At 43.5% G+C, this 57,671-nt stretch carries 52 protein-coding genes and 3 pseudogenes (2 of these 55 only partly in view); 5 read left to right on the top strand and 50 right to left on the bottom strand.

The window, feature by feature from the left end; all coding sequences use genetic code 11:
• The 6 genes from WBS51_RS06360 to WBS51_RS06335 all read right to left on the bottom strand — a co-directional run.
• Nucleotides 1–827: the 5' portion of a DctP family TRAP transporter solute-binding subunit gene (locus WBS51_RS06360; protein ID WP_173750267.1), read on the bottom strand. Its footprint begins 214 nt before the window's first position; only the first 827 of its 1,041 coding nucleotides appear in the window; its start codon is at nucleotides 825–827; its stop codon lies off the left edge, out of view.
• A gap of 41 nt (nucleotides 828–868) precedes the next feature.
• Nucleotides 869–1,435, bottom strand: a complete 567-nt coding sequence (locus WBS51_RS06355) for a YcxB family protein (RefSeq protein WP_173750266.1) — start codon at nucleotides 1,433–1,435, stop codon at nucleotides 869–871.
• A gap of 146 nt (nucleotides 1,436–1,581) precedes the next feature.
• Nucleotides 1,582–2,550: a D-2-hydroxyacid dehydrogenase gene (locus WBS51_RS06350; RefSeq protein ID WP_173750265.1), complete on the bottom strand. Its 969-nt coding sequence runs from the start codon at nucleotides 2,548–2,550 to the stop codon at nucleotides 1,582–1,584.
• A gap of 39 nt (nucleotides 2,551–2,589) precedes the next feature.
• The gene (locus WBS51_RS06345; RefSeq protein WP_294459310.1) at nucleotides 2,590–3,450 is read right to left on the bottom strand and encodes a phosphogluconate dehydrogenase C-terminal domain-containing protein; all 861 of its coding nucleotides are present in this window, start codon (nucleotides 3,448–3,450) and stop codon (nucleotides 2,590–2,592) included.
• Nucleotides 3,451–3,483: 33 nt separating this feature from the next.
• Nucleotides 3,484–4,419: a transketolase family protein gene (locus tag WBS51_RS06340; protein ID WP_173750263.1), complete on the bottom strand. Its 936-nt coding sequence runs from the start codon at nucleotides 4,417–4,419 to the stop codon at nucleotides 3,484–3,486.
• Entirely contained in the window at nucleotides 4,419–5,258 is an 840-nt protein-coding gene (locus WBS51_RS06335) for a transketolase (protein WP_264293514.1), read from the bottom strand. Before WBS51_RS06335 ends, WBS51_RS06340 begins: the two co-directional genes overlap by 1 nt.
• 195 nt (nucleotides 5,259–5,453) lie before the next feature.
• On the opposite strand from WBS51_RS06335, the gene WBS51_RS06330 reads away from it, so the two are divergent.
• Complete coding sequence (locus tag WBS51_RS06330) at nucleotides 5,454–6,176, top strand: FadR/GntR family transcriptional regulator (RefSeq protein WP_173750261.1); 723 nt, start codon at nucleotides 5,454–5,456, stop codon at nucleotides 6,174–6,176.
• A gap of 140 nt (nucleotides 6,177–6,316) precedes the next feature.
• Here WBS51_RS06330 and WBS51_RS06325 read toward each other — a convergent pair whose 3' ends face one another.
• From WBS51_RS06325 to WBS51_RS06315, 3 genes are read right to left on the bottom strand one after another with little or no spacing between them, the layout of a single operon-like run.
• On the bottom strand, nucleotides 6,317–7,003 hold the full coding sequence (locus WBS51_RS06325; RefSeq protein ID WP_173750260.1) for a CvpA family protein: 687 nt from the start codon (nucleotides 7,001–7,003) through the stop codon (nucleotides 6,317–6,319).
• Nucleotides 7,004–7,035: 32 nt separating this feature from the next.
• Complete coding sequence (locus WBS51_RS06320) at nucleotides 7,036–8,208, bottom strand: DUF5711 family protein (RefSeq protein ID WP_294459317.1); 1,173 nt, start codon at nucleotides 8,206–8,208, stop codon at nucleotides 7,036–7,038.
• Nucleotides 8,209–8,254: 46 nt separating this feature from the next.
• Nucleotides 8,255–9,514: a LysM peptidoglycan-binding domain-containing protein gene (locus tag WBS51_RS06315; protein WP_294459319.1), complete on the bottom strand. Its 1,260-nt coding sequence runs from the start codon at nucleotides 9,512–9,514 to the stop codon at nucleotides 8,255–8,257.
• Between the two features lie 172 nt (nucleotides 9,515–9,686).
• On the opposite strand from WBS51_RS06315, the pseudogene yyaC reads away from it, so the two are divergent.
• Nucleotides 9,687–10,205: pseudogene (gene yyaC / locus WBS51_RS06310) on the top strand (spore protease YyaC); the annotation flags it as partial.
• Nucleotides 10,206–10,231: 26 nt separating this feature from the next.
• Here the strand turns inward: yyaC and WBS51_RS06305 are convergent.
• The 20 genes and pseudogenes from WBS51_RS06305 to WBS51_RS06210 form a co-directional block, all read right to left on the bottom strand.
• Nucleotides 10,232–10,939 (bottom strand): HD domain-containing protein, encoded by a 708-nt coding sequence (locus WBS51_RS06305; protein WP_226853754.1) that lies wholly within the window; start codon nucleotides 10,937–10,939, stop codon nucleotides 10,232–10,234.
• A 118-nt stretch (nucleotides 10,940–11,057) separates the two neighbouring features.
• Nucleotides 11,058–11,996 carry a transketolase family protein gene (locus tag WBS51_RS06300; RefSeq protein ID WP_173750290.1) on the bottom strand — a complete coding sequence of 313 codons (939 nt, stop codon included), beginning with the start codon at nucleotides 11,994–11,996 and terminating at the stop codon, nucleotides 11,058–11,060.
• A complete protein-coding gene (locus tag WBS51_RS06295) occupies nucleotides 11,984–12,823 on the bottom strand; it encodes a transketolase (RefSeq protein ID WP_173750291.1) in 840 nt (279 codons plus the stop codon). The genes WBS51_RS06300 and WBS51_RS06295 overlap by 13 nt, the downstream gene beginning before the upstream one ends.
• A 69-nt stretch (nucleotides 12,824–12,892) precedes the next feature.
• Nucleotides 12,893–13,546 carry a fructose-6-phosphate aldolase gene (gene fsa, locus WBS51_RS06290; protein WP_173750292.1) on the bottom strand — a complete coding sequence of 218 codons (654 nt, stop codon included), beginning with the start codon at nucleotides 13,544–13,546 and terminating at the stop codon, nucleotides 12,893–12,895.
• Between the two features lie 231 nt (nucleotides 13,547–13,777).
• Nucleotides 13,778–14,878 carry a LacI family DNA-binding transcriptional regulator gene (locus WBS51_RS06285; protein WP_173750293.1) on the bottom strand — a complete coding sequence of 367 codons (1,101 nt, stop codon included), beginning with the start codon at nucleotides 14,876–14,878 and terminating at the stop codon, nucleotides 13,778–13,780.
• The gene (gene recR, locus WBS51_RS06280) at nucleotides 14,875–15,474 is read right to left on the bottom strand and encodes a recombination mediator RecR (RefSeq protein ID WP_173750294.1); all 600 of its coding nucleotides are present in this window, start codon (nucleotides 15,472–15,474) and stop codon (nucleotides 14,875–14,877) included. The genes WBS51_RS06285 and recR overlap by 4 nt, the downstream gene beginning before the upstream one ends.
• A gap of 30 nt (nucleotides 15,475–15,504) precedes the next feature.
• Complete coding sequence (locus WBS51_RS06275; protein ID WP_173750295.1) at nucleotides 15,505–15,861, bottom strand: YbaB/EbfC family nucleoid-associated protein; 357 nt, start codon at nucleotides 15,859–15,861, stop codon at nucleotides 15,505–15,507.
• 11 nt (nucleotides 15,862–15,872) lie between these two features.
• On the bottom strand, nucleotides 15,873–17,525 hold the full coding sequence (gene dnaX / locus WBS51_RS06270) for a DNA polymerase III subunit gamma/tau (RefSeq protein WP_294459325.1): 1,653 nt from the start codon (nucleotides 17,523–17,525) through the stop codon (nucleotides 15,873–15,875).
• A gap of 21 nt (nucleotides 17,526–17,546) precedes the next feature.
• On the bottom strand, nucleotides 17,547–18,626 hold the full coding sequence (locus tag WBS51_RS06265) for a 6-phosphofructokinase (RefSeq protein ID WP_173750297.1): 1,080 nt from the start codon (nucleotides 18,624–18,626) through the stop codon (nucleotides 17,547–17,549).
• A gap of 498 nt (nucleotides 18,627–19,124) precedes the next feature.
• Nucleotides 19,125–19,616: pseudogene (locus tag WBS51_RS06260) on the bottom strand (TIM barrel protein); the annotation flags it as partial.
• Between the two features lie 37 nt (nucleotides 19,617–19,653).
• A pseudogene (locus tag WBS51_RS06255) lies at nucleotides 19,654–19,923 on the bottom strand (ATPase); the annotation flags it as partial.
• 171 nt (nucleotides 19,924–20,094) lie between these two features.
• Nucleotides 20,095–21,744, bottom strand: a complete 1,650-nt coding sequence (locus tag WBS51_RS06250) for a glycoside hydrolase family 53 protein (RefSeq protein ID WP_291681149.1) — start codon at nucleotides 21,742–21,744, stop codon at nucleotides 20,095–20,097.
• A gap of 22 nt (nucleotides 21,745–21,766) precedes the next feature.
• The gene (locus WBS51_RS06245; protein ID WP_173750299.1) at nucleotides 21,767–22,612 is read right to left on the bottom strand and encodes a sugar ABC transporter permease; all 846 of its coding nucleotides are present in this window, start codon (nucleotides 22,610–22,612) and stop codon (nucleotides 21,767–21,769) included.
• The gene (locus WBS51_RS06240) at nucleotides 22,613–23,527 is read right to left on the bottom strand and encodes a carbohydrate ABC transporter permease (RefSeq protein ID WP_173750300.1); all 915 of its coding nucleotides are present in this window, start codon (nucleotides 23,525–23,527) and stop codon (nucleotides 22,613–22,615) included.
• Between the two features lie 14 nt (nucleotides 23,528–23,541).
• A complete protein-coding gene (locus WBS51_RS06235; protein WP_294459333.1) occupies nucleotides 23,542–24,768 on the bottom strand; it encodes a sugar ABC transporter substrate-binding protein in 1,227 nt (408 codons plus the stop codon).
• Nucleotides 24,769–24,795: 27 nt separating this feature from the next.
• Nucleotides 24,796–25,917, bottom strand: coding sequence for a glycoside hydrolase family 53 protein (locus WBS51_RS06230; protein WP_173750302.1), 1,122 nt, complete (start codon nucleotides 25,915–25,917; stop codon nucleotides 24,796–24,798).
• A 238-nt stretch (nucleotides 25,918–26,155) separates the two neighbouring features.
• Complete coding sequence (locus WBS51_RS06225) at nucleotides 26,156–27,151, bottom strand: LacI family DNA-binding transcriptional regulator (protein WP_294459336.1); 996 nt, start codon at nucleotides 27,149–27,151, stop codon at nucleotides 26,156–26,158.
• 68 nt (nucleotides 27,152–27,219) lie between these two features.
• Nucleotides 27,220–30,603, bottom strand: coding sequence for an FtsX-like permease family protein (locus tag WBS51_RS06220; protein WP_294459341.1), 3,384 nt, complete (start codon nucleotides 30,601–30,603; stop codon nucleotides 27,220–27,222).
• Between the two features lie 10 nt (nucleotides 30,604–30,613).
• A complete protein-coding gene (locus tag WBS51_RS06215) occupies nucleotides 30,614–31,318 on the bottom strand; it encodes an ABC transporter ATP-binding protein (protein WP_173749078.1) in 705 nt (234 codons plus the stop codon).
• Between the two features lie 23 nt (nucleotides 31,319–31,341).
• Nucleotides 31,342–31,923 carry a TetR/AcrR family transcriptional regulator gene (locus WBS51_RS06210; RefSeq protein WP_173749077.1) on the bottom strand — a complete coding sequence of 194 codons (582 nt, stop codon included), beginning with the start codon at nucleotides 31,921–31,923 and terminating at the stop codon, nucleotides 31,342–31,344.
• A gap of 144 nt (nucleotides 31,924–32,067) precedes the next feature.
• Here WBS51_RS06210 and WBS51_RS06205 point away from each other — a divergent pair, with 144 nt between their 5' ends.
• Both WBS51_RS06205 and WBS51_RS06200 read left to right on the top strand, forming a co-directional pair.
• The gene (locus WBS51_RS06205) at nucleotides 32,068–32,295 is read left to right on the top strand and encodes a putative signal transducing protein (protein WP_291681154.1); all 228 of its coding nucleotides are present in this window, start codon (nucleotides 32,068–32,070) and stop codon (nucleotides 32,293–32,295) included.
• A 44-nt stretch (nucleotides 32,296–32,339) separates the two neighbouring features.
• Entirely contained in the window at nucleotides 32,340–32,519 is a 180-nt protein-coding gene (locus WBS51_RS06200; RefSeq protein WP_173749088.1) for a helix-turn-helix transcriptional regulator, read from the top strand.
• 29 nt (nucleotides 32,520–32,548) lie between these two features.
• On the opposite strand, the gene WBS51_RS06195 is transcribed toward WBS51_RS06200, so the two are convergent.
• From WBS51_RS06195 to dapF, 21 genes are all read right to left on the bottom strand, one after another.
• Entirely contained in the window at nucleotides 32,549–33,712 is a 1,164-nt protein-coding gene (locus WBS51_RS06195; protein ID WP_226853560.1) for a ComEC/Rec2 family competence protein, read from the bottom strand.
• Between the two features lie 173 nt (nucleotides 33,713–33,885).
• The gene (locus WBS51_RS06190; protein ID WP_294459348.1) at nucleotides 33,886–35,487 is read right to left on the bottom strand and encodes a xylulokinase; all 1,602 of its coding nucleotides are present in this window, start codon (nucleotides 35,485–35,487) and stop codon (nucleotides 33,886–33,888) included.
• 77 nt (nucleotides 35,488–35,564) lie between these two features.
• On the bottom strand, nucleotides 35,565–35,723 hold the full coding sequence (locus WBS51_RS06185) for a DUF2804 family protein (RefSeq protein ID WP_226853558.1): 159 nt from the start codon (nucleotides 35,721–35,723) through the stop codon (nucleotides 35,565–35,567).
• A 49-nt stretch (nucleotides 35,724–35,772) separates the two neighbouring features.
• Complete coding sequence (locus tag WBS51_RS06180) at nucleotides 35,773–36,444, bottom strand: V-type ATP synthase subunit D (RefSeq protein ID WP_173749072.1); 672 nt, start codon at nucleotides 36,442–36,444, stop codon at nucleotides 35,773–35,775.
• 14 nt (nucleotides 36,445–36,458) lie between these two features.
• A complete protein-coding gene (locus tag WBS51_RS06175; RefSeq protein ID WP_173749071.1) occupies nucleotides 36,459–37,832 on the bottom strand; it encodes a V-type ATP synthase subunit B in 1,374 nt (457 codons plus the stop codon).
• The gene (locus tag WBS51_RS06170; RefSeq protein WP_173749070.1) at nucleotides 37,832–39,598 is read right to left on the bottom strand and encodes a V-type ATP synthase subunit A; all 1,767 of its coding nucleotides are present in this window, start codon (nucleotides 39,596–39,598) and stop codon (nucleotides 37,832–37,834) included. Before WBS51_RS06170 ends, WBS51_RS06175 begins: the two co-directional genes overlap by 1 nt.
• Nucleotides 39,599–39,618: 20 nt before the next feature.
• Nucleotides 39,619–39,939 carry a V-type ATP synthase subunit F gene (locus tag WBS51_RS06165; RefSeq protein ID WP_173749069.1) on the bottom strand — a complete coding sequence of 107 codons (321 nt, stop codon included), beginning with the start codon at nucleotides 39,937–39,939 and terminating at the stop codon, nucleotides 39,619–39,621.
• On the bottom strand, nucleotides 39,932–40,909 hold the full coding sequence (locus WBS51_RS06160) for a V0D/AC39 family V-type ATPase subunit (protein WP_173749068.1): 978 nt from the start codon (nucleotides 40,907–40,909) through the stop codon (nucleotides 39,932–39,934). Before WBS51_RS06160 ends, WBS51_RS06165 begins: the two co-directional genes overlap by 8 nt.
• Nucleotides 40,910–40,930: 21 nt before the next feature.
• Nucleotides 40,931–41,530 carry a V-type ATP synthase subunit E gene (locus WBS51_RS06155; protein WP_173749067.1) on the bottom strand — a complete coding sequence of 200 codons (600 nt, stop codon included), beginning with the start codon at nucleotides 41,528–41,530 and terminating at the stop codon, nucleotides 40,931–40,933.
• A 40-nt stretch (nucleotides 41,531–41,570) separates the two neighbouring features.
• Entirely contained in the window at nucleotides 41,571–42,047 is a 477-nt protein-coding gene (locus WBS51_RS06150; protein WP_173749066.1) for a V-type ATP synthase subunit K, read from the bottom strand.
• Nucleotides 42,044–44,080, bottom strand: a complete 2,037-nt coding sequence (locus WBS51_RS06145; protein WP_294459356.1) for a V-type ATP synthase subunit I — start codon at nucleotides 44,078–44,080, stop codon at nucleotides 42,044–42,046. The genes WBS51_RS06150 and WBS51_RS06145 overlap by 4 nt, the downstream gene beginning before the upstream one ends.
• A gap of 39 nt (nucleotides 44,081–44,119) precedes the next feature.
• Nucleotides 44,120–44,428, bottom strand: a complete 309-nt coding sequence (locus WBS51_RS06140) for a hypothetical protein (RefSeq protein ID WP_294459359.1) — start codon at nucleotides 44,426–44,428, stop codon at nucleotides 44,120–44,122.
• 230 nt (nucleotides 44,429–44,658) lie between these two features.
• Nucleotides 44,659–45,903 (bottom strand): ABC transporter substrate-binding protein, encoded by a 1,245-nt coding sequence (locus tag WBS51_RS06135; protein WP_291681161.1) that lies wholly within the window; start codon nucleotides 45,901–45,903, stop codon nucleotides 44,659–44,661.
• 85 nt (nucleotides 45,904–45,988) lie between these two features.
• Nucleotides 45,989–47,041 (bottom strand): AI-2E family transporter, encoded by a 1,053-nt coding sequence (locus WBS51_RS06130; protein WP_291681162.1) that lies wholly within the window; start codon nucleotides 47,039–47,041, stop codon nucleotides 45,989–45,991.
• A gap of 46 nt (nucleotides 47,042–47,087) precedes the next feature.
• The gene (locus tag WBS51_RS06125; RefSeq protein ID WP_308781672.1) at nucleotides 47,088–47,765 is read right to left on the bottom strand and encodes an RluA family pseudouridine synthase; all 678 of its coding nucleotides are present in this window, start codon (nucleotides 47,763–47,765) and stop codon (nucleotides 47,088–47,090) included.
• Nucleotides 47,766–48,867: 1,102 nt separating this feature from the next.
• Nucleotides 48,868–49,977: a peptidylprolyl isomerase gene (locus tag WBS51_RS06120; RefSeq protein WP_173749062.1), complete on the bottom strand. Its 1,110-nt coding sequence runs from the start codon at nucleotides 49,975–49,977 to the stop codon at nucleotides 48,868–48,870.
• A gap of 86 nt (nucleotides 49,978–50,063) precedes the next feature.
• Complete coding sequence (mfd, locus tag WBS51_RS06115; RefSeq protein WP_294459363.1) at nucleotides 50,064–53,618, bottom strand: transcription-repair coupling factor; 3,555 nt, start codon at nucleotides 53,616–53,618, stop codon at nucleotides 50,064–50,066.
• A 4-nt stretch (nucleotides 53,619–53,622) separates the two neighbouring features.
• On the bottom strand, nucleotides 53,623–54,213 hold the full coding sequence (gene pth / locus WBS51_RS06110; protein ID WP_173749060.1) for an aminoacyl-tRNA hydrolase: 591 nt from the start codon (nucleotides 54,211–54,213) through the stop codon (nucleotides 53,623–53,625).
• Nucleotides 54,214–54,223: 10 nt separating this feature from the next.
• A complete protein-coding gene (locus WBS51_RS06105; RefSeq protein WP_173749059.1) occupies nucleotides 54,224–55,177 on the bottom strand; it encodes a TIGR03943 family putative permease subunit in 954 nt (317 codons plus the stop codon).
• Nucleotides 55,178–55,213: 36 nt separating this feature from the next.
• Nucleotides 55,214–56,362, bottom strand: a complete 1,149-nt coding sequence (locus tag WBS51_RS06100) for a CobW family GTP-binding protein (RefSeq protein ID WP_294459366.1) — start codon at nucleotides 56,360–56,362, stop codon at nucleotides 55,214–55,216.
• Between the two features lie 171 nt (nucleotides 56,363–56,533).
• Nucleotides 56,534–57,373 (bottom strand): diaminopimelate epimerase, encoded by an 840-nt coding sequence (gene dapF, locus WBS51_RS06095; RefSeq protein WP_173749057.1) that lies wholly within the window; start codon nucleotides 57,371–57,373, stop codon nucleotides 56,534–56,536.
• A gap of 135 nt (nucleotides 57,374–57,508) precedes the next feature.
• On the opposite strand from dapF, the gene WBS51_RS06090 reads away from it, so the two are divergent.
• Nucleotides 57,509–57,671: the 5' portion of an AraC family transcriptional regulator gene (locus tag WBS51_RS06090; RefSeq protein ID WP_173749056.1), read on the top strand. The gene runs 701 nt beyond the window's last position; 163 of the gene's 864 nt are visible here — the first part of the coding sequence; its start codon is at nucleotides 57,509–57,511; its stop codon lies off the right edge, out of view.

Here is a 57,671-nt window from a genome sequence, read left to right as displayed (position 1 = left end):
TCTTTCTGTTCCGCAGTAAAATTATTATACAATTTTTCGTTTATAATCAATACACACGGCGAATAAAACAAATTAAGCATTGAGCAATAGTGCTGCACTTCATAAACTTTTGCAGAGTCAATAATTGCAATAGGGTTTTCCTGTCCGTCTACTGTCCCCTGCTGCAAAGCTGTAAAAATTTCTGACCATGCCATGGGTGTCGGACTAGCTCCCAATTCCTGATAGGTTGCCATATGAATGGTATTTTCCATTGTACGGACTTTGATTCCTTTTAAATCTTCCGGCGTCCGAATTTCGACACTGTCATTTGTTAATTGTCGAAATCCGTTTTCCCAGAATCCAATTCCCTTAATCCTAATTTTTGACAATTCGTCTAAGAGTGCCTGTCCATTTTCACCATCTAATTTTCTGTATGCTTCCTGCGCGTCCTCAAAAAGATATGGAAGGTCAAGAACAGACCAATCCGGACAGAAATTTGGAAATGGTCCCGTTGAAACAAGAGCCATTTCTTGAATTCCCAGACCTACTGATTCCATCATGTCACGTTCATTCCCCAACTCTGAGTTTGGATAAATATCTAATGTCATTTCACCATCGCTGTATTTTTCCAAAAGTCTCTGCATTTCCTGCAGACCTTTCACATAATGTCCTTCCGGTGCTGTCGTAGTACCTACTTTAAATCTTACTGTTGCAGATGCAGCCCCCATAAATTCATTTCCGCTGCTTGCTTCTGCAACAGAACCGCATCCTGTAAGCAAAGAACCTATCAATGCCGCTGCTGTAAGCACCGGTAATATTTTTTTCTTTCCCCCAATACCGTTTCCCATTTTATTATTTCCTTTCAATCAATTATGTGCCTAATCCGTAGTTATCTTCCCATACATTTGGTATTTTCTTTATTAAATAAAAGCTGTCTGATATTCAATGTAAAAAGTATCACAGGTTTTGTCCATTCCAGCCCTGTCTTTTGCGTCATAAATTTCTTAAACTCTTCTATCCTTCCCGACGAAATCGTATTTTTACGGATAACAAAAATCTGATCCTTCCCCGTAAAAAGATAAAAGAATTCTGAATCCTCTAATAAACGTATGAGCGAAGCATATGGATATATCGATTTATTCCCCTGTGCTACACAACCAAAAACTTCATCTGTATGAAAACTATAAGACATTTTAATTTCTTCCCCATTTAATGCTTCAATGATGCGCTCTGCACGCCTTTTTCCATTCATATTTCCAGCTGCCAGTATAACAGCTCCAATGAACATCATGGTTGTCCCCAATAACTGCTGAACATATCCTCCTATTATCATGCAGGCTATGCAGAAAACTATCCTTATCATATTATTCTTATAATAAAAGGTATTGTTAATCACCTTTTCTGCCTTTCTAATTAAATCCGGCGTATACTGAACTGTTGCTTTATACTTTTCCATTGTTTACCTTCTACCTATGTTTCTGCAACGAATAAATTGTCCCAGCATAGCTGTCATGCTACATATTGTTACAGTAATCGAAATCTTCTGTTTCCAAAATTACAGTTTCCTATAGCCAGCTCGGCTGAGACAATCTAAATTCCAGCTTATACTTCGTTTACAACATTTATTGGTTTCCCATCTACATATGCCTTTACATTTGCAACAGCACAATCCATAATGCGTTGACGGCTCTCCCTCGGAGCCCAAGAAATGTGCGGGGTTATAATACAATTTGGGGCTTTCAACAATGGATTATCCCCTTTAATCGGCTCAGTAGAAACCACATCGAGTCCAGCCGCCATCACTTTTCCACTGTTCAGGGCATCTGCCAAATCCTGCTCTACAATCAATGGACCTCTGCTGTTGTTCAAAAGGATTACACCATCTTTCATTTTTTCAATGGTATCTTTGTTTATAATTCCCTCAGTAGACGGGAATAATGGACAATGCAATGCGATAACATCAGAGCTTGCAAGAAGCTCTTCCAACTCAACATACTGTGCAATTTCCTTTCCACTGTCGCTCTGGTAACTATCATACGCCAAAACTTTCATTCCCAATGCCTTTGCAATCTTACCAGTTTGCTGTCCAATACGGCCAAAACCAATAATACCAATGGTTTTTTGAGCTAATTCAATAAGCGGATAATCCCAGAAGCACCAATCCTGACAATGTTCCCAACGTCCCTCATGTACTGCCTTACTATGATGCGCCACATGGTGACAAATTTCCAACAACAATGCAATTGCAAACTGGCTTACAGAAGCAGTTCCATATGTTGGAACGTTTGTCACTGGAATCCCTTTTTCCTTAGCATACTGATAATCCACAACATTATATCCTGTTGCCAGAAGTGAAATAAATTTTATATTCGGGCATGCATCAATTACTTTTTTTGTAATGGGTGTTTTATTGGTAAATACAACTTCTGCGTCTCCAATCCTCTCAATAGTCTCATTTTCATCTATGAGCGAAGTTCTGTCATATACTGTTAATTCTCCATAAGCTTCAAGTTCTCTCCAGCTAAGGTCACCTGGATTTTCTGTATAACCGTCTAATACAACAATCTTCATGTTAACCTCCTAAAATATAACCTTTTTTCCTACATCATCCTAAATCTGTGGCTGTTCCGGATGAAGCATTGTCTTAATTACTTTATGAAGGACATCGTCATCCCAGATTTTTTTCCAGTCTTCTCTCATTACCAGACGGTTCCCAAGTCCTATTGCCACTTTACAAGCATCTGATACTGGCGGCTTTCCAGGGATATAACCAAGGAAATTGCAGGTCAGATTGTAAATATGTCCCACCAGGAAGGAAACAGCTGCATCTCTGTTAATTCCGCGGCGTTCTGCTTCATCTACTGTTTCTGCCATGGCATACAGACATGTAGCTCCGAGCAGTTCAACCAGTGTCGGTTCCAGAAATGCAATCTGTTCTGATGTCATTACATAAGCATGTTCAGCTGCATACATATCGCGTGCTGTTTCCTGCATTTTTGCAAACACATTATCCTCCCCACAAATCTTGCTCATAACAATATCCTGTTTTCCGCCATCTCCCCCGAAACGGTCTGCACGTGCTTCCGGGGTATCCTGATCCAGAAGGAATGAAGGGTGGCATGGATGTGCAACACCAAATGTACAATCATCACGAAGTGACAATTCTTTTGCTACTGCCGCTGCCGGGTCAAGAATAAGAAATCCTGTTCCTGGTTTCAGCATTGGAACATAGATTGCACTGAGTTTTTCAATCAATGTATCCGGAACTGCAAAAACAACCACTTCTGCTTTCTCAATTGCCTCCTCAATAGGTGTTACTTCCAAACCGCGCTCATGGATACTCTCAATCCCTTTAGGGGCATTCTCCACAAGCATCAGATTATATTTATCTGTTAATTTTGCAAGATTTCTACTGGTACGTGTGCCCATCTTTCCTCCAGCACCGATTACTGCTACACTAATCTCATTCATGAATGTTTACCTCATCTTTCTTTGTAAAATATTTTATTGAATAGTTTTTATAACTTTTTCTGCTATGGCCTCTGGTGAAAATCCATAAGCATCTGCAAGTTCTTTTGCCGGTCCAGATTCACCATATGTAGTCAAAGCGATTCTCGTTACATGAGCCGGTTTATTTTCACATGCAAGTCGGCTGATATAAGAACCTAAACCACCATTAATATTATGGTCCTCTATGGTAAACAGCTGACTGCTCTTCTCCATTACTTTTAAAATATCAGAAGGATTATTTCCATAAAGAATATTAATATCCGCTACAGTAACATTTACCCCCTGCTCTTTTAAGAGTTCTGCTGCTTTTATTACTCTGTCCAGAACAAATCCACTGGAAAACAATACGGCATCTGTTCCATATTCCTTCCAAACAGTAATTCCATTCTCAGCAAACGGTGCATTTACATGATACACATCTACTTCACGCCCACTTCCTGCTCTGATATAGACTGGTCCCTCTACCTCTGCTGCTTTTTTCACTGCCTGATAGCACTGTGCCGGGTCAGCAGGTGTAAAAATTGTATAATTGGGCAGACTTGATACCACTGCAAGATCTTCATAAAACTGATGTGTAACACCTTCTCGCTCACCACCTAACAATCCAGAGTTGACACCAAGAAATTTTACGTTCAAATTTGTATATCCCACAAACGTACGCATCTGCTCACAGGCGCGCATTGTCAAAAATCCTGCATATGTACCTACAAATGGTGTCATTCCTGCACTCGCAAGTCCGGCTGCAGTATCTACCGCACCTTGCTCTGCAATTCCGCATTCTACATAACGCTCCGGATACTTTTCACCAAATGGAACTGCCCTCATTGCTTTCAGCGAATCCGGCGAAATCAGCACAATATCTTTTCTTTCTTCGGCCATATCCATTAAGGCTGCTGCAAATGCTTCTCTTGTACCTTTAAACTTTGTCATTATTCTGCACCTCCCAGTTCTTTAACTGCAACAGCATACTCGTCATCTGTGGGAACCCCTTTATGCCATGCGTTATTATCTTCCATAAAACTTACACCTTTTCCTTTCACGCAATCACATACAATACATGAAGGAACACCTCTATTACTCTTTGCAATCGTAATTGCCGATTTAATTGCACCGATATCATGACCGCTGATTTCCTGAACATGCCAGCCAAAGGCCCTGATTCGTTCTGCCACATTATTATGACCCACAGTAAAATCTACGCTCTTATAACTCTGCCACCCGTTCCTGTCTACAAACAGAATCAAATTATCCAGTTTTCTTCCTGATGCTGTATTGATTCCTTCCCAGCAGACACCTTCCTGTAATTCGCCATCACCACAGATAACATATGTGTAGTAATCTTTTCCCTGTGCTTTTGCAGCAAGTGCCATTCCTGCACCGATTGCAATGCCATTCCCAAGAGAACCAGATGTCATATCAATCCCCGGTGTACTATGCATAGACGGATGACCCTGGAAAATACTATGTAACTGTCTCAAATTAAAATGCTCTACCTTTGGTTCAAAATATCCTCTTTCATTTAATGCCGCATATACAATGGGACAAGAATGTCCTTTTGAAAGTATCAGACGGTCTCTATCTTCCCATTCTGGTTTCCCAGGGTCAATGTTCATGGTGTCAAAATAAAGTGTTGCCACAATATCTGCAATAGATAACGCTGGTCCTGGATGTCCGTCTTTGCCCTCATACACCATTCTTACGGTTTCTAACCGAAGTTTCTGTGCCATTTCATGAATTTGTTCATTTTTCATTTTTTCCACCTCATTCATTAATTGTTAATCATTAAACGTTATACCTTTATCTTGTCTCCATTTTACTTTTTACTTGCCTTTTTGTCAATATGACAAATTTTATAAAAAAGCATTGATTATTTTATGCAAAACGCCTCATACAATAAACGTTTGATGTTTGTATGTTTCTGATGTATAATAAAGCAAAGAAAATGATAAGAGGAGGATACTCGATTGGAGAAAACATTATGGACACCACGCCCCCATGCAAATAAATCCGCACCTAACTATGTTATTGATCAGATACGCCAATCTTTATTGGAAAAAAGAATATTACCCGGTGACAGACTTCCGCCGGAATCTGAATTAGTTGAACTGTTCGGAGTAAGCAGAGGCTCTGTTCGACAAGCAATGAAATCGTTGGAAACACTGGGAGTTATTACTATACGCCCCGGAGATGGAACCTATGTGAATACATCCATTTCAGAAAACAATTTTAATCCTCTGGTTTTTGCGCTGCTGATATCCAGCCCCTCGGATAAAGTGATTACAGATGCCAGATACGCGCTGGAACGAGATATTATTGAACTGATTTTAGAAGATGAATCTCTTACAGAAGCAGTAATACCCCTTTTAAAAGAAAACATCCAATACCATAAAGATTTAATGCAATCTGGCGCCTCATCAAAAATTCTGGCTGAAAATGACCAGCGTTTTCATCACATCCTTTCAAATGGCTGTGGAAATCTTATTTTACAGACTGTGTACGATTATGTTCTCGAATCATTTGAAGCTCAAATGATTTATACAACCTCACGGCAGCCAATAAATGAATTCAGCATGACCATCCATGACCATGAAGCTATCCTTGCAGCAATAATGAACCGCGATTTTGCCGATGCAAAACTGGCTATTAAAAATTCAGTTCAAAACTGGTTAGGCTTGATGACCGAATAAAATATGCCGGGAACTCAGGAAAGCTACTTTATTTTCGCAATGAAACGCTCTTAACCGCAATCGCAGAAAAAGCAGGGAACTTTTGCAAACCATGCAAAAGTTCCCTGCTTTTCTTCTTATATTCATCATCTAAAAAGTCTCTATAACAAATACAGGAGAATATTATTTTCATAGAGAATACTTGTGATTTTGTTCTCTTTAATCATCATAGCCGCTTCTTTCGCCCAAGCCGAATCCCAGAACAGCGTAATAATCAAAAAAATAATCCATACCACAAAAATCCCCTGCACTGCTCCCAGCACCGCACCGCCTGTTCTGTTAATCAAACTTAAAACAGGCAGAGAAAAAATACCATCCAGCAGACCGCCCAGAAGATTCATGACAATACTGATAATAACGGCCGTAAAAATCAAACTGACAGCCCCTATGGCCATCTGCGCAATGCTGCGGGAAAGATATTCCCCAAAGTTGTCCGCCAGCAGCTGATTATAACCTTCTGTATTATTATGCCCCACCAGAATTTTTGTAAGACTTTCCGGCAAAGGAAGACTCTGAATATACTGGTTCTGCTCTTCCGTATTTATTTTCTGATCCAGCTGCTCTTTCAACGCAGCAGAAATGCTCTCCTCACACTGTTCCTGTACCACCTTATAAACCGGTGTTTTTTCTCTCAGAAACTGGGTAATGTACGGGTTTAGTATAAATCCCAGAGCCAGTGCCAGAACAACGGAAAAAACAGAAAATGCCGTGCGGACCATTCCACGTTGAATCCCTTTAAAAATATACAGTACAGGAACTGCCAGTATCACAACACACAGCCAGTTCATAATCATCACCTTTCTTTCGTGCTCTTTCTCTGCTATTTTAGTGTAATCGTATTAATTCCATTTTCCGAAATCATCATATAACGTTTGGAGGATACCTGGAAAAGATTTTTCACCGCGCCTTCCTCCATGGTTCCGTCAAACTTTTTAATGCCGCTTAAGTTGTACATCTGCACCTGGTCATCATGGTGCATAATGATCATTTCTCTGCTGATACTGATACTCTCATATTCCTGGTCAAATCCTTTTGAGAACCGCTTTCTTCCCGATGGGTCATAAAGTTCCATTTGGTATTTGTCCTTCTTGTCATCGCCTTTTAACACCAATCCAAAGTATTTATCATTATAAAACGTACTGACAATCTCACTGTCCGTCTTTTCATTTACCTCTTCCTTCGGCGTTCCGGCTCCTCTGAAAACCGAATATCCATCATCGCGAATCGCCACTGCGGACTGATTCGTCAAATAAATCAGCTGAGGTACCACTGTGTTTTTATATGTAAACTCAGCCACAATATTATCCGTTTTGTTCTGTCCTTCATCTCCGAAATTGTAGAAAATAATCCTGCTGGATATATCACCATTATCTACAAAAAGATAACTGACAGCAATAATTTCTCCATCCGGAGAAACCGCCATGTCCAGCGGATAGCCGGGATTGTCTACTCTGGTCTGATTTTCGGCAATGGTACTTCCGTCTGCTGCATAATAGTTAATCCAGGTTTTTTCACCGTCCTCCAGGACTGCTGCCACAGCCCCTTTCTCTGTAATTTCTGCCTGGAGCACCGGAAATTTTGTCTCTACCGGACCTATGGGGCCGTCCTTTCCCAGAATGTACATGTCTGTTCCCTTTTTATCATAGATAACAGCTTTCTCGCCCCGGACTGCAGCGGCTGGATTACTCATTTCAAATGTCTGATTCCACACCACCTTCTCCGATTGTGACAACAGGGAAGCGCCGTCATCTCCATATTTCAGAAGACCGTCTCCCAGCTGAATATAGCTGGCAGACTGCGTATCTTCGTTTTCCGCTGAGGACACCACCTGGTATTTATGATACACATGATATTTGATTCCTAAAATTACAGCTATAGCCAGTAAAATCACTGCCCCGAAAATCAGCAGAGATTTTTTCACTCTGATTTGTGTGAAGCGTTTCCATTTGCCTGTATTCAGCTTTACCACTTTATCATTTTGTTTTAGATTCATAAATCTCTTCCTCAATGTATTTTTAGGCTAAGTATAACACAAATCTTTAAGGGAGTAAAATTTTTTGTCCCGGATAAATCAAATCTGTTTCCGACAGACTGTTCAGTTCACAGATTTCTCCTATTTTTTTTGTATTGCCATAGTTGCGGATACTGATTTTCGTAATGGTATCTCCGGGCTGAATGGTATAGGAACGGTGGGTTCCCACCGCAGTTGTTTCGGTATCCGATACAGCCGTATCTGACGGCGTATCTGTGTCCTCTGCATCATCGGGAGTATTTTCCTGATGACTGCTGTCAGAACTCTCTGCCCCTTTTTCCTTCTGACCGGAATCTGTATCAGCTGCAGATGTTTCCCCGGATGTCTCTGCAGAAGTTTCAGTTTCTGTCTTTTTCTCTGTCTCCGCAACATTTTCCTTCGCGTCATCGCTTTTCCCGGTACTGTCCGCTGTGCCATTCACCGGTGCAACTTTCTGCTGCTCTTCCTTCTCCCGAGGTTCTTCCAGGCTCGCCATAACCTTCTCGGTGCTTCTCAGTTTCTGATAGTCATTCAGATACAGCACCCCAACAGCCAATACCGCTGCTGCCGCACAGACACTGGCGGTTCTGAAAAGCGGAAATTTCTGTTTTTGTTCTTCCTCTGCCGTCTTTTTTTCCACCTTTTTGCGGAATGTGGACACTGCAGAATCATCCACTTCCTCTGTTTTCCGTTCTGCCCTTTCATTCTGCGCAATGAGGAAATTCCGCATAGGCTCATTTTTCTCATAATACACGTAAAAGCCGGGCTGACGGGACATCCGGCCTTCTTCATAGCGGTAGAAGGCCTCTTCTTTTTCCAGCGGTTCCTGCACAAAGAGCACTTTGTCATTGCCGCCGAAATGATTGAGATGGGTCTGGCAAATGACCTCATGCAGTTCCATGGCGCAGCCGGGAATGGACAAAAACCAGCCTACCACTTCCTGTTCCGGAAAATATTCCTTGTTTTTCTCATACACATGATTCCAGATTTCCTGGGTAAAGGTCAGATGCTCCTCTGTCACCTCCATATCCGGCAGCGCTACCGCACTTTTAATGAACAAATAGGAGATTCCTTCTTTCCAATTGGCCTGTCCCAGCAGAATCGCCGCAATTCCTCTGTGCGAATTTTCAGAAGAGATTCTACAAAGGTAAGTATACGCATAATCTTCTATATAGATTTTCTGTGTTCCTCTGATTTCTCCTATCTGGCGTATATTATTGGGAATACGGAAAAATCCTTCATTCCCTTCGGGCTTTTGTTTTTCCTTTTCATAAACAATTTCTATCATAGAATCAGTCACCCCTTTTGGAAAGAGAATAACACACTTGTCCTGCGAAATTTATCATATTCCGGGCTCGATTCTATTTTTTTACCGACAAATTTTCTTAAAAATCCACAGGATAAAGGCAGAAAAAACGGACAGACTAAGACCATGAACGTCAGGAAAGGATAGAAATTGTATGCTGCAGACTAAAAATCATACTTACTATATAGAAAATAAAAGCACCGGAGCCGATACCCGGCTTGGCGCGATTCTCTTTGACCTGCTCACCTCCTGTGAAAAAAATTTCAGCGAACTGGTGATTCTCTGTATTGGAAGCGACCGCATTACCGGAGACAGCCTGGGACCTCTGGTGGGACACAGCCTGTCCAGATTTTCTTTACCCCATGCCCGGGTATACGGCACACTGGACCGTCCGGTGCATGCCCTGAATTTAAACGAGACCGTGGAAATGCTGCAGCAGCAGCATCCTCACGGCCTCATCCTGGCTATTGATGCCTCTTTGGGCACCAGAAAACATCTGGGGTTTCTCACTATATCCCCGGGTGCTTTAGAACCGGGACTGGGCGTGCGGAAAAAATTAATGCCTGTGGGAGATATTTCCATCACAGGCATTGTAAATGTATCGGGAACTTTTGACAATTTTCTTCTGCAGACTACCCGGCTTGCCACAGTGGTACAACTGGCAGATTCCATTGTTTCCGGAATTCTGCTGGCCCATCATCAGTATTTTACGCCCCGCCGTTTTCCCGAAGAGCCCTTTGTCCAGCGGCCTGTGGAACGGACTCTCAGCTTTGCAAAATTTGCACCTCTGTCAGCCGCTGCCACCTCCTTGCCAAAAGGAAGAATGTAATCCGTATATTGGTAATCCGCGCCAAAGACACGGCGCACCAGCCGCTTCATAAACAGATACGCGCCTCTCGGAAACCAGGCTTTGTAATAATACCGCCCGATTTCGCAGGTCCCGCAGTATTTGTCTGTCAGTGTAATAATCCAGGTCTCCCAGTGGGTGGGCGGTATGGGTGTCACCGGAAACATGTGCTTTACAATCATCTCCTCCTCAAGAGGGTTCAGCTTAAAGTATTTCTTTGCATTGTGCAGCGCCCGGTGGGGATGAGTCATGGCATGAACCGGGTCTCCCGTCTTCTTCCGGTGTCCCCGCCAGTCATACAGGAACAAATCGTGCAGCATTCCCGCCCGTGCCGCGCTTCTGGCATCTAAGTTAAAAAATTTGCAGATTCGGTAATTATAATATGCCACATTCAGACAATGCTGATAGCAGCTTGTCTCACAGTGATGTGGAAATTCCTTCATTTTCAGCACATAGGGGTGATGTACCAAATCTTTAATGTATTCGTAAAATTCTTCATTTCCAGGGTCTTTCACCGTATGTGCCCTCTTCATTCTCCCCTTATTTTTTCGTCTTGTCATACAGAATCTCCCCTTTTGTTGACCTTTTTTGTTGAGTTCGATTCTACCCTATTTTTCCTCATTTGTAAAGGGGAGACTGCACCACACAATACGCATGGCGCAGTCTCCCCACAGGAACTTATACAAATTCTTTAATTTTCTTATAAATACCTTCTGCATCCAGTCCGTATTTTTCCAGCAGTTTTACTGCAGGACCAGATTCACCGAAGACATCGTTGACACCGATACGAAGCATTTTGGTAGGCGCTTTTTCAGAAAGTACTTCTGCCACTGCACCGCCAAGTCCGCCGATTACGGAATGTTCTTCTACGGTTACCACTTTGCCAGTCTCTTTGGCTGCTTTTACAACCAGTTCTTCGTCCAGAGGCTTAATCGTATGAATGTTGATAACTTTTGCGTCAATGCCGTCTGCTGCCAGCTTTTCTGCTGCCAAAAGCGCTTCATTTACACAGAGACCTGTGGCAAACACGGTTACGTCCTTGCCTTCTCTTAACACGATACCCTTTCCGATTTCAAACTTGTAGTCCGGTCTGTCATTGATAACCGGCACAGCCAGCCTGCCGAAACGCAGATATACCGGGCCATCGTGAAGGTAAGCAGCTTCTACAGCAGCTTTGGCTTCCACATCATCAGAAGGATTTAAAATCACCATTCCCGGAATGGTTCTCATCAGAGCCATATCTTCGTTGCACTGGTGCGTAGCGCCGTCTTCCCCTACAGAGATACCTGCATGGGTAGCGCCGATTTTTACGTTTAAATGAGGATAACCGATAGAGTTGCGAACCTGCTCGAAAGCACGTCCTGCTGCAAACATGGCAAAGGTACTTGCAAAAGGAACTTTTCCTGTAGTGGAAAGGCCTGCTGCAATGCCCATCATGTTAGCCTCTGCAATACCGCAGTCAATGTGGCGTTCCGGGAAAGCTTTCTGGAAAGTACCAGTCTTGGTTGCACCTGCCAGGTCAGCGTCCAGAACTACCAGATTGTCATATTTTTTACCTAATTCTACTAATGCGTTTCCGTAACTGTCTCTGGTCGCGATTTTCTTTACTTCTGACATAATGCTTCACCTACCTTTTCCAAATCTGCCATTGCAATTGCATATTCTTCATCGTTTGGCGCTTTTCCGTGCCATCCTGCTTCATTTTCCATAAAGGAAACATCTTTTCCTTTTACAGTCTTCATAATAATTGCAGTCGGTTTGCCTTTTACGGTCTTTGCTTCGTCAAAAGCTGCTTTTAACTGGTCAAAATCATTTCCGTCTTCCACGTTGATAACATGGAAATTAAATGCTTCAAATTTCTTGTCAATTGGGTATGGAGAACATACATCTGCGATGTTTCCGTCAATCTGCAGACCATTGTTGTCCACAATGGCAACCAGGTTGTCCAGTTTTCTGTGGCCTGCAAACATAGCTGCTTCCCACACCTGTCCTTCCTGAATTTCTCCGTCTCCCAACAGTGTATATACGCGATAGGAATCTCCGTCCATCTTAGCTGACAGGGCCATTCCCACTGCAGCAGAAATTCCCTGGCCTAAAGAACCGCTGGACATATCCACACCTGGAATGTGCTTCATATCCGGGTGTCCCTGCAGATAAGAGCCAAGATGACGCAGGGTCTTCAAATCTTCTACCGGGAAATAGCCTCTGTTTGCCAGAGTGGAATACAAGCCCGGCGCTGTGTGGCCCTTAGACAGTACAAAGCGGTCACGATCAGCTTTCTTTGGCTGTTCAGGGTCAATATTCATTTCTTCAAAATACAGATAAGTAAATAACTCGGCTGCAGAAAGTGAGCCGCCCGGATGTCCGGCTTTTGCAGAATGAACAGCAGTGACAATCCCTTTACGGATTTCATTTGCCGTCTTCTGAAGTTCTAACTTGTTCATTATTTTCCTCCTGAATGTTTTCGGTTCGATGTTATTATAACAGATGAGACCAGGTATGCCAACCTTGAATTATTCTCCAAATACAGCGATGTAGTCTTTCTGGAATTTTTCGATTCCGGCGTCTGTCAGAGGGTGCTGTGTCATTTTTTCCAGAACTGCGTACGGCACGGTCGCAATATCAGCGCCTGCCAGCGCACACTGTGTTACATGCATTGGATGACGTACACTTGCTGCAATGATTTCGGTTGGAATGTCAGCAACTGCAAACATTTCGGCAATGGTTTCGATAAGTTCTACTCCGTCTGTGGAAATATCATCCAGTCTGCCCAGGAAAGGAGATACATAAGTTGCTCCTGCTCTTGCCGCTAAAAGTGCCTGGTTCGCTGAGAAAATCAGGGTTACATTGGTCTTGATGCCTTCTGCAGACAGCACTTTCACAGCTTTTAAGCCTTCTACTGTCATCGGAATTTTTACCACCATGTTCGGGTGAATGGCTGCAATTTCACGTCCTTCTTTAATCATGCCTTCTGCGTCTGTTGTAGTAGCCTTTACTTCTCCGCTGATTGGTCCGTCCACGATAGAAGCGATTTCTTTGATAACTTCGTTAAAATCTCTGCCTTCCTTCGCAATGAGAGACGGGTTTGTAGTAACTCCACAGATAATGCCCATATCGTTTGCTTTTTTAATGTCTTCTACTTTCGCAGTGTCAATAAAGAATTTCATAATAAATACCTCCATTTGCCGCCTTTTTGCGCGCTTTTCTTTGTGATATTTACAGTGTACCCCTTAATTCTTTACTCTGCAAGTGCCGCAGTTTTTATTAATCATTTTATTTATTAATAATTGCAGTTTTTATAAACAAATAGTCGGGTATTTTCTTTTATTTTCCATCTTTTCTGCTGAATCATATGGTTCACACACTACTATTATTATTAATATTTTTTCATTTTTTATTTAATTAAAATTCTTTTTGGCGCTCTGCTTTGCATAGGCTGTGGTCTTGCGGACAATGAGTTTTGGCTCGTACTCGATATGATACGTGCTGATAGGTTCTGTTTCGGAATACGCGCTGCCTGCGGACTCGATTTTCCGCATAATAATATCGCAGGCGTCTCTCCCCTTAAACGGGACAAAATGTTCAATGGTGGTAAGAGCCATGTGGGACATACCCGCAAAAATAATATTGTCACATCCAAGCACAGACACATCTCCCGGCACCTTATATTTTTCTTCCTGCAGAGCGTCAATAATACCAAAGGCTATCATATCGTTTAAGCCTGCAATGGCTGTGACCTCTATGCCCTCTGCCAGCAGTTCTTTTGTCAGATTGTATCCGATACGGTATTCGGAATCAATGCTGGGAAGCACCTCGTCCCAGTGGTCGTCCGCGGCTTTAATTGTCACAGACTCCCCAAGACCTGCCCGTTCAAATTCCCGCACAAAGCCCTCCACACGCCGGGAACGCTGTTCCTGCCGCTTGGTCAGAGGCGGGGCGATAAATGCTACTTTGCGGTGGCCCAAGTCCAGCAAATGCCTGGCCATAAGCCGTCCCACCTTGGTATTGTCCTGATTAATGGCATCGACTTTCACTTTATCCCGGTTGCTGATAACCACCAGAGGAATTTTTTCTGCCAACTCCTCGACCTCTTCCATAAAGGCGTTGCTGGGATTGCAGGTATAAATAATTCCTGCAGGCGAAACGCTGTACATCATCCGAAGATACTGCTCTTCGATTTTCAGTTCCCGCTGCGTGTTGCATACAAAGACGCCGTATCCCTTTTCCTTTGCCACGGTTTCGATTCCCTGCAGAAGCATAACGTAATAAGGGTTGGTAAGCGTGGGACAGAACACTACAATCAGACGGCTATTTTTGCTGTTTTTCCGGTTTTTTCTTCCCGGAAGGGTATACCCCAGCTCCTGTGCCGCCTGCTCTACTTTCTGTATGGTTTCCTTGGAAAAGGACACGTTGTATTTCTTATTCAGTACCATGGATACCGTGGCCTGGGATACCCCGGCCGCTTTGGCAATATCCGTAGAGGTTACTTTTTTTCTCATAGTTCCACTCTGCCTTCCAGGGCTCTCAAAAGTGTGACTTCATCAATATATTCCAAATCTCCGCCTACCGGCACGCCGCTGGCAATTCTGCTCACTTTAATTCCCGTGGGTTTAATCAGTTTGCTGATATACATGGCTGTGGTTTCCCCTTCCAGGCTGGAATTGGTGGCAATGATGACCTCTTCAATATCGTCTTTGGTGATTCTCTGCATAAGCTCCTTTAACTTGATATCGTCAGGCCCGATGCCCAGCATAGGGGAAATGGCGCCGTGCAGCACATGGTAAACCCCGTCAAATTTCCCGGTTTTTTCATAAGCCGCCAAATCTCTGGTATTCTCCACCACCATAATAACTTTCTGGTTTCTTCGGGGATTCTTGCAGATAGGACAGATTTCCTGGTCTGTAAGGGTATAACAGCACTTGCAGTACTGTACATTGGCCTTGGCATTGACAATGGCGCCGGCCAACTGCTCTACCTGGTCCTTCGGCATGTTTAAAACGTGGAACGCCAGGCGCTGTGCGGATTTCGCACCAATGCCCGGCAATCTTGAAAATTCTTCTATTAATTTGTTAATATGACTGCTGTAATATTCCAACTCTTTTTCTCCTTTGGTCTGTGGCTTCCCTTAGAACGGGAAACCGCCGCCTAAGCCGCCCAGACCGCCTGTCAGTTTGGACATCGCTGCTGCGGATTCTTCTTCCATTTTGCGAAGAGCTTCGTTGGTGGCTGCCACAATTAAGTCTTCCAGCATTTCAATGTCGTCCGGGTCTACCACTTCCTCAGCCAGCTTTACTTTCAACACTTCCTTTTTACCGGAAACGGTCACTTCTACCGCCCCGCCGCCTGCTGCTGCTGTAAATTCCTTCTCTTCCAGGGCTTTCTGGTTTTCTTCCATCTGACGCTGCATCTTCTGCGCCTGTTTCATTAAATTATTCATGTTTCCCGGCATCATACCGCCTGGGAATCCTCCTCTTTTTGCCATGATAAATCCTCCTATTCATCCTCTTCCATATTTTCTACTGTAATTTCCATATGCACGTTCTGCTCCAGCAAATCGTCTACGGAAATCTCGGACAGGCCGCCCTGGCTCTTGCCGGACTCGCTGTCTTTTAATATCATTTTAATTTCTACATCTTTTCCTATTTTTTTCCTGACTGCGTTTTTCAGCATTTCCAGGTTCTCAGGATTATCTATGCAGGTCTGTGCCAGAAAATTCCGAAATTCCACATACAGCACAGGTTCTCCTGTATTGCCGTCGTATTTGGGGGTGGACTCCAAAAGCATTTGCTGCAGAAGTCCCCTGGTTTCCCGGATAATGGAATTCCAGTTTTTCCGTACATACTGCAAATCTTCCGGGGCTGCCTTTTCCGGCTTTTTCTCCGGCTGCGCAGTTTGAGAAAATCCCTCCGCCTGCATTCCTGCCCCAAAATCTGCCGGAATGTTCCCAGGATTAAAATTGCCCGGCGCACCTGGATTTCCCTGCACAAAAGCTCCGCTTTGCAGTTTTTCTTCCAGTACCCGCACCCGGTCATAAAGAGAATCCAGATTCGTCTCCATAACCGGCTGGCACAGCTTAATCAGCGCAATCTCCACCAGTACCCGCTTCTGGGACGCGTATTTTATCTGATTGGAAAGCTCAGAAAAAATCCGGATATAGCGCATCAGCGTCTCCGCATCTGCCATCTGGCTTTCTTCCTTCATGCGGGCCAGGGTTTCTGCCGAAGCGTCCACAGCTTCTTCTGCATTGTCCGAAGTGGCAATCAGAAGAAGGTTGCGCAGATACCAAATAAAATCTGTGACAAACTGCCCCATTTCCCTGCCCTGAATGGTAATGTCTTCCAGGATCTTAATGGCCCCTGCGGTATCCTGGGCAAGAATTTTGCGCAAAAGCCCGCTGAACACCTCTGTGTCCACAGCGCCCAGGTTTTCCAGTACCTTTTCATAGGTAAGCGTTTCTCCCAGATAAAAGGCAATACACTGGTCCAAAAGGGACAGAGCGTCTCGCATGGAACCGTCCGCTGCTTTTGCAATATAGCGGATGGCCTTTTCCTCCACATCATTGCCTTCTTTGTCCATGAGTTCCATCAGACGGGCGGAAATGGTATCCGCAGTAATCCTACGGAAATCATATCGCTGGCACCGGGACAGAATCGTAATGGGAATCTTGTGGGCTTCTGTGGTTGCCAAAATGAACATCACATAAGAGGGCGGCTCTTCCAGCGTTTTTAACAGGGCGTTAAACGCACCTGTAGACAGCATATGCACCTCGTCGATGATGTACACTTTATAATTTCCCTGTGTGGGACGGTAGGCCACCTCTTCCCGGATTTCCCGGATGTTGTCCACACCGTTGTTGGACGCCGCGTCAATCTCGATAACATTCATGGACGTACCTTCGTTAATGGCCCGGCATGTGGCACACTCGTTGCAGGGACTCCCGTCTACCGGATGCTCACAGTTTACCGCTTTTGCCAGAATTTTGGCAATCGTGGTTTTACCGGTACCTCTGGTTCCGCAGAAAAGATACGCATGTCCGATTCTATCAGCTTTTATCTGATTTTTCAACGTTGTTACAATATGTTCCTGCCCTTTTACGTCTTCAAAGTTCTGAGGGCGGAATTTACGGTAAAGAGCTGTATAGCCCATTTATAAAATCTCCTTTTTGCATTAATCTCCAAAACTGATACCGATACGCTTTGCATCTGCTACCAGCTGGTCGGTGGGAGATACCATTTTCAACTTGCCTGCACACTCTCCCAGAGGCACTTTTTTCACCTTGCCGTTAATCATGCCTACCATGTAGCCATAGTCCTCTTCCAGAATCAGCTTGGCAGCCTCAGAGCCCAGTCTGGTGGAAAGCACACGATCATAAGGACAGGGACTTCCGCCTCTCTGCATATGTCCCGGAATCGTAATGCGGACATCCAGATTCAGCTTTTTCTGCAGTTCATCTTCTAACCGGTAAGCAATGGATGGATATTTCTTTCTGTATTCTTCCTGTTTTTTCTTTAATTCTTTCTTTGTCAGCTTGGCGTCTTCTTTGGAAACAGCGCCTTCCGCGACTGCCAGAATGGTAAATCCTTTTCCAGCCCGGTTTCTCTTGTTAATGGCTTCCACAACTCTGTCAATGTCGTACGGAATTTCAGGAATCAGAATGATATCTGCACCGCCTGCAATTCCTGCATGAAGGGTAAGCCAGCCCACTTTGTGTCCCATAACTTCTACGATAAACACACGGCTGTGGGACGCTGCTGTGGTGTGAATACAGTCAATGGCATCTGTGGCAATATCCACAGCGCTCTGGAAGCCAAAGGTCATGTCTGTGCCCCAAATATCGTTGTCGATGGTTTTGGGGAGATGAATGATATTCAGTCCTTCTTCTCTCAACAGGTTCGCTGTTTTCTGTGTGCCGTTTCCGCCCAGAATAACCAGGCAGTCCAGACGCAGCTTGTGATATGTCTGTTTCATGGCCTCTACCTTGTCCAGACCTTTTTCGTCCGGCACACGCATTAATTTGAAAGGCTGGCGGGAAGTTCCCAAAATGGTGCCGCCTCTGGTGAGGATACCGGAGAAATCTCCGGAGGACAGCATTCTGTAATTGCCGTAAATCAGTCCTTTGTAGCCGTCATCAAATCCGTAAACTTCCAGTTCTTCCAGATTAGTGCTGAGCCCTTTTACCACGCCGCGCATGGTGGCATTTAAAGCCTGGCAGTCGCCGCCGCTTGTCAGTAAACCGATTCTCTTCATAAATTCCACTTCCTATTCTGAATTTTTATCTATGGGTGTTTCTAAGGTTCGTAATTTTCGTGCTGGAATTATTATATAATATTTTCGGGAGGGGAACAACTGAAAGTTTTTCTGCTTCATAATCACATAATATTCACTTTACCGAATATGAAAATGGCGAAGTGCTTATCGTAACACTTCGCCGAAAGCCTAATCGGTTTGAGCATGATATGCTTGATTAGGTCTGTTCTAATATTATATGCAGTCTAACTGCTCTTATATACTCAAATGTGCCTTCCAGTCTCCCGGCATATTCATTGCTGTAAGACTAAGCACACTGTCATGATTCTGAATCAACGTATCTAGTTCCTCTACAAATAATGACCACTCCCCAGCAGACGATTTCAGATATTTCATTGCCAGTAAAATCTGGTATAAACCATTATGTGCCGGTGAAGGTATCACTTTATCAGTATCCAGGATTTCTGGCGTAGTATGTATTGTCCGATTATATATTCTGGAATTATGAGCACACATATTTCTCAGTACAGAAACAGCCTGTACCCATGAAGCAAACATTTTCTGAGATGGATTTACGAAATTTCCTTTTTTTACTTTTTCCACGACTTCCGGACGTATATCTTTTAAATGTACATGTTTGATTCTTCCCACATATTTTCCGACCATCTCCAGAGGGTCTTCTCCGCAATAGGCAAAGTGTCCTGTGTCAAACAGAAGGTTTACATATTCCGGGTCTGTATGTTCCATCATGCGTTCCACTTCTGCAAAAGGTTTTGTCAAAAGGAGAGAAGAAAACCACTGATTGCAAATCTCTATTCCTCTCAGGCTTAAAGCCTTTTTCAAAACCTCTGGATTTTTCGGGTATTTGTTTCCCACTTCAGACCCTGTAAATCCTGCAAGAGCCATTTCGCTGACACACTGTTCAAAGGTGTTTTCACTTCCCAGCCCCCCTCTGACAGGTGGTTCTGACTGTAAGTAAAATCCCGGCAAACCAATCTTTTATCTATTGACATTTATGAGCTAAACTTTATTTCTTTTTCTGTTCCAAGGCCAATCCAATCAGCCAATCTGCCTTATCAGCCATGAACAGAGGAATGTTCAGTACATCATCATCCAGCTTCAAATTATCCAGGGAGAATCGAACACGGAGTTTCACCTTTTCCGGGAACAATTCCTTAAACTTTTTGAGGCTCTTGCTGGATGTATTGGCTTCGGATTGAACTTCAACAGGGAAAATATCATTTTCTCGCTGGATTAGAAAATCCACCTCATACGGAGGATTGCTCTGTGTCCAGTAGCTTTTTCAAAATAAATCGTTCCATAGGTTCACCCCTCACACTTTTATCAAAATAATTGTGTTTTATAATCACACTTTTATGTATAATGATAGCAAGAAAAGCTTTTTTCTGCGGTGCAAATGAAAAAGCGGCAAAAAGTCCCCTTTAACTTCTCGCCGCTTTCAAACAACTTATTTCTTTCTAAGCATTATATTGTCAATGTTGCACCAATCGCCTCCATTAGCTATACTATACACTCCAATTTCGCATTGTCCGTTTGTAACTTGAATATTGTCGATTACAACTTTATTCCAACCTAAATCACTCACTGGCAAAGTCTGAGTCAGCTCATCGCCACCATAATTTTTAGCATAAAGCTGATTTACCTTTTGCGCAGCATTCGTCATTACCCAGGCAGACAAGGTATAAGTTCCATCTTCAAGACCTGTTACTGTCTGATATACAGAGCACCCGTAATCTTCCTCATTCCAGAAGGTTAATTTATACTCTCCATCCATTCCTTTTGCTTCTGTCTTAACAGTTTCTGTACTGGTTCCGTCTTCCAGCCAAACCTTCCAACCAGTTGGAGTGTTTGTATATCCGTCAGTTTCAAATCCCGGATTTACCACTTGATTCTTTTCCGGTGCCTGAAAAACATCTATAGATTCCAACGCATTTCCTTCAAAATCAAACAGTGCCAGATTATCCCATGGATTAGATAAAATACCGTCATCTTCTATATATTCTTTTCCTGCCTCACTTCCCCAGTAGGCTCCTTCCACTGGTATCCATTCCGGTTCCCAATAAAAAAATCCAAGCCCACGGTTTCCCGGAACATTCAAAAGAACAGATTCCAAATCATGGATAAAATCTTTTTGTCCCTGCACAGACGCCGGATAACCACCGATTACCTCATCATCCGGACTAAAAGAGCTTCCTAATCCATCACCATCTTCCAACGTAAAAGCATATGCTGTCTCAACAATCATTACATCCTTATCATAACGAATGCTAATATCATTTAAATTATACTGCAAATCCTCCATAGTTCCATGCCACATCGGATAATAGGTCAAACCGATAATGTCAAAATCCAAATCAAATCCGCAACTCGTTACTCCGTCAAACCACCAACGATATAGCGAATTGTTTCCTCCGTTATCCAAATGCAGAATAATCTGCGTTTGTTCCCCTACAGAATCTCTAACTCCTGTTATGGCCTGATTCAATAATTCTGCGAGCTGAGTAAAGTCTGTATAATTCCCTCCGATTTTCCCTTCATCCCAGAGAATTCCCGACGAGGTTTCATTCCCAACCTGTATCATATCCGGAATGACTCCCTGACTCTTAAAATTATCCATTGTTGTTTTCATATAACTATATAAAGTTGTCTTCAATTCTTCATAAGATAAATCAGCCCATTCTTTTGGCTTTGACTGCGTTCCCGGATCTGCCCAATAATCGCTCAAATGAAAATCAATCAGAACCTTCATTCCTTTTTCTTTTGCACGCTTTGCCAATGTTAAAGTTGTATTAAAATCATTACTTCCTCCACCATAGCTGTTACCTTCGCTATCATAAGGATTCACCCATAATCTTAGCCTTACATAATTGGCACCATGATTTTTCATAATCTCCAGTGCATCATTTTCAACTCCATTATCGTAGAATTTTCCTCCAAGGTCTTCTATTTCTTTCAACATCGAAACATCTGCTCCTCGAATAAAATCCGAATAATCTTCATTGATCCGTTCTGCTTTTACTTCCTTACCTGTTCCGGATAAAAGAAACATTCCCAATACACATCCCAACAATATTTTATTCATTTTCTTTCTTCTCATAAACACTCTCCTTTTCCGCCCCTTATCCTTTCACCCCGCCTGCTGTTAAGCCATTCTGGATATACTTCTGCAGCATCATAAATATCAACATAATTGGAAGCGATGCCAGCACAGCCGCCGCCGCAAACAAGGTCCAGTGAGCCGCAAACTGATTTGTAATAAACGATTGCAGTCCTATGGCCAAAGTAAAATTGCCAGGCGACTGCAAAAATACGGAACTAATCACATATTCACTGTATGTTCCAATGAAGGAAAACAGAAAAATAACAACCAATTCCGGAGTAGCCAGAGGCAGCACAATTCTGAAAAAGGTGGTAAAGTGTCCTGCACCGTCTACAAAAGCCGCCTCATCCAGTTCTTTTGGTATCCCATCCATATAAGACTTCAAAAGCCATATATTAAACGCGCTGCCGGCTGCTAAAACCAAAATAATCGCTAAAAAATTATCTGCAAGTCCAAATTTGTAAATCAGTACATAGTATCCGGCCAAAGCCATACTGTTTGGAAATACCTGCAGTACCAACAAAGCCATAAGCCCCTTCGTTCTTCCCGGAAACCGCAGTCTGGAAAATGCGTATGCAGATAAGCTTGTCAAAACCAACTGAATCACGGCCACAATAAGGCAGAGTTTCAGGGAATTAAACACCCACAAGGCAAAATCTGTCTCTCTGAATAAACTCACATAGTTCTCTACACTCAGCTGTTTGGGGACGAGTGAAGTCATAAAAAAGCTGTCCCCCTTTGAAAAAGATGCCATGACAATCCATAAAGCCGGAAACAATACCATAATCAGCACTATCCAAATTACAATACGGCTAAGCCATAAAGAAATGTTTTCTTTCTGTGTGCTTTTACGTTTGCTCTGCATTTAGTCCACCTCCTTAAACGCACCGGACATATGTAGATTGACTAAAGTCAAGGTTCCAACAATTAAAAATGAAATTACACTCAATGTTGCCGACAATTCATAGCGGTTCGACCATGTAGTCATCTTATAAATTGTACTGGCCAAAATATCTGTACTTCCTGCAAACTGAGAACCCGTTCTTGCAGGACCACCTTGCGTAATCATATAGATATTTCCAAAATTATTAAAATTCGAAGCAAAGGTTGAGACAATGAGCGGAATAGACAGCTTTGTAAGAACCGGGAAGGTAATCCGGCAAAAACATTGCCACTTGGAAGCCCCGTCCATTTTAGCAGCTTCATAAAAAGTTGAATCTATGGACTGCAGACCTCCCAGACACACATTCAGCATATACGGAAATCCCAGCCAGAGATTTACCATAATAATTCCCACTCGCGCCCAGAATACATTTGTCATCCAGGGAATCCCCGGGATACCAAATATATGCAGCAAATTGTTGATGCCTCCATATTGTTCATTCAAAAGTCCCTGCCACGCCAGAATCGCAATGGTTGCAGGAAGCGCCCACGGCACAATCAGCAGAGATTTATAAATCTTTGCCTCACGCATACGGGGATTATTCAAAAGCACTGCCATCCCCATACCTATCAGATAAGCCCCCATCGTACTGATTGCCGCAAATACCAGAGTCCATCCCAGCACCGGGAAAAACACCTTACTGATGCTTCCCCGAATTACTTCCAGGTAATTGGCTATCCCAACCATATTAAAATCTTCCAGATGATACATATTATAGTTCGTAAAGGATATAAAAACGGTATATATAATCGGCACTACAGTAAAAACCAGTATAGAAATGATAGCCGGGGCAATAAATGCATATGCAATTTTCTTTTTCTTGCTGTTTTTGCGCATTTTGATTCATCTCCTTATTTTCCGGAATTCATCATTTCAATCCCTTCTGCAACCTGGGTTTCAATATAATTTCCTGCCTCTTTTGGCGTAACTTCTCCATTAAACATTAATTTCATGTTATCCGAAAACGGTGTCCACACCTGTCCCATTTCAGAGGCAGTAGGCATTGGCTCTCCATAAGAAATTTGTGTAATAAAACTCTCCGTTGCAGCATCTTTCTCTATTGATTCCTGCGCTGCAAGCTGCGCCGGAATCCTTCCGCCTGCTTTATACATATCCTCTTCTGAATTTTCCAACAAATACTGGTAGAATTCCCATACAATATCCTGGCTGTCTGACTTTGCACTTACAAAACCTACCTGTGTTCCTACCGGAGTCACAAAATCCTTTCCGTTTAACTTCGGCATAGGCGCAACCGCAAAAGGAGTCCCTGCACTGTTTAATCCTTCAATATCCCACGGACCTCCAATGTAGAAAGCGGTATTTCCATTCTGAAAATTACTTTTTGCAGTGTCACTCGTAATATCAGAAGTGACAAACTTGTATTCTGTCGCGAGTCTTTGCAGGAATGTATAGGCTTCTACCGCACCTTCGTTTCCCAATCCTATATCCGCCACGTCATAATTTCCATCTTTGTAGTTAAAAATATAACTGTCATACGCCCTCAAAAATCCCAAATCATAATAGATACTGGATGCTTCAAACTGAATCCCTCCATTATCTTTTGCCACCTCGAGAAGCTCTTCCCATGTGGCTGGTGCTTCTTTCATTTTCTCCGTATTATAAAAAAGCGCATTCGTTTCAACTGCAATGGGAACTCCATAGCGCTTTCCATCTGCATAGCAAGCCTGCACAGCCGCTGGGGTATAATCGGAATCCTGATAAATCTCTTCCGGAACTTCCTGTACCATACCCGCATCTATATATTGGGCAAGCTGGTCGTTTGCAATTCCATAAATGCCATCCGGTCCGTCTTCACTTTTAATCGCCTGCGCAAACTGCTGAATATCCGCGGTTTCATGGACAACTTCTACTTTATTTCCCGTTTCTTCTTCCCATTTCTTTGCATATTCCTGCAAAGTCTCAGCCTCATTTTCCAAATTTGTCCAAATGACAGCGGAATCTCCTCCCTTATCCGTTTCCTTTCTTTCTGCAGTTTCACTGTCCTTTCCACATCCTGCTAACACATTTGTCATTGCAAGAGTTCCAATTAACAGGCATACTACACACTTTCTTTTCATAACTTATTCCTCACTTTCTGACCTCGGTCATTTATTTTTATGAATATTTTTCAGCATTTCCAGAGCAGGTAACACATTTCCCTCATAGTCAAACAGAGCCTGATTGGCCCAGGTATTGCCCTCAGGCGCCATATCATTCATATATTTCTGTCCCTCTACAGAAGCCCATGTTGAATTTCCTCCCGGAATCCATGCGGGTTCCCAGTAAAAAAATCCCCGTCCCCTATTCTTTTTCACACGCTCAATGCACGCAATTAAGTCTTTTAAAAACTGTGCCTGTCCTTCCGGTGCAGGTTCATATCCACCCTTTTCTGCAAGTTCTTTTGAAAATACCAGACTGCATCCTTCCTTCTCCTCAAGGGTGAACCCATACGACGTTTCTGCCACCAAAACCGCTTTCTCGTATCGCTGACTGATATCCTGCAGATTTTCTTCCAGTTTTGTTAAATTTTCATGCCAGTATGGATAATAGGACAACCCGATAATATCATAGTCCAACCGATGTTTTTCCGCCTCATCAAACCATTCACGATAAAGTCCATTATCACCACCAAAATCTAAATGTAAAACAATTTCTATGTTACTGTCAACTTCTCTTACAGCCTGTATACCTCTCTCTAACAAGAAAAACATGGACTCATATTCTCTTTTGGGTTGCTGTTCTTCCAAATTTCGATAGGCTTTCAGCTGACCATCCGGCCATAAAAAACCATTTGTGATTTCATTTCCCACCTGAACCATATCCGGCAGTATGTCTCTCTTCTGCAACTCCTCTAATACCATTTTGGTATAGTCGTAAACAGCTGTACCCAGTTTTTTTCCGGATAACTCTTTCCATGCTTTAGGCTTTATCTGTTTTTTGGGATCCGTCCAAAAATCACTGTAATGAAAATCCAGGAAAAATTGCATTCCTTTCTCTTTAATTCTCTCTGCCATTTTCAAGACAGAAGCCAGGTCATTCGTTCCGCCTCCGTAAGGATTTCCCTTTTCATCATAAGGATTGTTCCAGATGCGAAGACGAATTGCATTGACTCCGTTTTCTTTTAAAATACCCAAAAGTTCTTCTTCTCTTCCATGGTTATAATATCGAATTCCCTTTTTTTCCAATTCCGAAAGCATGGAAATGTCCATTCCCTTTAAAAATTCCATCCTTACTCCTTTTACTTTTATTTTAGTTATTTTTTTATCTTTTTATTGATAAATTATTTATTAGTATATTAGCAACTTTTTACTGCTTTGTCAAGAATTTATATATTCTTTTTTCTTTTTTTACTCTTTTCAGGCATTTTACCCAATTTTCCTTTGCACAAAAAAGAAACCATTTCATTTGCCTACTAATAGCACAAATGAAACGGCTTCTTTTTATTATTTATCAGATATTCCGCTGTTATTCCGTACAACTGCGACGAAATACCGGTTTCCCGTTGATATATACTGTTTTTGTAATTTCTCTTTTTTTAATGATTCTTTCCGTAAGAAGGTCAAGTGCACTTTCACACATAGCCGGAACATCAATATGAAAAGTCGTTAATGGAGGGGATACATACTGAGCCACGTTAATATCATTAATACTAAAAAACTCTATACGTTTTGGAATCAGAATTCCCTTTTCGTTAAAAGCCTGCAACAGTCCTACTGCCAATGTATCACTTGCCACACACACAGCTGTAGGAAACTTCTCACCCAATTCTTCCAGCATCTTTTTCCCTATCCGATATCCTTCGTCTACGGTCAGTGCATCCGCTATATAAATATTTTTTTCCTCGTATATATTATAGTATTTCACGCTTTCAATAAACGACCATTCACGCACATCCATCACCCGTTCAAAGGAGTTAATATCGTAATCAAACGGACCTACAAATCCTATATTTCTATGACCCTTCTTATAGAAAAAATCTACTATCTGCGTCACGATAGAATCAAGATTCGGCCGAATAGAATCATACAAACTCTCGTCTGGAGATGTGTCCATAAAAATTCCCTGCCTTGTAATAGTTCTCAAAACGTCTATCTCCTTCTGAGAAAACCACCCAATTCCGATAAAAGCTCTGGTATCTTTAGGTACAGCTTGAATCCCCTGCTTTTTTGTAACGATTGTAAACTGCACATTTCTGATTTCAGCCTGCTTCTTTATCTCTTTATAAAGAGAGCGGTAATAGATATCTTCTAATTCCTCCTGATTCGATGCCCAAAACAGAAATGCCACCTTATCTATTTTAGGATAAACCACTTTCTTTTTATATTCTAAACGCTCTGCTGTCTCAAAAATAGCTTCTCTGGTTTCATCATTTACTGAAATTGTCTCATCGTAATTTAATACTCTGGATACCGTAGCAGTAGAAACCCCAACTTCCTGTGCAATATCTTTTATCGTTGCCATAAGTAACCTCCACACAATTTTCTAATAAATAATTTACTAATTTTTTTACTTTATGTCAAGATAATTTTTTATTCCACACTCTTCAACGATTCCACCATATCAATTTTCTTCAATTTAAAATACATCACGCAATTTACAAACACGGAGAACACACAGGTCAGCGCTGCGCTGTGCACAAAGCTGAGGGGTTCTATGATTCTGGTAAACATGACGTCATCAATTTCCACTGTGGTAATCACATACCGATGCAGCAAAGCCCCCAGTATTATGCCTACAATCACGCCTATAATCGTCAGCAGCACGTTTTCCCGGTAGACATAAGCGGACACTTCCTTGTCGTAAAAGCCCAGTACTTTAATAGTAGCCAGTTCCCGCCGCCGTTCTGTAATATTGATATTGTTCAAGTTATACAGCACCACAAAGGCCAGTAATCCCGCAGACACAATCAACACCACAATGACAATGTCCAGACTTTCCAGCATATCATCCAGACGGCTCTGGAAATTGTAGGTATAAGAAACATTCAAAGCCGCACGATTATCCAGGATTTTTTCTCCTGTTTTTGTCAGCTGTTCCTTATCCGAGTTCTTCATTTTAAAGTAAATATTGTTGGAATCCATGGGTTCTCCATAGAGTTCTTCGTATGTATCCGGTGAAACATAGAGATAATGTTCCATATAGTTTTCACAGATTTCTGTGACTTTCAATTCTTTTTGTACGCCATTTTCCAATTCTACGGAAATCGTATCTCCCTTTTTCACATGCAGGAGTTTTGCTGCTTTTTCTGTGAGAAATACATCATCTTTCCCCAACTCATACGTCTTATGGGTTCTCCTGTCACGATAATGAAGAAACTTCTTGTTTTCTTCCAGGCTCTGAGGCGCATACAGATATATGTCTTTCTCTGTTCCGTCCTTTTCTGCTGTTATTTTCTTCAGATATCCTTCCGAAACTGCTTCCACTTCTTTGTCCGTGCGCAGATATTCTTTTAACTCTTCTTTATCTTCCTTATCCGCATCCGTGTCCAGAATTACCATACCGTCATAAAGCTGCAGCTCTTCATATTGGATTTTAGCTATGGAAAAAATGGAATCTCTCAGCCCAAAGCCCACAATCATCAAAGCCATACAGCCGCCAATACCAAACACCGTCATAAAGAAACGCTTTTTGTAGCGAATCAGGTTGCGAATGGTGGACTTCCAGATAAAGCCCAGTCTTTTCCATATAAATGGTACTCTCTCCAAGAAAACACGTTTTCCCTGCTTCGGTGCCGGTGGACGCATAAGCACTGCTGGCTGGGAAGCCAGTTCTTTATAGCAGGCCAGTGCTGCTGCCGCCACCGTACAAACCAGAGCCGCCGCAGTTGCCATAATACCAAACTCCCAGTTATATGGAACTTCCACGTCCGGCATGTGGGTATACATAATTTTATAGGCAGTAACAATAATGTACGGGAAAACTTTTTCTCCGAATAGTACACCTAAAACACTGCCGCCCATAGTCGCCAGAAGCGCATAGTTTAAATACTTTCCGGCTATACTGAATTTGCCGTATCCCAAAGCCTTTAAAGTGCCTATCTGGGTTCTCTGCTCTTCTACCATACGGGTCATAGTGGTAAGACTGATAAGCGCTGCCACTACAAAGAACAAAATGGGGAAAACTGCACCAATGGCCCGCAGGCGGTCTGCATTGTCACCGTACCCGGTATATTCCGGCAGAACACTTCTGTCTTCTACATACCACTCTGCATCTTCTATATCTTCAATCTTGTCTTCCGCATCTTTGATTTCGTCTTCTCCGTCTTTTATCTTTTCGTCAGCCTCTTTTTGGCCATTCTCATACTCTTTTCTGGCGTCTGCCAGTTTCTGCTCATTTTCTGCGATTTCTTTCTCGCCTTTTTCAATTTCTGCCTCTCCGGCGTAAATGCCACTCCAGCCTGCATCGATCTGCTGCTGTCCCTCGTCTGCCTGATTCTGTCCGGCAATGAGTTCCTGCTCACTTGCCGCAAGCTGAGCTCGGGCGCTTTCTATGGCCGCCTTTGCCTGTTCTAACTGCGCCTTTGCTGCTGCAGACTGCGCTTCTGCTTCCTGCTGCTTCTGATTTAACTCCGCTTCTGCTGCTGCAAGCTGTGTTCCTGCCTCATTCAATATAGGTTCCTGGGTAGAAATCACCTGCTGCAGCGCCTGTATCTGCCCCTGCACCTGAGCAATTTCTTCTTCGGAAAGCATACCGGAATCCAGAGATGCCTGCAAAGCTGCAAGCTGCCTTTTTGCTTCCTCCAACTGGGACACACCAGCTTCATACTCTGCTTTCTTTCCGTTAAATTCCTCCCAGCCCGCTGCCAGAAGGGCTTCTCCTTCCTCTATTTGGGCCATTCCGGCTTCATACTGTTGATTAAATTCCTCTTCTTTGGCTGCAAATTCTGCTTTTCCCTCTTCCAGCTGTGCCCAGCCCTGAGAAATCTGTGTTTTTGCTGCATCTACTTCTTTCTGGCTGGAATAAAGCTGATTTCTGCCGTCCTGTACCTCTTTTCTGGCAGAAGCTAACTTATCTTTTCCTTCCTGCAGCTGTTTTTCTCCGTCCTCTATCTGCTTTTTGGCATCTGCCAGTTTTTCCTCTGACTCTGCTTTGCCATCTTCCAGCTCTTTCTTTGCCTTATCCAGTTCTTCCTGTGCATCCTCGCGGATTTCATCAGCCCGCAGTTTCCCCTGTTCATCTCCAATGGCTTCTATCCGCTTCTGTACCTGGGCCACACAATCGTCATATTCTTTCGTAAATGCGGTCAGTTCTTTTGCACCTTCCACGGAAACATAACACTCCGTATAAACGTCCAAGGCAAAATCCTCCGGCAGCACAGCCAGAAATCCATTGACCTCTCCGTTTCCCACAGTACTGCTGCCTCTGCTGAAAGACACATAAGAAGAGCTGCTGCCGCTTCCTACAATTTCAAACATATCTGTTTTAAAAGTATCTGTCACCGGGTCTTTGGTTCCGCTGATAAGCTGAATTTTATCCCCTACCTTTAAATCCGAAGCTGCCAGAAAATCCTGGTCTATGAAACATTCCCCTGCTTTTTCCGGCATTCTTCCTTCATCCAGGGTATACTGATTCATAGAATCCAGGATAGAAGAAACGTGAAGTACTTTCTGATTTCCCTTTGACTCCACCAGCACATCTGCCGAATACCCCGGCTCTGCTTTTTCCACACCTTTCACCTGACGAATGGCCTCGATGTTTTCCTCAGAGAGTCCCAGGGTTCCCATAACCTGAATGTCCATAAGCTGTTTCCGGTCAAAGTAAGCATCTCCCGAATACCGCATATCCGGTTCAGAGGCCCGAATACCGGAGAAAAATGCCACGCCCATAGCCACAATAAAGAAAATAGACAGGAATCTTCCCTTGCTTTTTCGGATTTCCATATAGAAATCTTTTCTAATCGCCCGTTTCTTCATCACTTTTCACCTACCATTCAATGGTTTCTACCGGAACCGGATGCTCGTTCTGTTCCATGGAAGAAACCTTTCCGTTTTTGATATGAATGATGCGGTCTGCCATAGGAGCTATTGCAGAGTTATGGGTAATGACAATCACAGTCATCCCCATTTTCCGGCAGGTGTCCTGTAAAAGTTTCAGAATAGATTTTCCTGTATTGTAATCCAGCGCACCGGTAGGCTCATCACACAAAAGAAGTTTGGGATTTTTTGCCAAAGCCCTTGCTATGGAAACCCTTTGCTGCTCACCACCGGAAAGCTGTGCCGGGAAATTGTTCAATCGCTCTCCCAGCCCTACCTCCCGCAGTACCTGTGCCGCATCCAGCGGCTCTTTGCATATCTGCAGCGCCAGTTCTACGTTTTCAAGAGCTGTCAGATTCTGTACCAGATTGTAAAACTGAAATACAAATCCAATATCATCTCTCCGGTATCCTGTCAGTTGTCTGGAATTGTACTTTGCCACATCGCTGCCATCCACCAAAACCTGCCCCGAAGACGCGGTGTCCATGCCGCCCAGGATATTCAGTACCGTAGTTTTCCCCGCACCACTTGGGCCAACTACAACTACAAATTCGCCTTTTTTAATGGAAAAACAAATGCCGTCCACGGCCCGTATTTCCACCTCGCCCATCTTGTAAATCTTTGTCACATTTTCTAACTTTACATAATCTTCCATGCTTTCTCCTCGCTGTACTTCCTTTATGAAACCTGGGTCGCTCCTTGAATCCCTTTTATCAAAAGCTGTCCCGTAAGGGCCGCCATTCTCTCCGGACTTTGGGTAAAGTCCTGTTCAAACCAGTATCTCACAATACCCAACGCGCCTGCTGTGCAATACTGAAACTGTACCTGAAACTCCAGGGAGTTCCGGTCAAAACTTTTCGGATACGCAGTGAGATACCGCTCAAAAATACTCTCCAATAAATTTTTCCCACTGGAAACCATACTCCTTGCCCTCAGCAGCAAAATGCAGCTTTCCCTCTGCTCATATAGATACCGGAAAGCCTCTGCCGTCACATCTCCCACATGGTCCCGCAGTTCATCCGGAGTATACTTTTCTGCCATGTGCTTAATATCCCGACACATGTTTTCTTCTATTTCAGACAGCACGGAATACACATCTGTGTAATGAAGATAAAAAGTATTTCTGTGTATATGCGCCGCCTCTGTCAATTCCCGAATGGAAATTTCGTTTATCTCTTTTTTCTTGGACAATGAAATCAGAGCCTGAAGAATACTGGCCTTTGTCTTCTCTGTCCTTTTATCTGTGGTTTCTCTTTCCATTATGTAAAACGCTCCATAAGTTCCTGTGCAAATGCACAATTTCTACATTTTCATATTACTGTGAGAAGGTTGGGTTGTCAATGCGGCAAGTATTAAATAAATATAAATTATTTCTATGGACAATCAAAATCCCGATTCTGTCAAATGAAAAATGATGAATTGATTCCTCTGTATACCGCAAAAGACAATCTGGAAGCTGCTATGATTGCCGATGTTTTAGAAACAAATGGAATTGCTGCTGTCATGCAGGACGAAAGCAGCATGGGAGTTCTAAACCTTTACGGCGGATTTTCCAAAGCCGGAATTTTCATTTATGTGACAAAAGAAAACTATGAAAAAGCAAAAGAACTTTTAGAAGGTATGGGATTTTGAGAAAAAAAGAAACAACTGAAAAAAAGACGGAAAAAAATATAAAAATGAAAATAGCCAGAATGGAAAAGAATCTTTCGCAGATACAACTGGCTGAGCGGGTTGGGGTTACCCGGCAGACCATCGGTATGATAGAAGCCGGGGACTTTAATCCTTCTTTAAAACTCTGTATTGCTATCTGCAAAGAACTCGACTGTACATTAAATGATTTATTTTGGGAAGAATAGCCCAAAAGCAGGCTGTCTTCCCTCTTTTCTTATGGCTTACAGCTTCCGCAATCTGTATAGCCGCTTTCTCTCAGCATTTGAATATCTCCTTTATAATAAGCCCGGTTTTCCTCGTTCATGTTCTTCACAGAGGTGCAATCCGGCCTGTGAATTTTCTTTGTATGGATATTGAGGATATAATCGCAATTCTGTGCGTCACTATTATTCAGTATATCCGGATTTTCTCCGCTTTCCTCCTGTCCGCCGGAAGCCCCGCGCTGTCCCGGCGTATAATCATTGCAAGGCTCCTGTTCAAAGGAAATGCTGTTTCCGTCACTGTGCAAAATAATGGTTCCCTGCTTATCTGTCCGGAAGAGCGGCACTTGCTCTTCCTTAATCAGAGACACGGTATCCTGCCTGGGATGTCCATAACTGTTATCTGCCCCGCAGCTTATCACGCAATAAGACGGAGATACCTGTTCAAAAAATCTCCGACTCACATGGGAACCATGATGATTCATCAACATCACATCTGCTTTAATCTCTGTACCAGCGTCCAAAATTTCTTTTTCGCTTTCCAGACCTATATCACCGCCGATAAAAAAGCGATTCTTTCCATTTTCCAGAATTATTCCCACAGAATCCTGGTTTTCGTCTTCATGTCCATACGACACAGGGGAAATGATACGGAATTTTGCTGCCCCAAAAGCAAACTGTTCTCCCACCTTCGGGTGCAGTGCTTCATAGGATTTCTCCTTCACTGCCTTTTCATAAGAACGGTAAATAGCGGAATCTGTCTCATAGTCCGGTGTAATCAGCGTATCCACCGGAAAATTATACAGCGCACCGATAGCCCCCGCTAAATGATCTTCATCAAAGTGAGAAATCAAAATATAATCCAGCTTTTCGATTTTCTGCTCTTTCAGATAACGAACTACAAAAGACGAACTTTCCCTCGCTCCTCCATCTATCAGCATGTAATGTCCCTCTGACTCTGCCAGAATGGCATTGCCCTGTCCTACATCCAGATAATGTACTGTCAGTGAAGCATGTGCCGAATCCGCCTGCGCTTCTTCCTGTGTCTGTATCGGTTCTTCATTCTGCTGCGCAGCGTCTGCCTCTGTGCTGCTGATATCCATAGCATTGCACCCGGTAAGGGAAAACAGCAGTATCAGCATATATACCAGAAGATGTTTCCATTTTCGTTTTATCATATTTTTCTGCCCTTTCTTTTTAGTTTTACAGAACATACGTTCTTGCATTGCATATACTATCACAGATTTTGCGCTTTGTAAATAGCAAAAAAAGGCAATCCTGCCCGCCAAAATACCCCTTCTCTCTAAAAGGTATTCTTGCCTGCAAGGATTGCCCTTCCAAACCACTTTTCTTATTTCAGATTGTCCACGGCCGCTCTCTCAATAGCCAGCCCTGCTTTATATCTTACCATAAATTCATCAAAGCCCTTCACATCTCTTTCGTCCGGCTGCACTTCTGTGCCTTTCTGTCCGGCAAAGACTTTATTGCCCAGATACTCTTCCAGACTTTCGCCCTCTTCTTTATTTACCAGGTAAGAAGCCAGTACAGCAATTCCCCAGGCACCGCCTTCTCCCGCTGTTTCCATTACGGACACCGGTGTATGAATCGCACCGGACAGTAAATTCTGTCCCACGCCTTTTGTCTTAAACAGGCCGCCATGTCCCAGAATTTTGTCCAGTTTCACGCCTTCTTCTTTCAGAAGAATATCCATGCCTGTTTTCAGTGCGCCCAAAGAAGTAAACAGATGCACTCTCATAAAGTTTGCCAGATTGAACTTGCTTTCCGGTGTGCGGACAAACATCGGACGCCCCTCTTCAAAACCGGTAATATGCTCTCCCGAGAAATAATTATAAGACAGAAGACCGCCGCAGTCTGCATCTCCTTCCATCGCTTTGCGGTAAAGGGTTCCGAAAAGCTGATTCATATCCACTTTCATCCCCATGCTTTCTGCAAATTCCTTGAAAATACCCACCCAGGCATTTAAATCAGAAGTACAGTTATTGCAGTGTACCATTGCCACCAGGTTTCCGGTAGGTGTCGTCACCAAATCAATTTCAGGATATACCCTGGACAACTCTTTTTCCAGAACTACCATAGCAAACACCGAAGTTCCCGCAGACACATTTCCTGTGCGCCGGGCCACACTGTTGGTTGCCACCATTCCGGTTCCTGCATCTCCTTCCGGCGGACACAGCGGTACACCTGCTTCCAGTTCGCCCGTAACGTCCAGCAATTTGGCACCTGTCTCTGTCAGACGGCCTGCCTCTTCACCAGCCACCAGCACCTTAGGCAGAATATCGGCCAGCTTCCATGGAAATCCATAGGATGCAACCAGTTCATCAAACTGTTCCGTTCTCTTTTTATCATAATTGCGGATATTCATATCCACCGGGAACATACCGGAAGCTTCCCCAACCCCCAGTACCTTTTCTCCAGTTAATTTCCAGTGTACATAGCCCTCCAGAGTCGTCATAAAGTCAATGTCTTTTATATGCTCTTCTTTGTTGAGAATTGCCTGGTATAAGTGTGCAATGCTCCACCTCTGAGGTATGTGATAGGCAAAAAGCTGCGTCAGTTCTTCGCTGGCACGCTCCGTCATGGTATTTCTCCAGGTTCGGAATGGGACCAGCAAGTTTCCTGCCTTATCAAAAGGCATATAGCCGTGCATCATAGCACTGAATCCCAGTGCAGCCAGTTTTTTCACAGGCACACCGTATTTCTCCTTTACATCTTTTACCATATCCTGATAACTGTCCTGAATACCTTTCCAGATAGCTTCCTCGCTGTAGGTCCAGATATTGTTTACCAGCTGATTTTCCCACTCATGACTTCCGGACGCAATCGGTTCATTCTTTTCATTCACCAGAACTGCCTTAATTCTGGTGGAACCAAGCTCAATTCCAAGTACTGCTTTTCCGTTTACTACCGTACTTTTGTTTGCTTCTGCACTCATGTATATAGCCTCCTTGTAATTACGAATTCTTCTATCTTCTATTATACATACTTGTACGGTTGTAACGCTACTTGTTTTTAATACCGATTACACACTTTCTCCGCAAAGCACATCATATCCTTCACCACAATCTCTTTCCCGTCGTCCAGCACAGCTTTTCCTCTCATTTTTCCGAAAACCTGGTGCTGGTTCGACTCGATAACATTAAAAACATAGAAAAACCCCGTTCCTGGCACTCTTTCTCTCGAAATTTCATACCAAAAACAAGGCTTCTCTTATTGCAGCTTATTTCACTGCATATTCTTTTTCTTTATAATGATGTGCTTCTTCCAACATCATATCCTTCACCTTCATCAGACGAATCTGCGTACTTCTCTCATTTTCGTCCAGCTTCATGGTGATATATTTGATATTTCGCTGCGTCTCCGGAATAATGACGTGTTCCAGAGCATTTACACGCCGCCTGGTCTTCTCGATTTCCGCTGCCATCAGCTGGCAGGATTTTTCCACTTCTGCAAGCCTTAACATATCCGGCAGAATATCGGCCAGGGATTTTACCGCGCCGTCCAGGTCGCCGGAAGTAAAAGCAAAACCATAAGAATAAATATCATTGGCGTCTGCGGTTCTGGTCTTGGTATGAAACACCGGAATATCCACACTCATGACATTTTTCTTGTCTGCTTCCAGATAGACTTCCTGCTTGGGGGCCATTAAGGCCGTGTTTAAAATCTGCTCAGACATACCTGCCTTTGCAATCACGAAATTCTTATTCGCCGACAAAATCCCTTTTTCCACTTTCTGGCGAAGAGCCATGTTTTCTCTTACCAGGTCCAGAAACTGACGCATCAGTTCATCTCGCTTATCCTTTAAGAGTTTATGGCCCTTGACGGCAGTTACCAGCTTCTTTTTCAGGCGGGTGAGTTCCATTCGGGTAGGAGTTACCTGCGTAGATGCCAAAGTATCACCTCTTTCTAGTATTTGCCGTAATATTCGTCTAAGAATTTATCGTCAATACGTTTCAGTTCGCTTCTCGGCAGAATGGAAAGCAATTTCCAGCCGATTTTCAGTGTTTCTTCGATATCTCTGTTTGCCATATATCCCTGAGAAACGTATTCCTTCTCAAAGGCGTCTGCAAATTTTGCATAGATAATATCAATATCAGAAAGCGCTGCTTCACCCAGAATGACCATAAGTTCTTTCGCCTCTTTACCACGGGCATACGCTGCGAAAAGCTGGTTCATGGTATTGGAATGGTCTGCACGGGTCTTTCCTTCGCCGATACCTTTATCCTTCAGGCGGGACAGGGAAGGCAGTACGTCGATAGGCGGTGTCACACCTTTTCGGTACAGTTCACGGCTTAAGATAATCTGTCCCTCTGTGATATAACCTGTCAGGTCAGGGATTGGGTGGGTCTTATCATCTTCCGGCATGGTCAGAATCGGAATCATGGTAATACTTCCCTTTTTGCCTTTCTGACGTCCGGCTCTTTCGTACATGGTTGCCAGGTCTGTATACATATAACCCGGATAACCACGGCGTCCCGGAACTTCTTTACGGGCTGCGGATACCTCACGAAGAGCGTCCGCGTAGTTGGTAATATCCGTAAGGATAACCAGAACGTGCATATCCTTTTCAAATGCCAGATATTCTGCAGCAGTCAGTGCCATTTTCGGTGTGGCAATACGCTCTACCGCCGGGTCATTCGCCAGGTTGATAAAGAGAACCGTTCTGTCAATAGCGCCTGTCTCTTTAAAGCTTTCTACGAAAAAGTTGGATTCCTCAAAAGTAATACCCATAGCTGCAAATACAACGGCAAAGTTTTCTCCTGAACCGCGTACCTTTGCCTGTCTCGCAATCTGCGCTGCAAGCTGTGCATGAGGCAGACCGGAAGCGGAGAAAATCGGCAGCTTCTGTCCACGAACCAGGGTATTCAGACCGTCAATGGCAGAAACACCTGTCTGAATAAACTCTTCCGGATAACTTCTGGCAGCCGGGTTCATCGGCAGACCATTGATGTCTCTTCTCTCGTCCGGCAGGATTTCCGGACCGTCGTCAATAGGACGTCCCAGGCCGTCAAAGACACGTCCCAGCATATCCTCAGATACGCCAAGTTCCATGCTTCGTCCCAGGAAACGCACCTTACTGTTGGACAGGTTGATACCGGTAGAACTTTCAAAAAGCTGTACCAGCGCATTGCTTCCGTCAATTTCCAGAACCTTGCAGCGGCGAGTTTCACCGCTGGCCAGTTCGATTTCTCCTAATTCATCATAATGTACATTTTCAACGCCGCGTACCAGCATAAGAGGGCCGGCAACTTCCTGTATGGTTCTATACTCTTTCGGCATTAGAAGTCCTCCTTCCCTAATACATTGGCAATTTCTTCTGAAAGCTGTTTTAAGACAGCTTCATACTCGTTGTCCAAATTGTCTTCTGTTACATATTTAAAACGTCCGATTTTTTCACGAACTTCCAGTTTTACAAGGTCCTGAATACCCGCACCTTTTTCCAGTGCTTCTGCCCCCTGCTCATAGTAAGCCACTACCAGTTTCATCAAGAGATGCTGCTTTTTCAGAGAACTGTAAGTATCCACTTCATGGAAAGAGTTCTGGTGCAGGAAGTCCTCACGGATAGAACGGGCTGCTTCCATTTTCAGGCGGTCACCTGCGGAAAGCGCGTCCATACCAACCATTTTTACGATTTCTTCCAGTTCTGCCTCGTCCTGCAGAAGGCTCATCATTTTCTGACGTCCCTCCATCCAGTCCGGCGCTACTTTTTCATTGAACCATTTTTCCATGTTGTCCAGATACAGAGAGTAGCTGGTCAGCCAGTTAATGGCCGGGAAATGTCTCTTATAAGCAAGAGACGCGTCCAGCCCCCAGAATACCTTGACAATACGAAGAGTTGCCTGGGAAACCGGCTCGGAAATATCACCACCCGGAGGAGATACGGCGCCGATAACGGAAAGGGCGCCTTCTCTCTTATCCTTCCCAAGAGAAATCACATGACCGGCTCTCTCGTAGAACTGAGCCAGACGGGAACCCAAATATGCAGGATAACCTTCTTCACCCGGCATTTCCTCCAGACGTCCCGACATCTCTCGAAGAGCCTCTGCCCAACGGGAAGTGGAGTCTGCCATCAGCGCTACGGAATATCCCATATCACGGAAATATTCTGCAATGGTAATACCGGTATAAATAGATGCCTCACGGGCCGCAACCGGCATATCGGAAGTATTGGCAATAAGCACAGTTCTCTCCATCAGAGACTGGCCTGTTTTCGGGTCTTTCAGTTCCGGAAACTCGTTCAATACGTCTGTCATCTCGTTTCCGCGTTCTCCGCAGCCGATATATACAACGATGTCCGCTTCCGCCCATTTTGCCAGCTGGTGCTGAATAACGGTTTTTCCGCTTCCGAATGGTCCCGGAACGGCTGCCACACCACCTTTGGCAATAGGGAAGAAAGTATCAACAACACGCTGTCCCGTTACCAGAGGCATTTCCGGCGGAAGTTTTTTCAGATAGGGACGGCCTTTACGAACCGGCCATTTCTGCGCCATGGTAAGTTCTCTGTCACCATTTTCTCCTGCAATCACAGCCACCACTTCGTCTACGGTAAATTCTCCTGCTTTAATCTCTTTGACAGTACCTTTGACGCCATAAGGAACCATGATTTTATGATTGACTACGATAGTCTCCTGTACCGTACCGATAATGTCGCCGGCTTCCACCGCATCACCTGGTTTTACCGCAGGAACAAAGTCCCATTTCAAATTTCTTTTCAGAGAAGGAACTTCCACACCTCTCTTTAAATTGGTGCCGGAAACCTTCATAATATCATCCAGAGGTCTCTGAATACCGTCATAAATACTGGTAATCAGACCTGGTCCAAGTTCTACGGAAAGAGGCTCCCCTATGGATTCTACCGGTTCTCCGGGTCCAAGTCCCGAAGTTTCCTCGTATACCTGAACAGATGCCTCATCTCCATGCATTTCTATGATTTCACCAATCAGACGCTGATTACTTACACGAACCACGTCGAACATATTCGCGTCACGCATGCCTTCTGCAATAACCAGCGGTCCTGCTACTTTTTTAATCGTACCCTTGCTCATGGTCACGTATCACCTGCTTTCTAATTATTACTGAACAGAATATCAGAACCGACTGCCTGTTCTACAGAGTCTTTCACTCCCTGCACTCCGTCGCCTGTATTTCCGAATACACCGGGAATCCGGATAACAGCGGGCAACAGTCTTTCCTGAAATTTCTCTATTATCTGTCCGCACTCGGCTGCCGCAGCTTCCGTGATATAGACAATTCCATATCCGCTGTCGGCCAGAGCTGCTAATCTTTCTTCTGTTTCCCTGCGGTTTGCCACCGGGAAAATTTCAAGACCCAGTGCGGCAAATCCGTAAATACTGTCGTAATCACCTACCACTGCAATCTTATACATACATTTCCCTTACCCTTTCCCGGATAGCCTCCTCGGAAAAACCATTCTGTTTTCCGGAAAGAATAATCCGCACGGTTTTTATTTCATTCTCCCTTGCCAGCAGGTACGCTACCAGCGGTCCTACGGAAAAGGATTCATATTTCTGGGGCTGCATAGTGCGCATCATACGGTTGTCGCACCATCTCTCAAATGCGGAAGATGATTCTGCAATAGCTGCTGCACCTTCTGCATAAACAGTTCCTGCCAGATAGTCCACAATAGCTTCCATGCTGCTGCATGCCGCCTTTGCCAGACGTTCCACATTCAGCGACTTGCACGGTGCCATTGCACGTTTCATAAATTCTATTGTCTTTGCGGTTTTCTGTGAACGCACAGCAATCTTAATATCCGCAATGGCTACCATAGATTCCGCATAATCCCGGATAATGCTGTCTGTAGCCCGCTCTCCTGCATGGTACACAGCCTCAAGAGCCGCCTTATCCACAATCACATCACACAACTGCCCGTCTCCTGTATGAAGAAGGGTTTCATAAGCTTCCTTTGCCGCGCTCGCCATATATTCAGGAAGTCTGGAAAATTCTTTGCTGCGGATAATATCCAGCATTTCATCCGGTGAAATATTGGTATCCTCATAGTAAATTTTCCGGTTCCTTCCATTCTGGGAAGTGCAGGCTTCTTTAACGGCTGCCTTTAAGTTGTGAAACAGATTGGGATAGGAAAAAACGTCAAACACAGACATATCCACATGCAAATCCCGAATAGTCTCCCACGCCTTTTCCTGCTCACGGTCTAAAATTGCCTCTGCCTTTGCAGGCGTATCTGCGTCTCCCCAGCCCTTTTCCTGCAAAAGCTGAATACATTGCTGCTCTGTACTGCAGGCCAGAAGCTGTTCAATCACTGAAGCGTCAAACAACGCTATTTCCAACGCCCGGATTCGCGCAACCGCATAGGTATATTTCGTACTAGACAAGTCCATTCCTCCTTTTTGCGGTTATGCTTCTAAAAATAATAAACGGTGAACTTTGTCAGAAAGTTCGTCTCTTTTGGAACTGAACATAGCCTCAAAGGTACAGTTTTCTTCAATTCCTCCATATATAAGAACAAATCCGCCGCATACCTTTCTGCTTTCCTTTGAAAGTGTCAGTACGCCGCCTTTCTCTCTTGCTATCGCCTGAATCTCTTCTTCAAAGCCCTGAGGCAGTCTCTTTAAATCTGTGTCAGAAAAACAAATTTCCCCTTCCTGTGCCAGCACAAACTTATGCAGCATTTTTCTGAGAAGGGCAAAATAGGTTTCATCATCTGCGTTCAGCAAGGTTTGATATGCACTGTCCAGCACCTCTTTGATGATTTCCTGTTTTGCTGTAAGGAGTGCTTTTCTTCTCTGTAAATCACAGGAAGAAACAGCACGTTCCTCAACCGCTTTCACCTCTTCTTCTGACTTTTGGGAGATTTCTCTGCACGCAGCTTCTGCCTCTTCTTTTCCCTTTTCCTTCACTGCATTTGCCTGTTTTTCAGCATCTGCAAGGATTTCTCCGGCAGCGGCTTTTGCTTCTTCAAGAATCTGGCTTTTCATTTTTTCTAATCCAGTCATTCTTCTGCTCTCCTTTACGATTTCTGCAATAAAAACTCAATTAAAACTGAAGATTTGTTACAGCCAGAATGGAAATCAGAAGCGCCAGGATTGCATAAGTCTCAACCATTGCAGGGAAAAGCATAGCTTTACCGAACTGTTCCGGTTTCTTAGCAACAATTCCGATGGCTGCTGCAGATGTCTTGCCCTGAGATTTTCCGGAAATCAATCCAACAATACCGATAGGAAGACACGCTGCCAGTACCAGAAGCCCCTGCTGTGGTGTTAATTCCAACATTCCGCCGCCTAAAAGTCCGATTTTAGACAGTGTAATAAATCCAACCAGAAGACCATAAATACCCTGTGTACCCGGCAGAAGCTGCATAATCAATACTTTTGCAAACTTGCTTGGGTCTTCTGAAACAACCCCTGACGCAGCCTGACCTGCAATACCAACTCCGATTGCAGAACCCGCACCTGCTAAAAATACTGCCAATGCTGCACCTAATAATGCATAAACAATTCCTAAATGACTCATAAACTTTTTTCCTCCTTAATATCCACATACTTTGTATTGAACTTAAACGGGTGAAAGGCTTTTCCTCCACCCTCATAAAATTTGCCGAAAAATTCAACAAACTGCAGACGGTTCGTATGAACGTAGGCGCCTAAAATATTAATGGCCATGTTAAAGGTATGTCCGAATACAAAGACTACCAGGAACACAACTACACCTAAAACGCCGTCTCCCATCATACTGCCCATCTGGTTAATAACCGAAGCAATTACACCGGTTGCCAGTCCCAGCGCCAGAAGACGGGAATAAGAAAGCACATCGCTAAGCCAGCCTGTTACATTATAAATATCGTAAGCACCAAGGGCCAGACGAAGCCCGAAGTTCTTACTGGAACGTCCTGACATAAACAGAAGTCCCAACGCACCTGCAATAGCAAGAATCTTTCCTGCGCTTCCCACAAACGGTGGGAAAATGCTGGGGTCTACCTGCGCAATAGAGGCAAAAATAGAACTGGGCAGCAACAGGAGCAGTAATCCGATAAGGAATACATACCACAACACCACATCGCAGAAAAAGTCCAGAACTTTCTTGTCTCTTAAAAGCATATACCCCTTAATGCCCAGTCCCACAAACAAATGAATCAGACCAAATGCCATGGAATACATCAGCATACGCATGGGCTCATTTAAAGGAACAAACCAAAGCGCCTTTACAAGACCGCCTTCCGGAACCTCCACATGGAAAAAGGTTCGTGCCACTACATCTATGGCATCTCCAAAATATCCACCAAAAAGGATACCCCATATTAAAGTAGAAACCCCGCAGTACATAAACATCTTAATGGATTTTTTCAAAGACTGTTCCATACGCGGGAACTTCTTCAGTATCACAAAACAGCCCAGGAACATCACCAGCCCATACGCTGCATCGGACAGCATCAATCCAAAGAAAAACACATAGAAGAAGGACATCAGCATTGTGGGGTCTATTTCTCCCTTTTTTGGAAGACCATAGGACTCCAGAACACCTTCCACGGATTCTGAAAATCCATTGTTTTCCAGAAGCACCGGCATCTCTTCCTCTTCCGGGATTTCCTCTGTCTCAAAGCTTAAATCAAAGTCCGCATTTAATGCTTTTTCCAGCGCGGGTACTGCCTTTGCTGGTACATAACCTTCTGCCAGAAACGTTTTCTTTGACTGGGGAAGTTGTCCCAGTATCTGATATTTCTCGGCTCTTGCCCGGAAATAATCTGAAATCAGTTTGAATTTCTCCCGTTCAGAAGCATAGGAAGCAATTTTATTGCCACATTCTTCCATCTCCTGCTGCAAAACTGTAATTTGCTGCTGCAGGTCTTCTTTTTCCCTGGCCGGAATCTTGCTCATACTCTGAGACGGCCTGGCAAATCCACTCTGCCGAAGAATTTCTTCCACTTTTTCCACATCTTTTTTCAGGCAGACCACCGCAAGATACACCGTATCTCTTTCCGAAGATAAAATAGAAATATCCACTCCGGACACCTCCGGCGCCTGCTCTAAAATCAGACTGTAAATATCTTCCAGTGTCAAACTTCCTGACATCGAACCAATGAGCACTGCCGCAGTTTCCGTTCCCTGGAAATCTCCGGGAATATCCAGATTCATCCACGGACGCAGGGCCTCTATCTGATTTTCCAGCTTCTGCACATTAGCTTTGCACTCTGCCGTCTGCTTATGCAGTTTGACCACTTGCGCCGCCATATCCAGAACTTCCTTTTCCCTATGGGCAGTTTCAAGATATTTGCTCTTTTCTATCAGGTCTTTGCCTTCCAGACTGGCAAACATGGATACCTTTTCCGGTACATACTCCTGAAGAATATTCAGCGCCGTGTCCGCCAAAGCTGCATTTTTCTCAAATGCGCTCCGATCTTCCTGAGTATTTACTGTCTGAAAACCTTCTTCTTCACTTTCAAATCTGGAGATTTCCATAACACCCATGGACTGAATTTTCTCCAAAATGGCTTTTCTGTCCTTTTTCAGCGCGCAGATACTGACTTTTTGCATCTGCAATACTGCCATATTCGCATCACTCCTTATTTCCTGTTTTTGTTGGCAGTCTTATATCAGACTTTCAATAACAGCCTGTACTGCCTGCTTTTCTTTTTCTTTTGCAGTCCTTTTTATTTCTGCAATTTCCTTTTCCGCCGATCTCAAAGCTTCTGCAAGCCTTCTCTCTCCGGCAGCCTGCGCAGCTTCTCTATTTGCTTTCGCCTTCTCCTGCGCATTCTCAATCATAGTGGCCTTCGCCCGCTCCGTTTCCTGTTTCGCCTGCTGGAGAATCTGCGCGCCCTGACTTTTGGCATTAGCTGCAATCTCCTCCGCTTCCTGTTCAGTTTTCCGGATTTCTTTGATTGTTTCTTCTACCACAGTATCACCACCTTCACATAGTTTGATATTACTATGAATTATGCATTTTGTCAATTTAATAACGAATTTTGTCGTCTCAATCGCCAATATTATAAGTTTCATCCCTGTTTCCAAAAGACAAAAGGAGAGATTGTGTTGATTTTGTACAATCTCTCCTTTTGTCTTTTGTGTGTTTTAACAAATTATCTTGTTAGCAATTCACTTCTTTTATTCACTTTCACATCAGCGCTTTATTCATATAAATAATTAGCGTATTCTTTAGAATCCACATTGGAACTGTCTATCCACTGATAGCCCGTATTGATAAACTTATCATTTGGCAGCCCCATATCAGCCCGGATACCGGAAATAATCGTAGCATATCCCATTCCATAAGCGTTCTGCACAAAGGTTCCAAGCTCTGTTCCGTTTTTCACTGCATTCACCTGCTTTTTACCTGCATCAAATCCCAACACGGTGATTTCTTTCCCGGAAGCTGCTACGACATCCAGAACGTCATTGGCTGCATACTCATTTGTACAATAATAGCCCTTCACTTCCGGATACAAAACCAGAACAGCCTCTGCCATTTCCGACATACTGTTTTCTTCGTTTTCATGAGAAATATTCACAATCTCAATCTCGGGATAGTTCTTTGCAATTTCTTCTGTAAATCCCTTTTCCCTATCCTGACTGCTCTTGGAAGTTTCTGCATGAGCCATAATCGCTACCTGCCCTTTATTTCCAATAGCTTCCGCCATCTTTTTGGCTGCTTCTGCCCCTGCCGCGTAATTATCTGTAGCGCACACTGTATTTACCAGTTCACTTTCCACACCTGAGTCCAAAATCACCACGGGGATTTCATTTCCCATAGCCTCTTCCAGCTGTGCGCCGCAGGATTCCATATCTATGGCTGACAGACATAAAACCGTAGGATTTTCCGCCAGAACTGCGTCAATGGTATTAATCTGGCTTTCCACATCCAGCTCATCTGCAGGTCCTTCAAAGGATAGTTTAACCTTATCATCTCCTTTGTATCCCATTTTTTCATTCAAATCTTTGACTGCAGCTGTCATTCCCTTTTTCACAGTCGCCCAGAAATTGGATTTGGTATTTTTTACCACGACTGCAATATGACTTCCCGGTTCGGGATTTAATTCTTCCAGAGCCGTATAGTCTATGGTCCCGGCGCTTTCTTTCAGCACTTTCATTGTCATATCTTCTGCCATATCACTCTCTTCGCCTGCAGCATCCTGGCCTTCTTCCTCTGTCGGGTTTTCCATTTCACTGCTTTCCGAATTCTTATCCGCTTCTTCTTTTGCCTCTGTATCGCTGTCTTCTGCTTTATCTTCTGTCTTATTTTCTTCTGTCGTCTTATCCTCCGTCTGTGCCTGAACGGTATTTTTCCCATTTTTATCGGATTCAGATTTGCCGCATGCACTGATGCTTCCCATAGTCAGCATGGCACATAAAAACATTACCACTACTTTTTTCATGACTTTACCCGCCTTTTACAACAATTTATCTTTGGATTTAAAAACTACGTTTCCATTATACACGAAAGCCATTATTAGTCCATAGCTATTGCTTTTTGTTTATAAAATTTTTTGAAATTCCGTAGATAAGAAGCGCAGACAGAGGTCCCAGAAGAAAACCGAAACCACCGTACAAAAAAATCCCCAAATATACGGACAGCAGTACCAGCAGGGGCGAAACTCCCATATGATTCCCAATGAGCCTGGGTTCCAGAATCTGTCTTACCACCGCTGTCACCCCATATAAAACCAGAAATCCTACCCCCTGGAAACTGTCCCCCAGAAGCATCTGAAAAATCCCCGCCGGAACCAGAAATAATCCCGTCCCCAAAACCGGAAATGCATCGAGAATCCCCAAGACCAGTCCATAACCCAAAAAGTGTCTGACTTTTAAAATCCAAAGACCACCGATACATAACAGACAGATAACAGCCATAATCTTCAACTGCGCGTGCAGATACTGCCCTACTCCCCGAAATACTTCCTGCGCCAGGCGCTTCATGTTCCTGAAAAAGTCCTGTTTTTCCAAGAACCCCCTGATTTTCTCCCGTTCCTGAAGGAATAAAATTGAGGACACAACAGCCACCATCAACATCCCGACGATTATCACACAGCAGCGGACAGATTCCATGGCCGTGTCCATTCCTTTTCCGTCCCGCAGAAAATAATTCCCTATATTTTCTATTTGTCCGCAAAGATACGCGCTGCTTTTCTCTGCTGAAATCCCCGTCATGTGTTCCACACCTTTGCAGCACTGCTCCAGCAAATCCTCTGCGTAATTTTTTATCACGGGATAATACCGCAGACAGTCCCCGATTTTCCCGGTAAGATAATCCGCCCCTGCCAAAAGTCCCCATACTCCCGTACATACAGCCAACAAAATCAACACTCCGCCAATGCCGCTTTCTGTCAAATGCAGAGTTTTTCCAAATTTAGTTTTTGCCATACCATAAGCCACCGGATGTATTATCTCAGCCAGAAGAAAGCCACAAAAAAAGGGGAGCATAACAGGAAAAACATATTTCATTCCCAGAAATACGCCCGCAATTACTCCCACTGTCATTAAAAATTTTTTCCGGTTCATCTTCGGTTCCCCCATACTTTCATTTATCCTGTTATGAATAGTATGAGAAAACAGAACCTTCCTATACTATAGGAAAATTTCCAACCGGTGTTACCTGAAATTCCATTTTTTTCTTTGTTGCCGGATGAAAAAAAGAAAGCTTATACGCGCACAGCGCAATCTGCTGCCACTGGTCCTTTTCCTTTTCTTCAAGGTTATATTTCGTATCTCCAAACAGAGGCATTCCTGCGTAAGCCATCTGTACACGAATCTGATGATGCCGCCCTGTGTGAAGATGAATTTCCACAAGGCTTCCCTCTTCCGTTTCCTTTAAAACGCAATAATCCAGTTCCGCCCTTTTGCTGGACGAAGTTTTCTTTTCCACAACTCTGGAGGTATTTGTTCTGGAGTCTTTTTCCATTTCATTTACCAGACGACCTTTTTTTTCTTCCGGCTTTCCCTGCACATAAGCCAGATATTTCTTCTCCATTTTCCCCTGCTGTATCTGCTGACTGAGGTCTGCTGCGCTTCCTTTATTTTTTGCAAATACAAGGATTCCCTGTACCGGCTGGTCCAGACGGTGGATAACCGCCAGATAGGTTCCCTGCCCTTTGCCTGCAAGATAATTTCTTAAAGCGCTCTCCATATCCATGCAGCCCGGCTTTCTGGTCTGTACCGGAAAACCGGCCGGTTTACAGCATACAACCACATCTTTATCTTCATATAATATATTTTCTTCTATTTTTATAGTATTCATCATAACCCCGTAATTTTGTTTTTTCTTTCTATTTTACCACAGAAATCGAACAACCGCTATATCTTCATCTTTTCAGATATAACGGTTGTTCTAATGTTCTGCGTTATTCAATTTTTTATTCCTTTCTCTCCAAACTTCTAAATTGACATTTACAAGTTAAGAATTTACGTTTTTCCCTTTCCCCTGTCTATAAATTCTATATGAATTTACTGAAAGTTTTCTATCAATCTATCTATGCGGATAATAAAAAGTTTCTGAACAAATAGTTCGGGCTATTTGTTTTCAAAGATTTTCTTTATACATTTCTTTTGAATATAACGTATCTTTTCAGATTCACGGAATACAACAGGTTTATTTCAACGAATACAACTCATTATACTACTTTTTCGCTATACTTTTAAATGATGTATAAATACTTTTCTCTTTTAAAATATATTTCTTTACATATATTTTAAAACCTTCTTATTATTTTTGTGGTAAACATTCAATATGAGGACACCTTTGATATTTACCTGAAACCTTTTCCTTTATCTATATACAGATATGTAAGGATTTTTTCTTTTTATCATCTTTTCAGGTCTTTCTTAGGGGAGTTATGCCTTACCACTCTCATATTGATAATTAGATTCTTCACATCCCATTGGACTGAACCTCCTTACCGTATTCAAAAACCCTTTCACCTTTCCATTACTTTTGTCCTTGGTACTTTTTCATTATTTTTATCACTTATTTTGTATTCTCCGTACACCTAAAGTTTTTTGAATAATGATTCTTCTTTTGTACCTTGTAGCCAACTTTAAAATTGATTTCTCGTTTCAAATTTTAAATTGGATATGAAGTAGTGTTTGTAAGGTGTTTTGTTTTTTGTTGATTTTATAATACACCACTCGCCTGTATTTGTCAATATATTTTTTGTAAAAAGTTTTATTTTTTTATTATTTACTAATGCATTTTATTTAAGCTGTAAATTAATTATATTTTTCAGAATTGTATATTCAATTTTATTTTTTCATGACAGTAACTGCAAAAGAAGCCGTTATACACATTTCTGTGTACAACAGCTTCCCTTTTCCTATAAGTCCTCTGCATCAGACAACCGTTTATGCTACTCTGCTGCCTCTGTATTTGTTTCTCCGTCCTCATTTGTGCTGTCGGTTGTCTCAGGCTGCTTAATAGTATACTGATCATTGTCTGTGAGCTTTACTTTTTTCCACTCTTTCTTATCCACAGTGAACTTGGTCTCTTTTTTCCAGTCTTCCAGTAAGTCACTATAAGTTTCCTGTTTCCGCTGGTTTACAATACTCTCTTTTTCCTGGTCTGTAGCTTCACGATCCAAAACACTGTCCATCCTTACCACATAATAACCGCTCTCGCCTTCTACCACTTCTCCATAAAGAGTGCCGTCTGTCAGGGTCTTTGCAGCCTCTTTCACCTTATCATCCAAAAGACTGTCATCCTCACCGAAAGTAGTATCCACAGCGCTGAGGTTTTCATCCACCTCTTTAGCCAGTGCATCCATATCCGCAGAAGCCACATCCCCGGAGGCTTTGACCTTATCAAGAACAGCCTGGGCCTGGGCTTTCTTCGCCTGTTTTTCCTCATCGGTAATAGGGGTAGTGGTTCCATCCTCATTCAGGGTATCACTGATATCCACTTTACAGTAGGTAATTTTGCTCTGTGCAGCCTCGGAATCTTCCACATTCGTATCCACATCTGCCGTCATTGGCTCATACATACGGTTCTGGTAAGTATACAGTTCCAGAAGTGTTTCCACATCAGACTGTGTAACTGCCAGTTTTTCCAACGTTGCCTTATCATTGGCTTCTGTAAAAGCCTTTGCCGCTGTTTCGATTTCTTCCTGCTCCTCTTCGGAAACAGTCACATTATAGTCTTTTGCATGCTGCTTCAAAAGAATCATACTCTCTAACTGGTCTACCACACTTTCCTTTGTGGTATCTGCATATGTCTTTCCATCGCCTGCATCCTGCTCCCACATTCCTGTTGTACTTCCGCCCATCATAGCATAGTAGGATATCATCTGCGCCTGATTCATACGAAGCATCAGGTTCGCAGTTCCTATGGTTACAGTGTCCTCTCCTCCGGTAATCAGCGGTTTTGTTCCATCTATTTTATCACTGCCGCAGCCTGCAAGCGCTGTCATACTCATAGCGCCCGCCAGAACTGCACATGCAACTCTTTTTGAAAATCTATTCATATGTTCCTCCCTGTGTGCAATATCTTTTTCCATTATAGACGCTTTTTTCGTAGGGAGCAAGGGAATTTTCACGGAACAATGTGAATTTACTCTGTTTCCTCTGCCACGGATTGGAAATCTTTTAAAATACTGCCCAAAAGTTCCAGCACATCCAGCGTTTCCTTGGGTCTGCGTCCTTTTAAAGAAACCAGAAAATATGGCGTTTCCTCCAGTTTCATCTTGAGGTTATTCTTGTATTTTTCCAGAATAGGCGGGAATCCTGCCGGATTGATTTTGGCCCTCTCAAACATGGAAATCTTTACTTCTTTTCCGGTCTGCTTGATTTCCTTAATGTAAACCCTATGAGCCAACGCTTTCAGGCTTGCAATGGAAAGCAGATTCTGCACTGCTTTGGGCGGCTCTCCAAAACGGTCCATGAGTTCTTCCAGCATATCCTCGTACTCTTCCTCAGATTCAATCCCCGCAATCCGCTTGTAAATATCCAGCTTCTGATATTCATTTGGAATATAAGAAGGGGGAATGTAAGCATTTAATTCCAGGTCAATGGCAGTTTCAAAGTCTTCCTGCTTTTTCAGGCCTTTCTCTTCCCGCACTGCTTCTTCCAGCATTTTGCAGTACAAGTCATATCCCACAGCCTGCATATGTCCATGCTGCTCTGCTCCCAGAAGGTTTCCGGCGCCGCGGATTTCCAGATCCCGCATGGCAATTTTAAAGCCGCTGCCCAAATCTGTAAATTCCCGGATAGCATGAAGGCGCTTCTCTGCTACTTCTTTGAGCATTTTATTCTTCCGATACATCAAAAAGGCATAAGCCGTCTTGTTGGAACGCCCCACACGCCCCCGCAGCTGATAAAGCTGGGAAAGCCCCATCTGATCCGCGTCGTGAATAATCATGGTGTTGGCATTGGAAATATCCAGACCTGTTTCGATAATAGTGGTGGAAACCAGAACGTCAATCTCTCCGTTGATAAATCCATACATGATTTTTTCCAGCTGATGCTCATGCATCTGCCCGTGGGCAAAAGCCACATTGGCTTCCGGTACCAGCTTTGCCACCCGGTTTGTCACTTCGTCAATGTCATTGACGCGGTTGTATACATAATACACCTGACCGCCTCTGGCCATTTCCCTGCTGATAGCCTCCCGCACCATTTCCTCATTATACTCCATGACAAAAGTCTGGATTGGCATACGGTCCATGGGAGCCTCTTCCAACACACTCATGTCCCGGATTCCAATAAGACTCATATGCAGCGTCCTGGGAATGGGCGTTGCCGTCAGGGTGAGCACGTCCACATTTTCTTTCATTTTCTTGATTTTTTCTTTGTGGGTGACACCGAAACGCTGTTCCTCGTCAATGATTAAAAGTCCTAAATCTTTGAATTTAATATCCTTGGAAAGCACCCTATGGGTTCCAATCAGAATATCCACCAGACCTTTCTGCAAATCTGTAATGGTTTTCTTTTGCTGGGCCGGAGTTTTAAACCGGCAAAGCAAATCCACACGCACAGGAAAATCCTTCATTCTCTGAACAAAGGTATTGTAATGCTGCTGAGCCAGAATGGTGGTGGGTACCAGATAGACTACCTGCTTGCCCTCCTGAACTGCTTTGAAGGCAATACGGATGGCCACTTCCGTTTTTCCGTATCCCACGTCTCCGCAGATTAGACGGTCCATAATCTTTGGACTTTCCATATCTTTTTTTGCAGCTTCAATGGCCAGCAGCTGGTCTTCGGTTTCTTCATAGGGAAACATTTCTTCAAATTCCCGCTGCCAGACGGTATCCGGTTCATACTGAAATCCTGTCTGGGCCTGTCGGGCTGCATACAGTTTCACCAAATCTTTGGCAATATTTTTCACCGCACCCCGGACCTTGGTCTTGGTTTTCTTCCACTCCTGTCCTCCCAGACGGTTGAGCTTGGGTACTTTTGCGTCTGCTCCGGCATATTTCTGCAGCACGTCCAGCTGGTTGGGAAGAATATACAAAGTCGTATCGCCGGCATACTCGATTTTAATATAATCCTTGGTTACCCGGTCTACGGTAATCTTTTCAATGCCCTTATAGACCCCAAGTCCGTGATTTTCGTGCACCACATAGTCGCCAATGCTCAGTTCTGCAAAGTTCTGAATTTTTTTACCGCTGTACTCCGTCTTTTTCCGCCGCTTTTTCTTTGCCTGACCGAAAATATCGGACTCTGTAATCATAACAAATTTTACAAGGGGGTATTCAAAGCCTCGGCGCATACGTCCAAAAGCTGTCATAATCTCTCCGGGGGCAATGACCCGGTTCATATCCTCTGTAAAGAAGCTGTTTAATCCCTGTTCCCGCAAGTCTTCTGCCAGACGAGCCGCTCTGGTACGGGAACCGGAAAGCAGCAGAACCTGATAGCCGTTTTCCCCAAATTGTTTCAAGTCCTTTACCAGAAGTTCAAAACTGTTATTATAGGGGCTTACCGACTGGGCGGAAATATGAAACTGCTCCTGAATATCCCATTCTCCCTTTTTTTGCTCAATGGTACAGAGAGACACACCGTTTTTCTTGTTCAGCTTATGAATGGTCTCTTTACAGCTAATGAGCAAATCCGCCTGTCCGGACAATAGATAGCCCTTTTCCAGCCTGTGCTCCATGCTCTCCCGAAATTCCGTTTCCACAGCGTTTCCCTGCTCAGCCAGACGATTGGTTTCGTCCAGAATTACCAGCGTTTCCTCTGTTGTAAAATAGTCAGTAAATGTCACCGCATCTTTATAAAAATACCGCAAAAAATGCTCTGCCACAGAAAAATCTTCAAATTCCTTCAGACAGTCCACAGCCTCGTCCACGCTCTGTTTCAGTCTGGCTCCCTCTTCTGTTAAAAAGGCATCTCGAAACTTTTTCACTGCGGCGGTTTTCTCTTTTTCAATCCGCTCCAGTCCCTCTTTCAGCACCTGGGGACTTAATACAATTTCTGAAGCGGGATAAATCGTAATTTCCTCCAGATTCTCTATGGAACGCTGACTTTCTGCGTCAAAACTACGAATAGAGTCAATCTCGTCTCCCCACAGTTCAATACGCACGGGATTATCCTCTGTAAGCGGAAAAATATCAATGATTCCTCCCCGAAAACAAAATTGTCCGGGGGCCTCTGCCTGGGCGCAGCGCTCATACCCCATACCAAGCAGCTTTTTCTTCAGATTTTCCATATCCAGAGGGCTGTCAGCGCCAAAGTGCAGCGTGTGTTCCTCCAGGACGGAAAGCGGCAGCAGATAATCCATACAGCCGCCCATGCTGGTAATAACCGTCACTCCTTTTTTTTGCAAAAGAGCCGCCAAAACCTTCATCCGCTCTCTGGTCAGCAGATTGCCGTGAATATCTGCCTGAAAGAAAATCAAATCTTTTGCCGGATACAAATATACGTCCCTGTCATAGAGACGGTAATCCTCATATAATTCTTTTGCCTTTAAATCATTCTCAGCGACGATAAGACAGTTCTTCGCGCACGGCCTGCCATCTTTTCTTAAACCTTCTAAAAGCCCATATATCATATGGGCTTTCTGGGATTCCACGCAGCCCGAAAGCTGGAGGATACCTTTATGTTGGGGAATCCGCGCTTTCAGTTCCCCGTATTCGCTGAGTTTTTCCAAGGGCTGCATGAATACTTGCATTTGCTTACTCCTGTGTCTTTTTCTTTTTTCCTGCGCCGTTATAATGATTCATGGCCGCTTCTATCCCCTGTTCCAGAATCATTTCCACGGCATCGGCAGCTTCTTTTATCGCCGCATCTACCACTTCTCTGTCCTTTTCAGAGAATCTGCCCAGCACATGGTCTGCCAAATCCCAACCCTTGGGCTTGGCGCCTACGCCTACCTTTACACGGTAGAAATTCTGTGTGCCCAGCCGGGCAATCATACTTTTGATTCCATTATGTCCGCCTGCGCTGCCTTTTTTACGAATGCGAATCTGCCCCGGCTCTAAATCAATGTCATCGTAAATGACAATGAGTTCCGTCTCCGGGTCCAGTTTATAATAATTCACAAATTCCGCAATGGAATCCCCGCTTAAATTCATGTAGGTCAGGGGTTTGACTGCAAGAACCTTTTCTCCCGCAATTCTTCCCTTTCCGTACATACCTTTATGAGCAATGCCGCTTTCCGGAATATTGTGACGCTCTACAAGTTCGTCTATGGTGTCAAACCCCATGTTGTGACGGGTTTTTTCGTACTGTCTGCCTGGGTTCCCAAGCCCTGCTATTAAAAACATATGAGACTCCTTAGTTAAAATATACCAGTTCCTGTTTCAGAGGTTCTACCGGTTCCACAGACAAGGCGGTCAAAACAGGTCCTTCTTTGTGATAAGATTCTACGTATTCGTAGTCCACAACGGCTGTAACCTTTACCCATTTTCCTGTTTTCAGATGTCTGGCCTCCGGGCTTTTACACACATAACCGATAAAACTGGTGTCATCGGCACAGCAGGTCATGGCCATTCTTCCCGGCACAAACACATCTTTTGCAAATTCTCTGGATTTCAGTACCATTGCGGTAAAGGATACGGTTTTTCCTTCGTAAGTTTCCGGGTGATCCATGGCGTCAACAAACCAGATACCGTAATCCTCATCCATAATTTCGATAACGTCTGCGTCCACGTCAAAGGGCATTTTTTCTGCAAAAATGTCTTCGATTTCGCCTTCCTCATCTTCAAAAATAATCTCTGCACCCTGGTTTACCACTTTCACGCTTCTTCTGAAGGAAGCCAGCGGCATGTCCATGGAGGCGCGATTAAACAATACCATGTCTGCATTCCGCACCATTTCCACGAAAAGAGATTTCATGTTATTCATATATACCTGGAATGTACTGGCATCTACTGTAACGATGTGCTGTACAATACCCCAGTCTTTTGGAAGCTGCATTTCTTCAAATTTGCTGACCTGCCACATACCGTTGTACTCAATGATGACACGTTCCGGGCTGTAAAAGGCATCGTAGGCCACCAGCCTTTCCGGGGTCAGCTCTTCCAGACTGTTCAGCACTTCCACAGAAGTTCTGCTTTTTTTCAGCTGCTTCTCATCAAATTCCACTTCTCCCTCTTCGCAGAGTATCAGAAGGGTTGGGCCGTCTATCTGGAAATAGTCCTGCGCTATGGTAAAATCCAGAAATGTGGATTTGCCGCTTTCCAGGAACCCTGCCATAAAATATATGGGAACTCTGATTTCGTCTTCCATTTTCCTGTCCTTTCTGTTGTTACTGTCTTCTAAATATCAGATTCCGAATAATTCGGCCAGCTTGGCTTCATCAATTTTAGAACCAATCACACAAAGTCTGCCTGTGTAATCCGGGGAACCTGTACGGATATCTGCTTCTCCCGGTACCATATCGAAGTAAATCCAGGCGCCGTCCTGTCCGGCAACCATACCTTTGGCTCTTAAAATCATACCATAGGAAGCATCATTAGAAAGTGTATCCAGAATTTTTTCGATTTCTTCACGGCTAAAGGCTTTTACTGTTTCTCTGCCCCAGCTTGTGAAGACCTCATCCGCATGATGATGTCCGTGGTGATGGTCATGATGGTGGTCATGGCCGCAGCCACACTCTTCATGGGCGTGAGCATGCTCATGGTAGTCATGGTCATGGTTATGACCACAGCCGCATTCTCCGTGGGTGTGGTGATGCTCATGCTCATGGTGAGCATGGTCATGGTGAGCATGGTCATGTCCACATTCACATTCTTCATGGTCATGGTGGTGTTCATGATGACCGCCGCAAACCGGGCAAACTTCCTCTTCCAGCAACTCTTTCTCCAGAGAGCGGTTGTTTTCCATGGTGTCCAGAATCTTTGTACCGGAAAGCTGTTGGATTGGAGTAGTGATAACCGCTGCAGTCTGATTCAGAGAACGAATCATTTCTACGGCTGTCTTTACCTTGTCATCTGTAGCTTTTGATGTATCGGTACGGCTTAAAATTACAGTACCCGCATATTCAATCTGATTGCTGAAGAACTCGCCGAAATTCTTCATGTACATTTTGCACTTTGTCACATCTACAACGGTTGTAAAGCTGTTTAATTTTATGTCAACTTCATTTTCTACCTTCTGAACGGCTTTGATAACATCCGAAAGTTTTCCTACACCGGAAGGTTCAATAATGATTCTGTCCGGGCTGTATTTCTGAATCACTTCTTTCAAAGCCACCCCGAAATCTCCTACCAGAGAACAGCAGATACAGCCGGAATTCATCTCACGGATTTCAATTCCCGCTTCTTTTAAGAAACCGCCGTCAATACCGATTTCTCCAAATTCATTTTCAATCAACACGACCTGTTCGCCTTTGTATGCCTCGCTGAGCAGTTTTTTAATTAAAGTTGTTTTTCCTGCTCCGAGAAAACCGGAAAAAATATCAATTTTTGTCATGTTCCATTTCTCCCTTCTGTTTTTATAGATAAAACATTGCAAAAGGGGACGAAAATCCGTTTCCGCCCCTTGATACCGATTAATATAAAACCTCTCGGTGGTTAGTATAACACAGGTCTAGCAAAAATAGCAAATAAATTCCGCAAAGTTCCCTTTATTCTTTCCATGTTTTTACATGGTAAAGAAATCTTCAAAAAGTTCTATTTTGCAGACTCTTTTCACACTTCCTATCATTTTCACATTCCAGTTCTCATCAATCTGGGTCCAGAGTTTTCCTCCCGGTGTGTGCACCATAACATCCGAACTGATAAGCCCCAGCTTCAATGCTGCGCCTGCAGCCGCACAGCTGCAGGTAGCGGAAGAAAGTGTATAACCTACGCCGCGTTCAAAAATTTCTATCTGAATGTTATTTTTATCCAAAATTTTGACAATCTGGGTGTTTGTTCTCTCCGGAAAATAATCCGCACCTTCGGAATACTTCCCTATACGGCACACCTTTTCTCTGGAAATTTCGTCCGTAATCATAACACAGTGGGGGTTGCCAATGGATACACAGGTGCAGTCATATTCTTCCCCACCAAAGTTAAAGTATTCATGCACAGCCTCCCTTTCCGGTCCGGTAAGCCCCAGTCTGCGGCTGCTGAAGGAAAGCTGTCCCATACTCATCTGAATTCGGTTTCCTTCCCTGTTCAGATAGCGAAGTTCCACTTCACCGCTTTTTGTATATAACAAAAAACGTTCTTTCTGCATAGCACCGGTCACTTTTAGATAATGGGCAAAAATACGGATGGCATTGCCGCCCTGCTCTGCCTCTGAACCATCTGCATTGTAAACCTTCACATACATCTTTTCTCCATCCATATATGGGCCCGCAACAATTCCATCTGCACCAATACCAAAATTTCGATTACAGATTTTGGATATTTTTTCCTGATTCAACGTTTCTTTATTTTTCTGGCAGTCAAAAACCAGATAATCATTCCCCAAACTGTGATATTTATAAAATTCCATAGTTACCTCCGGATACCTTCTCCTTCTATTAGTATATCTTCTCTATATAATTTTAGTGTATCAGACACTTTTGTGTTATAATATCCGTATAGTGTTATAAACATTGCAAATAGTGCTGTTTCACAGGAGGAATTTATGGATACTTATGAAAAATCCGGTTATCTCAAAGAAAATTTTCAATATTTCCATCTGCATACCCGAAAAATGCAGGAGTTTCAATACCATTATCACGATTTTCACAAGGTACTTTTCTTTCTTCGGGGAGATGTAACCTACCACATTGAAGGCCGGATGTTCC

Source organism: Blautia acetica (genome assembly GCF_038739805.1).
GTDB lineage: Bacteria > Bacillota > Clostridia > Lachnospirales > Lachnospiraceae > Blautia.
Note: the sequence above shows the minus strand (reverse complement) of the source record. Positions and strands in the feature narration are given on the sequence as shown.

What these genes read in the sequence shown, in the direction of transcription:
- WBS51_RS06305 (WP_226853754.1), bottom strand. Translation starts at nt 10,939, where the DNA reads ATGACAAGACGAAAAAATAAGGGGAGAATGAAGAGGGCACATACGGTG.
- WBS51_RS06285 (WP_173750293.1), bottom strand. Translation starts at nt 14,878, where the DNA reads ATGAGAAAAAAAGTAACCTCTACGGATATTGCCAAAGCGGCCGGGGTA.
- WBS51_RS06195 (WP_226853560.1), bottom strand. Translation starts at nt 33,712, where the DNA reads ATGATAAAACGAAAATGGAAACATCTTCTGGTATATATGCTGATACTG.
- WBS51_RS06130 (WP_291681162.1), bottom strand. Translation starts at nt 47,041, where the DNA reads ATGGGGGAACCGAAGATGAACCGGAAAAAATTTTTAATGACAGTGGGA.
- WBS51_RS06170 (WP_173749070.1), bottom strand. Translation starts at nt 39,598, where the DNA reads ATGAGCAAGGGTACGATTAAAAAAGTAGCAGGACCGCTGGTTATTGCA.
- WBS51_RS06175 (WP_173749071.1), bottom strand. Translation starts at nt 37,832, where the DNA reads ATGCCGAAAGAGTATAGAACCATACAGGAAGTTGCCGGCCCTCTTATG.
- WBS51_RS06340 (WP_173750263.1), bottom strand. Translation starts at nt 4,419, where the DNA reads ATGACAAAGTTTAAAGGTACAAGAGAAGCATTTGCAGCAGCCTTAATG.
- WBS51_RS06295 (WP_173750291.1), bottom strand. Translation starts at nt 12,823, where the DNA reads ATGAACAAGTTAGAACTTCAGAAGACGGCAAATGAAATCCGTAAAGGG.
- fsa (WP_173750292.1), bottom strand. Translation starts at nt 13,546, where the DNA reads ATGAAATTCTTTATTGACACTGCGAAAGTAGAAGACATTAAAAAAGCA.
- WBS51_RS06145 (WP_294459356.1), bottom strand. Translation starts at nt 44,080, where the DNA reads ATGGCAGTATTGCAGATGCAAAAAGTCAGTATCTGCGCGCTGAAAAAG.
- WBS51_RS06325 (WP_173750260.1), bottom strand. Translation starts at nt 7,003, where the DNA reads ATGAACTGGCTGTGTGTTGTGATACTGGCAGTTCCTGTACTGTATATT.
- WBS51_RS06345 (WP_294459310.1), bottom strand. Translation starts at nt 3,450, where the DNA reads ATGAATGAGATTAGTGTAGCAGTAATCGGTGCTGGAGGAAAGATGGGC.
- WBS51_RS06230 (WP_173750302.1), bottom strand. Translation starts at nt 25,917, where the DNA reads ATGGAATTTTTAAAGGGAATGGACATTTCCATGCTTTCGGAATTGGAA.
- WBS51_RS06200 (WP_173749088.1), top strand. Translation starts at nt 32,340, where the DNA reads ATGAAAATAGCCAGAATGGAAAAGAATCTTTCGCAGATACAACTGGCT.
- WBS51_RS06265 (WP_173750297.1), bottom strand. Translation starts at nt 18,626, where the DNA reads ATGAAGAGAATCGGTTTACTGACAAGCGGCGGCGACTGCCAGGCTTTA.
- WBS51_RS06240 (WP_173750300.1), bottom strand. Translation starts at nt 23,527, where the DNA reads ATGCGCAAAAACAGCAAGAAAAAGAAAATTGCATATGCATTTATTGCC.
- WBS51_RS06225 (WP_294459336.1), bottom strand. Translation starts at nt 27,151, where the DNA reads ATGGCAACGATAAAAGATATTGCACAGGAAGTTGGGGTTTCTACTGCT.
- WBS51_RS06300 (WP_173750290.1), bottom strand. Translation starts at nt 11,996, where the DNA reads ATGTCAGAAGTAAAGAAAATCGCGACCAGAGACAGTTACGGAAACGCA.
- WBS51_RS06210 (WP_173749077.1), bottom strand. Translation starts at nt 31,923, where the DNA reads ATGGAAAGAGAAACCACAGATAAAAGGACAGAGAAGACAAAGGCCAGT.
- WBS51_RS06250 (WP_291681149.1), bottom strand. Translation starts at nt 21,744, where the DNA reads ATGAGAAGAAAGAAAATGAATAAAATATTGTTGGGATGTGTATTGGGA.
- dapF (WP_173749057.1), bottom strand. Translation starts at nt 57,373, where the DNA reads ATGGAATTTTATAAATATCACAGTTTGGGGAATGATTATCTGGTTTTT.
- mfd (WP_294459363.1), bottom strand. Translation starts at nt 53,618, where the DNA reads ATGCAAGTATTCATGCAGCCCTTGGAAAAACTCAGCGAATACGGGGAA.
- WBS51_RS06125 (WP_308781672.1), bottom strand. Translation starts at nt 47,765, where the DNA reads ATGATGAATACTATAAAAATAGAAGAAAATATATTATATGAAGATAAA.
- WBS51_RS06315 (WP_294459319.1), bottom strand. Translation starts at nt 9,514, where the DNA reads ATGATAGAAATTGTTTATGAAAAGGAAAAACAAAAGCCCGAAGGGAAT.
- dnaX (WP_294459325.1), bottom strand. Translation starts at nt 17,525, where the DNA reads ATGGGCTATACAGCTCTTTACCGTAAATTCCGCCCTCAGAACTTTGAA.
- WBS51_RS06135 (WP_291681161.1), bottom strand. Translation starts at nt 45,903, where the DNA reads ATGAAAAAAGTAGTGGTAATGTTTTTATGTGCCATGCTGACTATGGGA.
- pth (WP_173749060.1), bottom strand. Translation starts at nt 54,213, where the DNA reads ATGTTTTTAATAGCAGGGCTTGGGAACCCAGGCAGACAGTACGAAAAA.
- WBS51_RS06100 (WP_294459366.1), bottom strand. Translation starts at nt 56,362, where the DNA reads ATGACAAAAATTGATATTTTTTCCGGTTTTCTCGGAGCAGGAAAAACA.
- WBS51_RS06105 (WP_173749059.1), bottom strand. Translation starts at nt 55,177, where the DNA reads ATGGAAGACGAAATCAGAGTTCCCATATATTTTATGGCAGGGTTCCTG.
- WBS51_RS06165 (WP_173749069.1), bottom strand. Translation starts at nt 39,939, where the DNA reads ATGTATAAGATTGCAGTGGTAGGTGATTACGACAGTATTTACGGATTT.
- WBS51_RS06235 (WP_294459333.1), bottom strand. Translation starts at nt 24,768, where the DNA reads ATGAAAAGAAAGTGTGTAGTATGCCTGTTAATTGGAACTCTTGCAATG.
- WBS51_RS06150 (WP_173749066.1), bottom strand. Translation starts at nt 42,047, where the DNA reads ATGAGTCATTTAGGAATTGTTTATGCATTATTAGGTGCAGCATTGGCA.
- WBS51_RS06205 (WP_291681154.1), top strand. Translation starts at nt 32,068, where the DNA reads ATGAAAAATGATGAATTGATTCCTCTGTATACCGCAAAAGACAATCTG.
- WBS51_RS06335 (WP_264293514.1), bottom strand. Translation starts at nt 5,258, where the DNA reads ATGAATGAGGTGGAAAAAATGAAAAATGAACAAATTCATGAAATGGCA.
- WBS51_RS06120 (WP_173749062.1), bottom strand. Translation starts at nt 49,977, where the DNA reads ATGAATAGATTTTCAAAAAGAGTTGCATGTGCAGTTCTGGCGGGCGCT.
- WBS51_RS06275 (WP_173750295.1), bottom strand. Translation starts at nt 15,861, where the DNA reads ATGGCAAAAAGAGGAGGATTCCCAGGCGGTATGATGCCGGGAAACATG.
- WBS51_RS06220 (WP_294459341.1), bottom strand. Translation starts at nt 30,603, where the DNA reads ATGAAGAAACGGGCGATTAGAAAAGATTTCTATATGGAAATCCGAAAA.
- WBS51_RS06355 (WP_173750266.1), bottom strand. Translation starts at nt 1,435, where the DNA reads ATGGAAAAGTATAAAGCAACAGTTCAGTATACGCCGGATTTAATTAGA.
- WBS51_RS06245 (WP_173750299.1), bottom strand. Translation starts at nt 22,612, where the DNA reads ATGCAGAGCAAACGTAAAAGCACACAGAAAGAAAACATTTCTTTATGG.
- WBS51_RS06350 (WP_173750265.1), bottom strand. Translation starts at nt 2,550, where the DNA reads ATGAAGATTGTTGTATTAGACGGTTATACAGAAAATCCAGGTGACCTT.
- WBS51_RS06215 (WP_173749078.1), bottom strand. Translation starts at nt 31,318, where the DNA reads ATGGAAGATTATGTAAAGTTAGAAAATGTGACAAAGATTTACAAGATG.
- WBS51_RS06320 (WP_294459317.1), bottom strand. Translation starts at nt 8,208, where the DNA reads ATGAATCTAAAACAAAATGATAAAGTGGTAAAGCTGAATACAGGCAAA.
- WBS51_RS06190 (WP_294459348.1), bottom strand. Translation starts at nt 35,487, where the DNA reads ATGAGTGCAGAAGCAAACAAAAGTACGGTAGTAAACGGAAAAGCAGTA.
- WBS51_RS06155 (WP_173749067.1), bottom strand. Translation starts at nt 41,530, where the DNA reads ATGACTGGATTAGAAAAAATGAAAAGCCAGATTCTTGAAGAAGCAAAA.